Source organism: Pseudomonas sp. X10 (assembly GCF_054889225.1).
Genome location: NZ_CM142677.1, coordinates 1 through 55601, shown reverse-complemented (window position 1 = coordinate 55601; position 55601 = coordinate 1). Strand labels below are relative to the sequence as shown.

The following is a 55601-nucleotide window of genomic DNA, read 5'->3' as shown; positions in this document are numbered from 1 at the left end:
CCGCGAGCGTTTCAAGGTAACCGGCCTGTACGAAAACCAGGTGTTCGACGGAGTCCCGGAACTGCTCGAAGCGCTGAATGGCCAAGGCCGCACCTTGTACATCGCCACCTCCAAGCCTTGGGAGTTCGCCCGGGAAATCGCCCGCCACTTCGCCTTCGACCGGCATTTCAAGGTGATCTATGGCAGCGAGCTGGACGGCACCCGGACCAACAAGGTCGAACTGATCCGCCATTTGCTGGATGAAGAAGGCCTGGACCCTGCGCAAACCTTGATGATCGGCGACCGCAAGCATGATCTGATCGGCGCCCGCAGCAACGGCTTGCAAGCGGTAGCGGTAGGGTACGGCTTTGGTAGCCAGGAAGAGCTGATGGCCGAGGCGCCGGCCTATCACTTCGCGACCCTGGCCGAGATGCACCAGGCGTTCGTGCAGGGCTGAGGCTCTGCCACCGGCCCTATAGACCTGCCCACCCCGAATCATATGGTCGACGCCCTTCTAGGTGCCCTGCGCCAACCCCATGATTCGAGGTATGCAGGCAACCGGTGGGGCGCTTGCCAGCGAATGCGACAGTTCCGTCAACGCGGCTTTGCGCTGGCTCCCTGGTAACTTCCCCAACGCCTCGACCCGCTCATAGAACCGCGCCCAGTCTCCCCCCACCTGCGCAAACAACGCGGCGAAAGCCGGCACCCATTGGTCATACAGCCCGAACGGCAACAGTTTGGCGTTGTTGAGCGGCCCATTGATCCAGGCGTCATAACGCCCGACACCTCCCCATTGGCTGTCACGCAACTGCCGGTACTCTCGGCGCAAACGCTCGAACTCCGCCTGCTTCGCCGCACGCTTGCCGGTCACGTCCAGGGGGCCGGCATAGATCGCCTTAAGCCGCTCCCGACTGGCCAGGACCAGCCGGGTGAACTGCTCGCGCTGGCGCAGGCTGTCATCCTTCGGCGCCGGCAACCCACGCGCCGCCCGCCATTGACGGGCGCCTTCCTGCTCGACAAAGGTGGCGAAGGATTCGTTGAATTCGGTGTCGTCCTTTACGTACACACGCTGATGCGCCAGTTCGTGGAAGATCAGCGACGCCAGGCGATCCTCCCCCCAATTGAGCATCGAGGCGAGGATCGGGTCATCGAACCAGCCCAGGGTCGAATAGGCCTCAACGCCACCGACATACACGTCCAAGCCCTCCTGCCTGAGCAATGCCGCCGCGCCTCTCGCAGCCCCTTGGCGGTAATAGCCGCGGTAGGCAACGCAACCCGCGATGGGGAAGCAATGGGTTTGCGGCTCAAGGGATAACTCTGGCGTGGCGAAGACGTTCCACACCACGAAGGGCCGACCCAGGTCGGCATAGACCCGGTAACTGCGGTTATCCGGCAGCTTCAGATGCGTGCTGGCGAAGGCACGGGCCTGCTCGGCCTGCAGCAGGCGCTGGCGCAATTGCGGGTCGCTGGTCGGATCCTCGACTAGGCTGGCGACCGGCGTGCGAGCACGCAACAGCTGCCACTGGCCTTCGACCAACTGCCCGTAGTAACTCACGCTGCCACAACCGTTCAGCAGAAGGCAGGCAAGCATGGGAACAAAAAGGCGGAAAAGACGGTCGAGTGCCCCATGGCTTGAGCGCAGGAAAAGAAAAAGTCGGAACATCGGGGCTGCTCATCTCGCTCAAGTGCCGGTGCGTTCCAAGACTATCTTGCCAAGGGGGAGTTTCGCCATGCGTACACCATTAGTCGTCGGCACGCTCGTGCTGCTGTCCGGCTGCGCCAGCCTGCCGGACCCGGACCCAGACCAGGCCTGGATCGACCTAGCTCCACACCAGGACACTGCCCTGCATGCCGTGCAGGTAGACGAGCGCGAGTGGGCCGACAAGCGCTACTTCGAGGTGCCTCCTGGCAGCCATGAGTTGACCGTGCGCTACTTGTTCGCCGTGGACCCGAGCAATATCGGGCCCACCAGCGAACCGCTGTGGCGAGATTGCCAGCTCAATGTGAAATTCAAGGAATTCGGCGCCGGCCAGCGCTACCAGCTCCAAGCGGGGAGCATTGGCTTCCGGCCGTGGCTCAAGCTCTATGACGAGCAGCAAAAACTGATCGGCCAGGGCCTGCCAGCAGGCTGCCAACGCACCTGAACAGCGCGAATGGCGCTATGCTTGTAGCTTGTAACCGCAAGCGGGAGTTTCACCATGCGCCAGCCCATGATGCTGATCGCCCTCAGTGCACTGGGGGCCTGCGCCAGCCCCTTGCCACCCGCCGACCCGAAGCAGGCTTGGGTCGACCTCTACACCATCACCCCAGGCAAGCTGGTCATGGCCGACCGGCTGGATGGCGAGCGCCTCAATGACGGCCGCTACTTCCAGGTCACCCCTGGCAAGCACGAGTTGGTGGTGCGATTCGATTTCGAGGTCTACTCCGGCGGCTTTACCACCGATCCCACCGAGCGCACCTGCTACCTGACGGTCAGGTACGACAACTTCCAAGCGGGGCAACGCTACCGCCTGGAAGCACGGGCGCCGGTCATGCGACCGGTCGTCTACCTCTACGATGCCGGGCGCACGCTGGTGGTGGACAAGGCCAGCGACGTGTTCTGCATCCCCTGACCTACCGGTCGTTCTTCTGGTAGATGATCTTCTTGGTACCACCGTCACAGCTGCCCACCACCATGTTCTGGTCGTGGACTTCGCTGTTGGGCACGATCTCAAGGGTGTAGGAGGTCACGCCGCGCGCCTGGATCTTCGCTTCGATCTCGGCCTTGAGCTCCTCACACGGCTTGGGTGCCGCCAGGGCAGCCGTTGCCAGCAACGAGGCCAGCACGGCGAGTGCAACGCGGATCATGGGACGGCTCCTGAAGGGGCAGGTAAGCTGCCAACACTGGTTTGACCACAGGAAACCGTTCCCGTTTCGTGCCTCAGGAGAGCAGGGTGGCGTCGAGGCTAATCTTCGCGTTGAGCACCTTGGACACCGGGCATCCGGCCTTGGCCTTGTTCGCCACTTCAAGGAACTGCGCCTCGCTGGCACCCGGCACCTTAGCTTTCAGGGTGAGGTGCACGGCCGTGATGGCAAAGCCGTCATCCTGCTTGTCGAGGCTCACCTCGGCAATGGTGTCGATCCGCTCCGGTGTGAAACCTGCCTCGCCGAGCATCATCGATAGGGCCATGGAAAAACAGCCGGCATGGGCGGCACCGATCAGCTCTTCGGGGTTGGTGCCCGGCACGTCTTCGAAACGGGTGTTGAAGCCATAGGGATTGTGCTTGAGCGCGCCACTTTCCGTGGAAAGCTGCCCTTTGCCGTCCTTCAAACCACCTTGCCAGATCGCGGATGCTGTCTTTTTCATGTTGCCTCCTGGGCAAATGGATACGTGCTTAATGGTTCAGAGGACAGCACCCACAGCAAGTTCAGACCAATACACCCCCAAGCATTGAATACTCCGAATGTGCCCATACAGAGTTAAAAAGGCCGCTGGCCTGACCACCTTCTGGAGGCTGCATGCCCATGACGCACTTGCGTGATCTGAAGATTTCCACACTCGACCTGGTCCCTGTCCGCGAAGAGGGTGGGCCGGCCCAAGCGCTGCGCAACGCCCTGGACCTGGCGCGCAATGTCGAGCAGTTCGGCTACAACCGTTTCTGGGTCGCCGAACACCACAACATGGATGGCATCGCCAGTTCAGCGACCGCCGTACTACTCGGCTACCTGGCCAACGGCACCTCGACCATTCGCCTCGGCGCCGGTGGCGTGATGCTGCCCAACCACGCGCCATTGGTGATCGCCGAACAGTTCGGCACCCTGGCCAGCCTCTACCCAGGCCGCATCGATCTGGGACTGGGCCGTGCGCCGGGTGCCGACCAGATGACCGCACGCGCGCTGCGCCGCGAACGCTCCGGCAGTGCCGATGACTTCCCCGATGACGTAGAAGAGCTGGTGCGCTATCTGAGCCCACGCACCCCGGAGCAGAAAGTCATCGCCGTGCCCGGCCATGGCACCGAAGTGCCGGTCTGGCTGCTCGGCTCGAGCCTGTTCAGCGCTCAGTTGGCCGGTATGCGCGGTTTGCCCTATGCGTTCGCTTCACATTTCGCCCCGCGCTACATGCATGAGGCGATCCGCATCTATCGAGATCACTTCCAGCCGTCCGAGGTCCTGGACAAGCCCTATGTGATGCTCGGCGTGCCGATGGTGGTCGCTGAAACCGACGAACAGGCCGATTACCTGGCCACCTCGGTATACCAGCGCATTCTTGCCCTCATCCGCGGCCAGAGCCTGATGTTGCGTCCACCAGTGAAGAGCATGGAAGGCCTGTGGCTGCCCCATGAGCGCGATGCGGTGAGCAGCTTCTTGGGCCTTGCGATGATCGGCAGCCCGCAGAAGGTACGGGCCAAGGTGGAGGTGCTGCTGGAGCAAACCGGCGCTGATGAGCTGATCTTCACCTGCGACCTGTACGAGCATGCGGACAGGGTAAGGTCCTATGAGTTGCTGGCCCAGGCGCTGCGGGAGGCGTAGGGGCCAGCATCAGTTGTCGATGGGCCGGTGACGCGCACGTCCGCACAGCGGCCCTGTCTCAGGCAAGACTCACTCACGCCGGTAGACGATCTCTTTGGTGCCGGCTTCGCAGGTGCCGATCACCTTGCCAGCAGGGGTGCCCTTGTCGACGATCTCCAGCACATAGCCCGTCACGCCCTTGGCATCGAGCTTGGCTTCGATCTCCGCCTTGAGTTCCTCACAGGGCTTGCCCGCCGCCAGCACCGAGCCTGCCAACATCACCAAACCTAGTGCCACTAGCAGTTTCTTCATCGATCGCTTTCCTTGTACAGATGAAATCGAAAGGGCGCCGGCCATTGGCCAGGCGCCCTTTAATTGTTTACTCCAGGTATGCGGGTGAATCCAGTGTCCGCGGGATTCAACTGTTGGCGATGCGGAAACCCACCTTCAGCGTGACCTGGAAATGCGCAGCCTTGTTGCCGCTGATATGGCCACGGGTATCGACCACTTCGAACCATTCCAGGTGCTTGATGCTTTTACCGGCCTCAGCCAAGGCATTGTTGATCGCTTCCTCAATGCTGTTGGCCGAGGAACCGACCAGCTCGATCTTCTTGTAGGTGTGATGATCGGACATGAGCGCTCTCCTGAGTGATGTGTGAGATAGAGCCTAGCAGCGCAGGCCTGATTTACCTGCGAGCAAAACACCTGCGCAAAAGTTCGATTGCACTTTCGCCACAGCGGGCAGTCGCAACCTTACAGAGCCCATCATCACTGCGAAGGAGAAACACCATGGCCCACACCCCGCTACGCAAGACGTCGCTGGAAAGCATGGAAGCGGAAATCGTCAGTTTGCTGAAAACCCTGGAGTCCTTCAAAGACGACACCTCGGATGAGTCACGCAAGACGATCAAGGCGCTCAAGAGCAACGCCGAAAATGCACTGCAGCACTCACGCAACTTGCTAAGCGACGCCTACGAGGAAGTTAAGACGCGCACCAAGCAGACCGGCATCGCCACCCGCGACTACGCCCAGGATCATCCTTGGACGACAGCAGGCGTCGCGGTCGGAGCCCTCGGCCTGCTGGCCGCCTGGTTGCTGTGCAAGCGCAACCACTAGCCGGCCTGACGCGCCAACTCGGTGCGCAACCACTGCGCCAGTTGCTCGGCGCGTCCATCGGCGGCGCGCCGAGGCACCCATAGCGCCAAGGCCGCGCGCGTCGGAGAAAACCCCCAAGGCGCAGTCAGGCGCCCGGCACGCAGGTCATCCGCCACCAGCGGTTGTGGCGCGATGGCAACGCCCAATCCCGCCACCGCCGCTTCCAACAGGTAATACAAGTGCTCGAAGTCCTGGCCGAACTGCAGTGCGCCAGGGTCAAGCCCTTGTTGCCTGGCCCAGGTCGGCCAAGCTTGTGGCCGTGAGGTGGTCTGTAGCAGCGCTTCATCGAGCAAAGCCTTGGCCGGCGCCGTCTGCAAACGGGCGAACCCCGCGAAATGCGGGCTGAGCACCGGGCCGATGCGCTCATCGGCCAGCACATGGACCTGCATGTCCGAGGGCCATGGCGGCTCGGCGAACACCAGCAACGCATCCAGCCCCGGCCGCCGCGGGTCGAGGTCACCTTCCCCCGCCGAAAGATGCAGGCGCAACTGCGGCAGGTCGGCCTTGAGCCGGCCGAGGCGGGGGATGAACCAACGCGCCAGCAGGCTGCCGGAGCAACCCAGGACAAAAGGCGCCTCGCTGCTGTCGCGACTCAACTCGCTGCAGACGCCACGCAACCGTTCGAACGCCTCGCTGCTGGCATCGCGCAGGCGTATACCTGCATCTGTGAGTTTAATGCCGCGTCCGTCCTTCACGAACAGGGCCACGCCCAGGTGTTCTTCCAATACCTTGATCTGCCGGCTGACGGCACCGTGGGTTACGTGCAGCTGCTCGGCGGCCTGGCTGACGCTGTTCAGCCGGGCGGCAGCCTCGAAGGCACGCAGGGCATTGAGTGGAGGGAGCTCCTGGCGCATTTTACTTGTGAGTTTTCCTGACAGGTTTGCGCAATCTTATCGGTTTTCAGCCGGGCTTGTCGTGGTTAGAGTAAAGCCCATCACGAACTCATAACGCCCTGGAGCGACCCATGACCCAGACCAACTTCCGCGCCGGCCCCGATGCCAATGGCCTGTTCGGCTCATTCGGCGGCCGCTACGTGGCAGAAACCCTGATGCCGCTGGTCCTGGACCTTGCCCGCGAATACGAAGCGGCCAAGGAAGATCCAGAGTTCCTCAAGGAATTGGCCTACTTCCAGCGTGACTACATCGGCCGCCCGAACCCGCTGTACTTCGCCGAGCGCCTGACCGAACACTGCGGCGGCGCCAAGATCTTCTTCAAGCGCGAAGAACTCAACCACACCGGCGCCCACAAGGTAAACAACTGCATCGGCCAGGTCCTGCTGGCCAAGCGCATGGGTAAGAAGCGCCTGATCGCCGAGACCGGCGCCGGCATGCACGGCGTGGCCACCGCCACGGTCGCTGCACGCTTCGGCCTGCCCTGCGTGATCTACATGGGTGCCACCGATATCGAGCGCCAGCAAGCCAACGTGTTCCGCATGAAGCTGCTGGGCGCCGAGATCGTCCCTGTGACAGCCGGCACCGGCACCCTCAAGGACGCCATGAACGAGGCCTTGCGCGACTGGGTCACCAATGTCGACGACACCTTCTACCTGATCGGCACCGTGGCCGGCCCGCACCCTTATCCAGCGATGGTCCGCGACTTCCAGTCGATCATCGGCAAGGAAACCCGTGCCCAGTTGCAAGAGAAGGAAGGGCGCCTGCCCGACAGTCTGATCGCTTGCGTCGGTGGCGGCTCCAACGCCATGGGCCTGTTCCACGACTTCCTCGATGACACCAGCGTACAGATCATCGGTGTCGAAGCCGGTGGCCACGGCGTGCACACCGACAAGCACGCGGCCAGCCTCAACGGCGGCGTACCAGGCGTGTTGCACGGCAACCGCACCTACCTGCTGCAGGACGACGATGGCCAGATCACCGACGCCCACTCGATTTCCGCTGGCCTGGACTACCCGGGCATCGGCCCCGAGCACGCCTACCTGCACGAAGTGAAGCGCGTCGAGTACGTCAGCATCACCGACGACGAAGCCCTCGCCGCCTTCCACACCACCTGCCGCCTGGAAGGCATCATCCCGGCCCTGGAGAGCTCCCACGCCCTGGCCGAGGCGATCAAGCGCGCGCCGGGCCTGCCCAAGGATCACCTGATGGTGGTGTGCCTGTCCGGGCGTGGCGACAAAGACATGCAAACCGTGATGAACCACATGACCGCCCAGGAGAAACAGGCATGAGCCGTCTTGAACAACGCTTCGCCGAGCTGAAGGCCGAAGGCCGCTCCGCGCTGGTCACTTTCATCACTGCTGGCGATCCCGGCTACGATGCCTCCCTGGCGATCCTCAAGGGCTTGCCGCAGGCCGGTGCCGATGTGATCGAACTGGGCATGCCCTTCACCGACCCGATGGCCGATGGCGTCGCCATTCAGTTGGCCACCTTGCGTGCGCTCGAAGCCGGGCAGACTCTGGCGAAAACCCTGCAGATGGTCCGCGAGTTCCGGGTCGATAACCAAACCACGCCGATCGTGCTGATGGGCTACTACAACCCGATCCACCGCTTCGGTGTGGAAAACTTTGTGGCCCAAGCCAAGGAAGCGGGTGTCGATGGCCTGATCATCGTCGACCTGCCGCCAGAACACGATGGCGAACTGGCCACTCCAGCACAGGCCGCCGGCATCGACTTCATCCGCCTGACCACCCCGACCACCGACGACGCGCGCCTGCCGCGCGTGCTGGAGCGCAGCTCCGGCTTCGTCTACTACGTCTCGGTGGCGGGCGTGACCGGCGCCGGTTCGGCGACCACCGAACACGTACGTGACGCCATCACGCGCCTGCGCCGCCACACCGACCTGCCGATCAGTGTCGGCTTCGGTATCCGTACTCCTGAGCAAGCAGCGGCCATTGCCAAGCTGGCCGATGGCGTAGTGGTGGGTTCGGCGCTGGTCGACAAGATCGCCCAGGCCAAGGATGCCGACCAGGCCGTCGGCGATGTGCTGGCGCTGTGCTCGGCGCTGGCCGAAGGTGTACGCTCGGCTCGCGGCTGAAGCCCCGGAGCGCGGCACGTGGCCGCGTCTACAGGATTGCCCATGGCTTGAGGCCAGCGGCAAACCTGTAGAAGTGGCCTTGTGCCGCGACAGGCCGCAACACGGCCAGAAGAACCTATCCCTCGAAGACCGACAGATCCAGTGGCCTCACCGCTCCCATCCAGATCGCATGGTCCCGATGGTCGGCCAGCTCATCGCCCGTCAACGGATGCATGAACACCACCAGCCCGCGCCGGTTCAGCGCCAGCCAAGGCAACAGCCCACTCAACACCTCCGGCCCGAAAGCCAGCTGGCAGCTCCAGTCCGGATGCGGCCCGACCGGTTTCTGGTGCAGGCGCCCCATGGTCACGGGAAATAGCCGCGCCGCCTCTTCACATAGCTCCCGAGCCTGTTCCAGGGTGCTGGCGTCATAGTAGACATGGGCGTGATAGCCTTCGATCTTCTGCACGATAACTCCTCAATGGCAAACGAACCCGCGCCTGGCCAGCGGGTCCAATGATCACCCACCCGCCAAGGGAGTGATCAGGTGAAAAATGCCGAAACCCCTGTGTTCAAGCTGGTCCTGTTCGGTGCCCAGAGCAGCTTGGGCAGTGCCCTGATCGTCGAACTGCTATCGCGCCAGCACGAAGTCACTGCGGTGGTCGACGACCTCAATCGCCAGGCGCCACGACCCGGCCTGCATTTCAAGATAGGTGGCCTGAACGACGCCGACCAGGCCGAGCAGAGCGTGGCCGGCGGCTCTGCTGTCATCGCCTTGCTGTCGACCCTCGCACCGGCGGACCTGGACTCGCAACGGCACATGGCCCAGGCCCTGATAGCCGGCCTGGCACGCACGACTATACGCCGCCTGCTGCTGGTGGGCGATTTCGCTGTGCTCGACCAACCCTCGGAGCACAGTGGCCAAACCCACGACTGCATCGACCAGATCGTCGACTTGCTGCAACGCAGTAACTTGCTCTGGACCCTGGTCAACGCGCCTCAGGAAGTTCCCGGCCTGGGCATCGAGCATTTCCGCAGCATGCAGGGCACCCTTGAGCCCGGCCTGGCCGAGCCATTGCGGCACCTGGCGCGAATCGCCGCCGGCATGGCCGACACCCTGGAGCTTAACCTGCACCATGGGGAACACCTGAATTTCACCGACTAGCGCTGCCGCTCTTCGTCCAGCCAGTCGACAAACCGCTGGATCAGCGCGCTACGGCGCTTGCGCGGTGGCAATACCGCGTAATAGCCACGCTCGGAACGCAAGCACCCCTCCATAGGGCGACACAACAACCCCTGATCCACCAAGGCATCGACCAAGTGCTTCCAACCAATGGCCACGCCCTGGCCGGCGATGGCAGCCTGTATCAGCAAGGTGTAGTTGTCGAAACGCAACTGCCCTGGAGCAGGAGGACTGGCCAAGCCCAGCTCGCGGAAGACTCCGGCCCAGTCGAACCAGCGGCTGGCCTGCTCGCCACGCAGATGGAGCAGGGGCAATCTCTGCAAAGCCTCGGGAGACATGGCTTTGCCATGGATCAGGCGAGGGCTGCACACCGGGAACACTTCTTCATCGAACAGCCAGTGGCTCTCGCCCTGATGAAAGCGGCCATCGCCAAACAGCACCGCCACGTCTATGTCCGAACGCAGCATCGCCTGGCTGCGCTCTCCGGTGACCAGGCTGACATCCACCTGTGGATTGGCCTGGTGGAACCGTGGCAAACGTGGCATCAGCCAGAACGCGGCAAAGGCGAAGTCAGTGGCCACCTGCAGCACTTCATGCTGCCCCCGCCCGCTGGCCTGGGCGATGCCCTCATCGAGAGCCAGCAAGCCCTGGTGGGCCTGCTCGAAGAGCAATTGGCCCGCCTCGGTCAGCACGATGCCACGGTAGATGCGATCGAACAGCCGCGTTCCCAACTGCGCTTCCAGGCGTTTGACCTGCTGGCTGATCGCCGGCTGGGTGGTACCCAGTTCCAGCGCCGCCGCAGTGAAACTGCGTAGCCGGGCAGCAGCTTCGAAGACCCGCAGGCTGTCCAACGATACGCTTCCGAGCTGCTCAAACATAAGCTGTACTAATCCCAGTCATTGCCCGCCATGGGCTTTACCCATGTTATCCACAGCCGCATCCTCGTTCGCAAGCAATTCGCATAACCAACAACGATGGAGGCGTACATCCCATGAAGCGCAAGAACATCCTTTTCATCATGGCCGACCAGATGGCCGCTCCCTTGCTGCCGATCTACGCTCCCTCACCCATCAAGATGCCGCACCTGAGCCGCTTGGCCGAACAGGCCGTGGTATTCGACGCCGCCTACTGCAACAGCCCGCTGTGCGCACCTTCACGTTTCACCTTGGTCAGCGGCCAGTTGCCAAGTCGGATCGGCGCCTACGACAACGCCGCCGACTTTCCTGCCGATATCCCGACCTACGCCCACTACCTGCGCCGCCTCGGCTACCGCACGGCGCTGTCCGGAAAGATGCACTTCTGCGGCCCGGACCAGTTGCATGGCTACGAAGAGCGCCTGACCAGCGATATCTATCCCGCCGACTATGGCTGGTCGGTCAACTGGGATGCACCCGATGAACGTCCAAGCTGGTACCACAACATGTCCTCGGTGCTGCAGGCCGGGCCTTGCGTGCGCACCAACCAGCTGGATTTCGACGAGGAGGTGGTGTTCAAGGCCCGCCAGTACCTTTACGACCATGTCCGCGAGGATGATGGCCGGCCATTCTGCCTGACCGTATCCATGACCCACCCTCACGATCCCTACACCATTCCCAAGCCCTACTGGGACCTGTACCAGGATGTTGAGATACCGATGCCGGCCAACCCCCTGGCCCAGGATGAACAGGACCCACATTCCCGACGCCTGCTCAAGGTCTACGACCTATGGGACAAGCCTCTGCCTGTGGACAAGATCCGCGACGCCCGGCGTGCCTATTTCGGGGCCTGCAGCTACATCGACGACAACATCGGCAAGCTCCTGCAGACTCTAGAGGACACCGGCCTGGCCGAGGACACCGTGATCCTGTTCTCCGGTGACCATGGCGACATGCTTGGCGAGCGCGGGCTCTGGTACAAGATGCACTGGTTCGAGATGTCGGCGCGGGTGCCGCTGCTTATCCATGCTCCAGGGCAGTTCAAGGCAGGCCGGGTAAGCGCGGCGGTCTCCACCTGCGACCTGCTGCCGACCTTGGTGGAACTGGCCGGCGGCACCACCGAAGCGGGCCTGGCGCTGGATGGGCGTTCACTGGTCGGTCACCTGCAAGGGCAGGGCGGGCACGACGAGGTGATCGGCGAGTACATGGCCGAGGGTACAGTGGGGCCACTGATGATGATTCGCCGTGGCGCCTACAAGTTCGTGTACAGCGAAGACGACCCTTGTTTACTCTATGACCTGAGCCACGACCCGCACGAGCGGGAGAATCTCGCCAGCAGCCCGGAGCATCAGGCGCTGCTGCAGGCATTTGTCGATGAAGCCCGCCAACGCTGGGATATCCCCAACCTGCGCCAGCAAGTGCTGGCCAGCCAGCGCCGCCGCCGCCTGGTGGCCGAGGCCCTGTCCATCGGCAAGCTGAAAAGCTGGGACCACCAACCCTTGGTGGACGCCAGCCAACAGTACATGCGCAACCACATCGATCTCGACGACCTCGAGCGCAAGGCCCGTTATCCACAGCCCGCCCCCGTAATTGAGTAGAGAGGCCGCCATGAAACGCTTGTCCACAGCCGTGATCGCCCTGGCCCTGAGCCTGGCCAGCATCACGGCCCATGCCGATACCGACGCGCAATGCAGCACTGTGAAGATGGCTGACCCCGGCTGGAGCGACATCGCCTCCACCAACGCCGTGGCACGCCTGCTGTTGGAAAGCCTGGGCTACCAGGTGAAGATCGACAGCCTGGCCGTGCCGATCATCTATGGTGGCCTCAAGGACGGCCGGGTTGATGCCTTCCTGGGCAACTGGATGCCGGCCCAACAAGGTTTCCATGACAAATTCATCGCCACGGGCGATGTGCACCAGCTCAGCCGCAACCTCGAAGGCACCGAGTTCACCCTGGCGGTACCGGACTATGTCTGGGATGCGGGGGTAAGAAACTTCGCGGACCTGCAGCGGTTTGCCGACAAATTCGACAAGAAGATCTACGGGATCGGCTCCGGCGCGCCCGCCAATCTGTCGCTCAAGGAGATCATCGACAAGAATGAATTCGAGCTGGGCAGTTGGAAGCTAGTGGAGTCCAGCGAACAAGCCATGCTCGCGCAAGTAACCCGTGCGACCCAAAAGCAGCAATTCATCGCCTTCCTCGGCTGGACCCCGCACCCAATGAACGTGAAGCTGAAGATGCATTACCTGGGCGGTGGCGAAAAATGGTTTGGCAGCAAGGGCGATGTCTTTACCCTGACCCGCAATAATTACCCACAAGCATGCCCCAATGCCGCGCGCCTGCTGGGCAACCTGAAGTTCACCCTGGACATGGAGAACAGCATCATGGCCGACGTTGTGGATAACAAGGTGAGCTACGATGCGGCGGCCAAGGTCTGGATCAAGGCACATCCCGAGCTGCTGGACAGTTGGCTGGAAGACGTGACCCAGCGTGATGGCGGCAATGCGCTGGAAGCCGTCAAAGCCAAGCTCTGACACAGGCGACAGGGGTGAGCACGGAATTGAACCTCTGTCTCGATTCCTGCACCCTGATCCGCCTCACCCATGAATCGAGGGAGCCCATGGCCCGGCCTGACCGCCACCTGCTACTGCCATTCCTCAGTTGGCTGCCGCGCCAGACCGGCCGGAGCCTACGCCGCGACCTGCTAGTCGGCCTGAGCGGTGCGATCCTGGCGCTGCCGCAATCGATCGCCTATGCCCTGATTGCCGGCCTGCCTGCCGAATATGGCTTGTATGCGGCCATCGTCCCGGTGCTGGTGGCTTGCCTGTGGGGTTCGTCCTGGCACTTGATCTGCGGCCCGACTGCGGCCATCTCCATCGTGCTCTATGCCAGCGTCAGCCCGTTGGCCGTCCGTGGCAGCGCTGACTACGTCACCCTGGTCCTGCTGCTGACCTTCCTGGCCGGGCTCTTCCAGTGGCTGCTGGGGCTGCTGCGCTTCGGTGCCCTGGTCAACTTCGTCTCCCATTCCGTGGTGCTCGGCTTCACTCTCGGCGCAGCGGTGGTCATCGCCCTCGGGCAATTGCCCAACCTGCTCGGTATGGACCTGCCCAGCCAGGCCACGGCCCTGAGGACCTTGCAAGACCTGCTAGGCCATGCCGGCGAGGTGGACCTGCCGTCTTTGCTGCTGGGTGCAGGTACTGTCGTGCTCGGCGTGGCGCTGAAGTTATGGCTCCCACGCTGGCCTGGCCTGTTGATAAGCCTGGTTTGCGCAAGCCTACTGGCTTGGCTGCTGCCCGGATTCTTCGGCCATGTACAACGCGTCCCCGGGTTCATCGGCCAATTGCCACCGCTGAGCCCCTTGCCGCTGCTGGACCTGGAGCTGATCCTGCGCCTGCTGCCCAGCGCCGTGGCCGTGGGTATGCTCGGCTTGGTGACCAGCCTGTCGATTGCCCGCTCGCTGTCGGCGCGTTCCGAGCAACTGATCGACGCCAACCAGGAAGTCCGCGCCCAAGGCCTGTCGAACATGGTCGGGGCGTTTTTTTCCGGCTACCTGTCCTCAGGCTCTTTCACCCGTTCCGGACTTAGTTACGACGCGGGTGCGCAGTCACCGATGGCTGGCGTGTTCTCGGCATTGTGGGTGGCACTGTTCGCCGTCGCCGGGGCAGGGCTGATCGCCCATCTGCCGATCCCGGCCATGGCCGGGAGTATCCTGCTGATCTGCTGGGGACTGGTGGACCACCAGGGCATCCGCGCGCTGTTCCGGGTCAGCCGCTCGGAATTCCTGGTCATGGCCCTGACAGCAGCCGCCACCTTGTTGCTGGAATTGCAGACCGCCATCTACGCCGGGGTCCTGGCCTCACTGTTCTTCTACCTCAAGCGCACCTCGCGACCACGGGTGCAACAGTCACGCGAAGGCGATGCCGATGTGCTGAGGGTCGGTGGCTCGATCTTCTTCGGTGCCAGCCACTACTTGCAGGTGCGCCTGCAGCGCTGCCAAGGTCCGCACGTGGTGATCGACGCCCGCCAGATCAACTTCATCGACTACTCCGGGGTCGACATGCTGCACCGCGAAGCCCGCCGACTGGCGCGCACAGGCGGCAGCCTGACGCTGCATCGCGCCCGGCCCCAGGTGATCGAGGAGTTGCACAAGTTGGAAGGGGCAGCACACTGCCCGATCCGCTTCGAGGATTAGCCGCGCGCCAGTTGCCGACGAAGTTCGGCCAGCACCGGCGCGGTGTCCGGACGCACTCCCCGCCAGATGAAGAAGGCCTCAGCGGCCTGTTCGGCGAGCATGCCGAGGCCGTCGAGGACCTTGGCCGCGCCCAGGTTGCTGGCCCATTGGCAGAAAGGTGTGGGCTCCTTGGCATACATCATGTCGTAGCACACCGTGAGTCCCGGCTGGACCAGACTGTCGGCGATCGGCGGCATTTCGCCGGCCAGGCTTGCCGAAGTCGCATTGATGATCAGGTCCACCGGCTCCTGCAACCAGGCGAAGCCACTGGCGGCCACCGGCCCCAGGTCGGAAAACTCGCGGGCCAGTTGCTCGGCTTTTTCCACCGTGCGGTTGGCGATCGCCAGCGATTGCGGGCGCTGCGCCAGGATCGGCTCCAAGACGCCACGCACCGCGCCACCGGCCCCCAAGATGAGGATGCGCTTGCCCGCTAGCTCAACCCCGGCGTTGACCATCAGGTCGCGCACCAGCCCGGCGCCGTCGGTGTTGTCACCTTGCAGCGTGCCGTCTTCCAGGCGGGTCAGGGTGTTCACGGCGCCAGCACGTTGTGCCCGTGGAGTCAGGCTATCGACCAGACGGAAGGCTTCCTCCTTGAACGGCACGGTGACGTTGGCGCCATGGCCCTGCTTGAAGAAGCCCCGGGCGCAGTCACTGAAGTCGTCCAGGGGCGCCAGCAGGGTGCTGTACTCCAGGTCATGGCCGGTCTGGTCGGCGAACAGGCGGTGAATCAATGGCGACTTGCTGTGGCCGATCGGGTTGCCGAATACAACGTACTGGTCCATGGGTGAAGCTCCTGGGTTATCCACAGCGTGTCAGTTGCCGGCCTGGCCGAGCCAGTCGCGGTCCTGCAGGAAGTACTCGGTCAGGCGCGCTTCTTCAGTGCCGGGCTCGGCCTTCCAATCGTAGCCCCAGCGCACTTGCGGCGGCAGCGACATGAGGATCGACTCGGTGCGCCCACCCGACTGCAGGCCAAACAGGGTTCCACGGTCGTAGACCAGGTTGAACTCGACATAGCGCCCACGCCGGTATTCCTGGAACTCACGCTGCTGCGCAGTGTAGGGCGTGTCCTTGCGGCGCTGGACGATGGGCAGGTAAGCCTCGACATAAGCGTCGCCAATGGCGCGGATAAAGGCGAAGCAGGTGTCGAAATCCCATTCGTTCAGGTCATCGAAGAACAGGCCGCCGATACCACGGGGCTCGCCCCGGTGCTTGAGGTGGAAATAGCGGTCGCACCAGGCCTTGTAGCGCGGATAGACGTCGGCGCCGAAAGGCGCGCAGGCGCGCTCGGCCACCCGGTGCCAGTGGATGCAGTCTTCTTCGTTGCCGTAGTAGGGCGTCAGGTCAAAACCGCCGCCGAACCACCACACGGCCTCTTCGCCTTCCTTCTCGGCAATGAAAAAGCGCACATTGGCGTGGGAGGTCGGTACATGTGGGTTGTGCGGGTGGATCACCAGCGACACACCGAGGGCCTCGAAACCACGCCCGGCCAGCTCTGGCCGGTGGGCGCTGGCCGAAGGCGGCAGGCCGGCGCCGAAGACATGGGAGAAGTTCACGCCGCCCTTCTCGATGACCTTGCCCTCACCGATCACCCGGGTACGCCCACCACCACCGGCTTCACGCACCCAGGCGTCCTCGACGAAGCGGGCCCCGCCATCCTCATTCTCGAGGGCGGTGCAAATGCGGTCTTGCAGGTCGAGCAGGTAGGCTTTCACGGCCTCGGTGCGGTTGGTCATCAGATCACCTGGAGGGGCTGGGCAAATTTCGCCGCGTAGCATACCACTGGCAAACCGGCCCCCGCAGTTGACGGCGATCAAGCAAAGGCGTCCGATAGGCCTTTGCCCCAATGCCGACAACAGGAGAGTGAGATGGCCAAGCGTATCCAGTTCAGCCAGCATGGCGGCCCGGAGGTCCTGCAACTGGTCGATTTCGAACCGGCGGCCCCCGGCCCACAGCAAGTACGCGTACGCAACCAGGCCGTGGGCCTGAACTTCATCGACACCTACTTCCGCAGCGGCCTGTACGCGCCACCGTCATTGCCTTCAGGCCTGGGCACCGAGGGGGCCGGGGTGGTCGAAGCAGTAGGTGAACAGGTCAGTCGGATCAAGGTTGGTGACCGCGTGGCCTATGCCGGCGGGCCCCTGGGCGCCTACAGCGAAGTACACACCTTGCCGGAGGCCAACCTGGTCAAGCTGCCCGAGAGCATCAGCTTCGAGCAAGCCGCCGCGGTGATGCTCAAGGGGCTGACCGTGCAGTACCTGCTCAAGCAAACCTATGCCGTGCAACCGGGCGACACCATTCTGTTCCACGCTGCCGCCGGCGGTGTCGGCTCGTTGGCCTGCCAGTGGGCCACAGCGCTTGGTGCACGGGTGATAGGCACCGTCAGTTCAGCCGAGAAAGCCGAACGGGCCAAGGCCCTCGGCGCCTGGGCGACCATCGACTACAGCCGTGAAGACGTGGTCCAACGCGTGCTGGAGCTGACCGGCGGCAAGAAGTGCCCGGTGGTCTATGACGGCGTCGGTGCCGACACCTGGCTGACCTCGCTGGACTGCCTGCAACCGCGCGGCCTGATGGTCAGCTTTGGCAACGCCTCAGGCGCGGTCAGCGGGGTCAACCTGGGGATCCTGGCCCAGAAGGGCTCACTCTATGTGACCCGACCGACCCTGGCCACCTACGCCAACAATGCCGAAAACACCCAGGCCATGGCCGACGACCTGTTCGCCATGATCGGCAGTGGCAAGCTGACTGTGGATATCCAGCAGCGTTATCCATTGAGCGAGGCGGCCAAGGCGCAGGCTGAGTTGGCTTCGCGGCGGACGGTGGGGTCGACCATTTTGCTGCCTTGAAAGCTGTCTGCACCGGGCCCTGCAGGGCCCGGTGCCCAGGTCGACCTACCCCGGCCGAACGACCTCGCCGGTCGCCAGGTTGCGGATCACACTCGGATGCTTGCGCCCACCGAGGGCACCACCGAGCACCAGGTCCAGCTGCCCACGGAAGTACTGCTCGACCCGCAAGCGGGTCTTCGCCGCTGGCCGCCCCTGGGGGTTGGCCGACGTGGAGATCAGCGGCCCGACCAGCGCACACAGATCACGCACCACAGGATGATCGCTGACCCGCAGCGCCACGGTGTCATGGACGCCGGTCACCCATTCCGGCAGCAGGTTCTGGTGCGGCACCAGCCAAGTGTTGGGCCCTGGCCAGGTACTGGCCATGCGATCGAGCCAATCCTCGGGAAAATCCTCGAAGAGGAAGTCGAACTGGCGGATGTTGTCGGCGACCAGGATTAGCCCCTTGTCCACAGAGCGCGACTTGATCGCCAGCAGGCGGTCCACCGCCTCCTCGTTCCATGGGTCACAGCCAAGGCCCCAGACCGCTTCTGTGGGATAGGCGATGACCGCACCTGCCCGAATCTCACGCGCGGCTTGTTGCACACGCCAACTGCTCACCATTGCTGTTCTCCGCATAAAGGCTGGTGAGCAGTGTACTTAGCCGGGCCGGGCAAACCAACGCCCGGCTTCATTGCTCACCCGCCCCTCGAGCTCCAGTTCGGTGAGGCTGGCCAATACCTGGGCCAGTGGCTGTCCGCTACTGCGAGCCAACCCTTCGCTCGTCTGAGGAGCGGCCACGAGCAGGGCCAGTAAAGGATGGCCCGCCTCGCATGCAGGGGCGGGAGGCAGGTTCTGCCAACCACGCAGGCTTTCTAGGATCTGCCCGGTGTTCTCGACCAACAGCGCACCATCGCGGATCAGTTGGTGGCACCCCTTCGCCCCCGGATGATGGATAGACCCCGGCAAGGCATACACCTCGCGCCCCTGTTCGGCCGCCAGGCGCGCAGTGATCAGCGAGCCGCTTGCCAAGCCTGCTTCGACGACCAGCACTCCCAACGACAAACCGCTGATGATCCGGTTGCGCTGTGGAAAGTTTCCCGGCAAGGGCCCTACATCTAGGGGGAACTCGGAAACCACTGCGCTACCGCCCTCGATCATGGCCCTGGCCAGCGCGCGGTGCCGCTGTGGATAAAGTTTTTCAAGGCCGGTGCCAAGCACGCCTATCGTCCGCCCCCCAGCCTCCAATGCAGCTTGATGGGCGGCACCATCCACCCCCAAGGCCAAGCCACTGGTGATGGCGAATCCGGCCCGTGCCAGGCAGCGAGAAAAGGCGGCAGCGGTGTCCAGCGCGGGAGGCGAAGCCCGCCGGCTGCCGATAATCGCCAATTGCGGTTGCTCCAGGATAGATGGGTTCCCGGCGACGAAGAGCAGGGGCGGCGCATCGTCCACCTCAGCCAGCAAGGCCGGGTAGCCGGGGCTGTCCCACATCAGTAAATGCTGGCCCGGACGCTCTAGCCAGGCCATTGCAGCCGCTACGCCATCACGGACTTCGACGCAGCGGCGGGCGTCGGCGCTGGCCTGCGGCAACCCCAGGGCTCGCCAAGCGCTGGCAGGCGCGCTGAGGGCGGATGAGGCGCTGCCGAACGCCTCGATCAAACAGCGAAAGCGTTGGCCTCCCACCTTGGGCAAACGGTGGAGACGCAAGCGTGCCTCCAGTTCGGCGGGCGAGCAGGTAGGCGAAAAGGTCATCGGCATGCGGGATCATCCTTGATCGGCAAAGGGTCATCCACTCGGCACAACCTGTGGATAACTGTGTTGATAATACTTTGACAACCTGTCCATCAAATCGGCGATAAGGCGTCCATTCACACCCTAGCCGAGCTTTGCCAGGTGCCGAATTCCCCGATTCCCTTTATTATGTGTGTTCAGTTTTCAACCGAACGCACAGTGACTGCCTGACCCTATGGCTATTTTGAACATCCTCGAATTCCCGGACCCGCGCCTTCGCACCATCGCCAAACCGGTGACGGAGGTCGATGACGAGCTGCGCCAGCTGATCGATGACATGTTTGAAACCATGTACGAAGCGCCTGGCATCGGCCTGGCCGCGACCCAGGTCAATGTGCACAAGCGCTTGGTGGTCATGGACCTGAGCGAAGACCGCAGCGAGCCACGGGTCTTCATCAACCCCGAGATCGAAGAACTGACCCACGACATGGGCCAGTATCAGGAAGGCTGCCTGTCGGTCCCTGGCTTCTACGAGAACGTCGACCGTCCGCTGCAAGTCCGGGTCAAAGCCCTGGACCGCGACGGCAAGCCGTACGAGCTGGTCGCCGAAGGCCTGCTCGCCGTGTGCATCCAGCATGAATGCGACCACCTCAACGGCAAGCTGTTCGTCGACTACCTGTCTCAGCTCAAACGCGACCGGATCAAGAAGAAACTGGAAAAGCAGCACCGCCAGCAAGCTTGATCCCCACGACTCCCAAGGCTTGCTCCGGCAAGCCTTTTTCTTTTCAAGCGAGAACTCCATGCGCATTGTCTTCGCAGGCACCCCAGAGTTTGCCGCCGAACATCTCAAAGCCCTGCTCGACAGCCCCTACGAGGTAGTGGCCGTCTACACCCAGCCTGACCGCCCGGCCGGGCGCGGGCAAAAGCTCATGCCCAGCCCGGTCAAGCAACTGGCCGTGGCCCATGAAATTCCGGTGCTGCAACCGCCGACTCTGCGCAATGCCGAGGCCCAGGCCGAACTGGCCGCCTTGCGCCCGGACCTGATGGTGGTGGTCGCCTATGGCCTGATCCTGCCCCAGGCCGTGCTGGACATCCCGCGCCTGGGTTGCATCAATAGCCACGCTTCGCTGCTGCCACGCTGGCGCGGTGCAGCGCCGATCCAACGTGCCGTGGAAGCGGGCGACAGCGACAGCGGCGTCACCGTGATGCGCATGGAAGCCGGCCTGGACACAGGCCCTATGCTGCTCAAGGTCAGCACACCGATCAGCGCCGAAGACACCGGCGGCAGCCTGCACGACCGCCTAGCCGAAATCGGCCCGCCCGCCGTGCTCGAAGCCATCACCGGCTTGGCAGCGGGCACCCTGCAAGGTGAAGTCCAGGATGATGCCCTGGCTACTTATGCCCACAAGCTGAACAAGGATGAAGCCCGCATCGACTGGAGCCGACCTGCCGTCGAGCTGGAGCGCCTGGTCCGTGCCTTCAATCCATGGCCGGTCTGCCACAGCAGCCTGAACGGTGAAAGCGTGAAAGTCCTTGCTGCGAAGTTGTCCACAGGCCAGGGCAAGCCCGGTGAAATCCTCTCTGCCAGCAAGGACGGGTTGCTGGTCGCTTGCGGCGACCAAGCGCTGTGCCTGACCCGCCTGCAACTGCCAGGCGGCAAGGCCCTGAACTTCAGCGACCTGTTCAACAGCCGCCGTGAGAAGTTCGCCAGCGGTATGGTGCTCGGCCAATGAACCCACGCCTGGCCGCCGCCCGCGCCCTTGCCGCCGTGCTCAGCGGCAAGGCCTCGCTGAACAGCTCGCTGCCCGCTCAACTGGACAAGGTCGACGAACGCGACCGAGGCCTGACCCAGGACCTGGCCTTCGGCACTGCCCGCTGGCAACCACGCCTGGCCCTGCTTGCCGAGCAACTGCTGCAGAAGCCCTTCAAGAGTGCCGACAACGATGTGCAGGCCTTGCTCCTGGTCGGCCTGTACCAGTTGTTCTACACGCGCATTCCAGCCCATGCAGCTATTGGCGAGACTGTCGGCTGTGCCGACAAGCTGAAGAAGCCTTGGGCCAAAGGCCTGCTCAATGCCGTGTTGCGCCGCGCGCAACGTGAAGGCCAGGAAGTACTTGACGGCCTGGAGCGCGACCCGGTGGTGCGCACCGCCCACCCTCGCTGGCTACAGAAGTCCCTGAAGGCCTTCTGGCCGGAGCAATGGGAGGCCATCTGCGCTGCCAACAATGCCCACCCGCCCATGATCCTGCGGGTCAACCGTCGTCACCACCGCCGTGACGCCTACCTGGCCCTGCTGGCCGAGGCAGGTATCACTGCCAGCGCCTGCCGCTACAGCCCCGACGGCATCCTCCTGGCCGAGGCTTGTGACGTGCGCAACCTGCCAGGCTTTGCCGAAGGCTGGGTGAGCGTTCAGGACGAAGCCGCGCAACTGGCTGCCGACCTGCTTGAACTGGCGCCCGGCCAGCGCGTGCTCGACGCCTGCTGCGCCCCGGGAGGCAAGACGTGCCACCTGCTCGAAGCCGAAGCCGGACTCGGCGAAGTAGTGGCCATCGACCTGGAAGCCAAGCGCCTGGCGCGGGTCCGGGAAAACCTCGACCGCCTCGGCCTGGATGCCCAACTGATCGCTTGCGACGCTCGCGACACCGGCAGTTGGTGGGACGGCAAGCCGTTCCAGCGCATCCTGCTGGACGCACCCTGTTCGGCCACTGGCGTGATCCGTCGCCATCCGGACATCAAGCTGACCCGTCAGGCCGACGATATCCCGGCCCTGGCCGCGCTGCAGGGCGAGTTGCTCGACGCCCTCTGGCCAACCCTCGAGGTAGGCGGCATGCTGCTCTACGCCACCTGCTCGAGCCTGCCGACGGAAAACACTGAAGTGATCGAAGCCTTCCTCACCCGCACCCCAGGGGCCCGCGAGTTGGACCTGGCCACCGAGGCCGGCCTACGCCAGCCCCACGGCCGCCAGTTGCTGGCTGAAGAGGGCGGCCACGATGGCTTCTACTATGCCAAGCTGATCAAGATCGCCGCCCCGCGCGGATAAAAGGATTAGGAGTAGCGGATGAAGATCATCATCCTCGGTGCAGGGCAGGTTGGCGGTACGCTGGCAGAGCACCTGGCCAGCGAGGCAAACGACATTACCGTGGTCGATACCGACGGCGACCGCTTGCGCGACCTCGGTGACCGACTCGACATCCGCACCGTGCAAGGTCACGGCTCGTATCCCACGGTGCTGCGCCAGGCAGGTGCCGACGACGCCGACATGCTGGTGGCCGTGACCAACAGCGACGAGACCAACATGGTGGCCTGCCAGGTCGCCTACACCCTGTTCCATACGCCGACCAAGATCGCCCGGGTGCGTGAGTCGGCCTACCTGACCCGCGCCGGACTGTTCGACAATGAAGCCATCCCAGTGGATGTGCTGATCAGCCCGGAACAGGTGGTCACCCACTACATCAAGCGCCTGATCGAACATCCCGGCGCCCTGCAAGTGATCGACTTCGCCGATGGCAAGGCGCAGTTGGTGGCGGTCAAAGCCTACTACGGCGGCCCGCTGGTCGGCCAGCAGCTGCGCCAGATCCGCGCCCACATGCCCAATGTCGATACCCGGGTGGCGGCGATCTTCCGCCGCGATAGGCCGATCAAGCCCCAAGGCGATACGGTCATCGAGGCCGACGACGAAGTCTTCTTCATCGCCGCCAAGGCACATATCCGTGCGGTAATGGGGGAATTGCGGCGCATCGACGAAAGCAACAAACGGGTGGTCATCGCCGGTGGCGGGCAGATCGGCGAGCGCCTGGCCGAAGCCATCGAAAGCCGTTACCAGGTCAAGATCATCGAGAAGAGTCCGGCCCGCTGCCGCCACCTTTCCGACAACCTGGAAAGCACCGTAGTCCTGCAGGGCAGCGCCTCGGACAAGGACCTGATGCTCGAAGAGAACATCTCCGAAGCCGACATCTTCCTCGCCCTGACCAACGACGACGAAGCCAACATCATGTCCTCGCTGCTGGCCAAGCGCCTGGGCGCGCGCAAGGTGATGACACTGATCAACAACCCGGCCTATGTCGACCTGGTCCAGGGTGGCGACATCGACATTGCCATCAGCCCGCAGTTGGCGACCATCGGCACACTGCTGGCCCACGTCCGCCGTGGAGATATCGTCAGCGTCCACTCGCTGCGCCGTGGTGCGGCCGAGGCCATCGAGGCGATCGCCCACGGCGACTCGAAGTCGAGCAAGGTCATCGGCAAGGCCATCGAAGATATCGCCCTGCCGCAAGGCACGACCATCGGCGCGATCATCCGCGACGAAGAAGTGCTGATCGCCCATGACGACACGGTGATCGAAGCCGGCGACCACGTGATCCTCTTCGTTGTCGACAAGAAGCATATCCGTGATGTCGAGAAGCTGTTCCACGTGGGCCTGAGCTTCTTCTAGGAGAACCCGAAATGCGCGATTCGCTGGAAAAGATGCTGGCCAAGGGTGTGGATAACGCTCTGCTGCGTTTTGGCCTGGGCAAGTCTTGGCTGGACGAGGGCAATGGCGCCGAAGCTGCGCTGCACCTGGCCCGCTGCGTCGAGCAGGACCCGAAGTATTCGGCGGCGTGGAAGCTGCTGGGCAAGGCGTATCAGTTGCAAGGCGACCGTGAGGCGGCGCGCCAGGCCTGGGAGCAAGGGCTGGAGGCTGCTAAAGCCCATGGCGACAAGCAAGCCGAGAAGGAGATGACGGTGTTTTTGAAGAAGCTGGACAAAGCCTGAAGCATGGTCAATTCACCGCGGGCCCTGCTCCTACATACCCTGTAGGAGCGGGATTGCCCGCGATAGCGATATCAGTACCAACGCGCCTCGCCAACCGGCCGCTTCTTGAACCGCTTCATGCTCCACATGTACTGGCTCGGGTACTCGCGTACATAACGCTCGACCACCTGGCTCATGGCCGCTGCCGACGTAGCGGTGTCTTCGCTGTACATAGCATCCGGCGCCGCTTCCAGGATCACCTTGAACCCCGACCCATCCGGCAACCGCAGCGCGTGCAGGAACACTCCGACCGCCTTGCCGCCAGCGAGCATGTTCGGCACGAACTTGCTGGTCAGCGCTTGGGTTCCGAGGAAGGGTACGAAGATCCCGGCCGACTCGGCTGGCTCAGGGTCCGCGGGAATACCCACTTGACCACCCCGGCGCACTTCCTTGATGACGCTAAGAATGCCCTCCTTGGTCGAGGGCGCCACACGGTTGCCCATCTGCACCCGCTGTTCGCGCAGCAGGTCGTCCACGGCCTTGAGCTTGGGCGGGCGGTAGAAAATGATCGGTTTGCACTGACTGCAGTAGAAGTGATTCAGTACTTCCCAGTTGCCCAGGTGGCTGGTGATGCCGACCACGCCCTTGCCTGAAGCCAGAGCGTCCTGCAGCACTTCCAGGCCCTGCACCTCGCGGACCAGCGCCAACGAACGCTGCGCCGGCCAGATCCAGGCACATGCGCTTTCGGTGAAGGACTTGCCGATATCCATCAGGGCTCGGCCCACCAGCTTTTCCCGCTCGGCAGGGTCCATTTCGGGAAAGCACTTGGCCAGGTTGATCCGCACCACGTTGCGCGAGCTGTTGGGGATTTTCCACATGAGCCAGCCGATGCCCGCTCCGACCCGCTGCACAGCCCCCCAAGGGAGCTTGGCGAACAATCGCAGCGCCCCGACCATCAGGGCGCCCTTGAATTTATCCACAGGCTGATTCCTTTTATTGCAAGGCCCGCATTGTAAACCCTCAGCGCAGCAATGCGGCGTAGCGATCACAGTCGGTGGTGTGATCCATGACCATCCCGGTGGCCTGCATGAAGGCATAGCAGATCGTCGGGCCGACAAAAGTGAAGCCGGCCTTCTGCAGGGCCTTGCTCATGGCCTTGGCTTCGTCGGTCACCGTCGGCACTTCGCTGCGCTCACGGAAATGGTTGACCTTCGGCTCTCCGCCGACGAAGGACCAGAGCCATTCGGCCGGGTTATCCACAGCCAGCCAAGCCTGGGCATTGCGCCGGGCCGCCTTGAGTTTGAGGCGGTTGCGGATGATGCCGGGGTCGAGCATCAGCTCTTCGATCCGTTCGTCGCTCATCTGCGCCAGACGCTGCGGGTCGAAGCCATACATCACCTCGCGGTAGCGCTCGCGCTTTCTCAGCACGGTGATCCACGACAGCCCGGCCTGGAAGCCTTCGAGCAACAGCATCTCGAACAACAACGCCGGATCGCGCTGCGGCGTGCCCCACTCCTGGTCGTGATAAGCCTGGTAAAGCGGATCGTCGGTACACCAAAAGCAGCGTGGCATAAGGCTCCATGGGTAGAGGGGCACGCGAATCGGGTTATACTCCCGCTCTTTATATTCGCAGCCCTAGATACAGGTGAATTTCGTGAGCCAGCCTACGCCAGCCGTGCGTACCTTCCAAGACCTGATCCTCGCTCTGCAACAGTACTGGGCGGAGCAAGGTTGTGTGGTACTTCAGCCCTACGATATGGAAGTAGGCGCCGGCACTTTCCATACCGCCACTTTCCTGCGCGCCGTCGGTCCCGAGACCTGGAACGCCGCCTATGTGCAGCCCAGCCGTCGCCCCGCTGATGGACGGTATGGCGAAAACCCTAACCGCCTGCAGCACTACTACCAGTTCCAGGTGGTCCTCAAGCCGAACCCGGCCAACTTCCAGGAGCTGTACCTCGGCTCGCTCAAGGCCATCGGCCTGGATCCGCTGGTCCACGACATCCGCTTCGTCGAAGACAACTGGGAATCGCCGACCCTCGGCGCCTGGGGCCTGGGTTGGGAAATCTGGCTCAACGGCATGGAAGTCACCCAGTTCACCTACTTCCAGCAAGTGGGTGGCATCGAGTGCTTCCCGGTCACCGGTGAAATCACCTATGGCTTGGAACGCCTGGCCATGTACCTGCAGGGCGTCGACTCGGTCTACGACCTGGTCTGGACCGATGGCCCGTTCGGCAAGGTGACCTACGGCGACGTGTTCCACCAGAACGAGGTGGAACAGTCGACCTACAACTTCGAACACGCCAACGTCGAGAAACTCTTCGAGCTGTTCGACTTCTACGAAAGCGAAGCCAACCGCCTGATCGAGCTTGAGCTGCCACTGCCGACCTATGAAATGGTCCTGAAGGCCTCGCACACCTTCAACCTGCTCGACGCCCGCCGCGCCATCTCGGTGACCGAGCGTCAGCGTTACATCCTGCGCGTGCGGACCCTGGCCAGGGCCGTGGCGCAAAGCTATCTGCAGGCCCGCGCCAAGCTGGGCTTCCCGATGGCGTCCCCTGAATTGCGTGATGAAGTGTTGGCTAAGCTGGAGGCTGCACAATGAGTGCTCAAGATTTTCTGGTCGAACTGGGCACCGAAGAGCTGCCACCCAAGGCCCTCGCCAACCTGGGCAACGCTTTCCTGGCAGGCATCGAGAAGGGCCTGCAGGCTGCCGGCCTGAACTACACCGGCAAGCAGGTCTATGCCGCACCACGCCGTCTGGCCGTGCTGATCCGCCAGCTCGACACCCAGCAGCCAGACCGCAGCATCAACATCGACGGCCCGCCCCGCCAGGCCGCGTTCGACGCCGAAGGCAACCCGACCCAGGCAGCCCTGGGCTTTGCCAAGAAGTGCGGCGTGGAGCTGTCCGAGATCGACCAGAGCGGCGCCAAGCTGCGCTTCTCCCAGCACATCCCGGGCAAGGCGACCGCCAGCCTGCTGCCGACTATCGTCGAGGATTCGCTCAACGACCTGCCGATTCCCAAACGTATGCGCTGGGGTGCGCGCAAGGAAGAGTTCGTACGTCCGACCCAGTGGCTGGTAATGCTGCTCGGTGATGAAGTCGTCGATTGCACCCTGCTGGCCCAGAAGGCCGGCCGCGTGTCCCGTGGCCACCGCTTCCACCATCCTGAAGATGTCACCATCAGCGCCCCGGCCAACTATGTCGAGGACCTGCGCAAGGCCCACGTCCTGGCCGACTTCGCCGAGCGCCGCGAGCTGATCAGCAAGCGCATCGCCGAGCTGGCCATGCAACAGGAAGGCACCGCCATCGTGCCGCCTGCGCTGCTCGATGAGGTCACCGCGCTGGTCGAATGGCCGGTGCCGCTGGTCTGCTCCTTCGAGGAGCGTTTCCTGGAGGTGCCGCAGGAAGCCCTGATCACCACCATGCAGGACAACCAGAAGTACTTCTGCCTGCTCGACAGCGAAGGCAAGCTGCTGCCGCGCTTCATTACCGTGGCCAACGTCGAGAGCCTGGACCCGACTCAGATCGTCCAGGGCAACGAGAAAGTCGTGCGCCCGCGCCTGACCGATGCCGAGTTCTTCTTCAAACAGGACAAAAAGCAGCCTCTGGAAAGCTTCAACGAGCGCCTGCAAAACGTGGTCTTCCAGGCCCAGTTGGGCAGCGTGTTCGACAAGGCCGAGCGCGTGTCGAAGCTGGCCGCCTTCATTGCCCCGCGTATCGGCGGCGACGCCCAGCGCGCCGCCCGTGCCGGCCTGCTGTCCAAGTGCGACCTGGCCACCGAGATGGTTGGCGAGTTCCCAGAAATGCAAGGTGTGGCCGGCTACTACTACGCCCTCAATGACGGTGAGCCGCAAGATGTCGCCCTGGCCCTGAACGAACAGTACATGCCACGCGGCGCCGGCGCCGAGCTGCCCCAGACCCTGACCGGCGCTGCGGTTGCCATCGCCGACAAGCTCGACACCCTGGTCGGCATCTTCGGCATCGGCATGCTGCCAACCGGCAGCAAGGACCCGTATGCCCTGCGCCGCGCCGCCCTTGGCGTACTGCGCATCCTGATCGAGAAGCAGCTGGACCTGGACCTGAACGACGCGGTGAATTTCGCCGTCAACCAGTACGGTAGCAAGGTCAAGGCAGCCGGCCTGGCCGACCAAGTGCTGGAATTCATCTTCGACCGCCTGCGCGCGCGCTACGAGGATGAAGGCATCGATGTCGCCACCTACCTCTCGGTACGTGCCCTCAAGCCAGGTTCGGCACTCGACTTCGACCAGCGTGTGCAGGCCGTGCAGGCCTTCCGCAAGCTGCCGGAAGCCGAGGCCCTGGCCGCGGTGAACAAGCGCGTGTCGAACCTGCTGGGCAAGGCCGAAGGCGCCATCGCAGCCCAGGTCGAGCCGAAGTACTTCGACAACGCCAACGAGTTCTCCCTGTACTCGGCCATCCAACAGGCCGACCAGGCCGTGCAGCCAATGGCTGCGGCGCGCCAGTACAGCGAATCGCTGGCCCGCCTGGCGGCCCTGCGCGAACCGGTCGACGCCTTCTTCGAGGCGGTGATGGTCAATGCCGAGGACGCCAATGTACGCGCCAACCGCTACGCCTTGCTCAGCCGTCTGCGCGGCCTGTTCCTGGGCGTGGCTGACATCTCGTTGCTGGGGTGAGCCTTGAAACTGCTGATTCTTGATCGGGACGGGGTGATCAACCAGGACTCCGACGCTTACATCAAGTCGCTGGAGGAGTGGATACCCATTCCGGGCTCGATCGAGGCCATCGCGCAGTTGAGCAAAGCGGGCTGGACGGTGGCCGTGGCCACCAACCAGTCCGGTATTGCCCGTGGCTACTATCCGCTGGAGACCCTGGAGGCCATGCATACGCGATTGCGCGAAAGGGTGGCCGAGCAGGGTGGCGAAGTGGGGCTTATCGTGCATTGCCCCCATGGACCCGATGAGGGCTGCGACTGCCGCAAACCCAAGCCGGGGATGCTACGGACCATCGCCGAGTACTATCATGTCGACTTGGCGGGAGTTTGGTTCGTCGGCGATAGCCAGGGTGACCTGGCCGCCGCGCTGGCCGTCGATGCACAGCCTGTCCTGGTGAAAACCGGTAAAGGCGAGCGGACCCTGGCCAAAGGTGTTCCGGAAAGTACATTGGTTTTCGATGATCTGGCAGCCATCGCCAGAGAACTTATTCATAAATAGTGCGCCTTGGAGGCGCACTTTCTTTTAGGCGGGCCCATCCCGCAACGGTACATGTCACTATGTCGATCCTGCAGGCGATCAGAATTTTTCTTTTTTACCTGCTGTTGGGTACCAGTTCGTTACTGTGGTGCACCCTGAGCTTTTTCGTCGCGCCGTTCCTGTCCTTTCGCGCACGCTACCGCTTCATCAATGTCTACTGGTGCCGTTTCGCACTGGTGCTGGCCCGGTTGTTCCTCGGTATCAAGGTCAAGGTCAGCGGTGCCGAGAACGTGCCCAACCAGCCCTGCGTGATCCTGTCGAACCACCAGAGCACCTGGGAGACCTTCTTCCTCTCCGCCTATTTCCAGCCGCTGAGCCAGGTGCTCAAGCGCGAACTGCTGTACGTACCGTTCTTCGGTTGGGCAATGGCCATGCTGCGGCCAATCGCTATTGATCGCGGCAACCCCAAGGAAGCCTTGCGCCAGGTCGCCAGCAAGGGCGACCAACTGCTCAAGCAGGGCGTATGGGTGTTGATCTTCCCCGAAGGTACGCGTGTGCCCTACGGCCAGGTCGGCAAGTTCTCCCGGGGTGGTACTGCCCTGGCGGTCAACGCGGGGATGCCCGTGCTGCCAGTGGCGCATAACGCCGGCAAGTTCTGGCCCAAGGAGGGATGGGGCAAGCGGGCGGGTACCATCGAAGTCATGATCGGCGTGCCCATGTATGCAGAAGGTTCGGGTCCGCGCGCCATTGCCGAGCTCAACGACCGGGCTGCGGCCTGGATCACGCAAGCCCAGCGCGACATGGGTTCCTTGCCGCCTGTTGTCGTGGAAAACCCTAGCGAGGGCATCGTCTGACTTCTGTGGATAACGTGTGTGCAGTTTTTGGATTACTGTCAAAAAACTATCGTAACCTTTTGATTTTTCAGTTTATTTCTCTGTATGACCATTTTCTGAAAATCGTGCATAAGTTTTTCGGAGCATAAAAAAACCGGCTTTTACGCCAATGATGTTCACTTAAGCTGGAGTGCCTACAGGTGGGGCTGCTACGCAGCCCATCGCGACACCCACAGAGGGCTTGCAAGCCACGCGTTTACGTATCGGCAAGCCTCTTGTGGGAGCGGCCTTGTGTCGCGATGGGGCACAGCAGTCCACCCCGACCTAGGTTAGCTCCCGTATCACCTCATCTCAGACCTTGTCGATATCCACATCGCGGGTCTCCTTCAGGCAGAAGATACCCACCACCAGGCTGACGCCGGTGATCAGGACCGGGTACCACAGGCCGTAAAAGATATCGCCGGTGTACACCACCAAGGCAAAGGACACCGTCGGTAGGAAACCACCGAACCAACCATTGCCAATGTGATAGGGCAGCGACATCGAGGTATAGCGGATGCGGGTCGGGAAGAGCTCGACCATCACCGCCGCCAGCGGGCCATAGGTCATGGTCGCGATCAGGATCATCGCCACGATCAACACCACCACCATCACTTCATTGACATTCGCCGGGTCGGCCGTGGCCGGATAGCCGGCCTGGTCGATGGCCGCACGCATAGCCGCTTCATCGAAGCCGTCGATCTGCTGCTCACCGATGCTGACCATCACCGGCGCACCGCTGGCGGCATCCACCGAGCTATATGGCAGGCCTTGCTTGACCAGGAAGGTCTTGACCTTGTCGCAAGGGCTGTCGAAACGCGCCTTGCCCACTGGGTCGAACTGGAAGGTGCAGTCCTTAGGATCAGCGGTAACGACGATAGGCGCCTGGCGGCTGGCCGCGTCGATCTGTGGATTGGCGTAATAGCTCAGCCCCTTGAACAGCGGGAAATAGAGCACGGTAGCCAGGAGCAGGCCGATCATGAGGATCGGCTTGCGTCCGACCCGGTCCGACAGCCAGCCGAAAAACACGAAGAACGGCGCGCCGATCACCACGCTGATGATCAGCAAGGTGTTGGCCTGGGCCGGGTCCATCTTGAGCATCTGCGTCATGAAGAACAGTACGTAGAACTGTGCCGTGTAGAAGGTCACGGCCTGGCCGGCGTTGATGCTGAACAGCGCAGTCAACACCACCTTGAGGTTCGGCCAAGAGGTGAAGGATTCACGGATCGGGGATTTGCTGATCTTGCCCTGCGCCTTCATTTTCACGAAGGCTGGCGACTCATGCATGCTCATGCGGATCCACGTGGAGATCGCCAACAGCACGATCGACAACAGGAAGGGTAGGCGCCAGCCCCATGTCTCGAACTCGTCGCCGCTGATGTAGCGGCTGCCCAGCACCACCATCAGCGACAACAGAAGGCCGAGGGTGGCGGTGGATTGAATGAAGCCAGTGTGGAAGCCGCGCTTGCCGGGTGGCGCATGCTCGGCCACGTAGGTCGCGGCACCGCCGTACTCACCGCCCAGGGCCAAGCCCTGGAGCATCCGCAGGATCACCAGAATGATAGGGGCGGCGATACCGATGCTGGCGTAGGTGGGCAACAGACCCACGGCGAAGGTCGACAACCCCATCAGCACGATGGTGACCAGGAAGGTGTACTTGCGGCCGATCATGTCGCCCAGCCGGCCGAACACCAGAGCGCCGAACGGCCGGACCAGGAAGCCTGCGGCAAAGGCCATCAGCGCGAAGATGAAGGCAGTGGTGTCATTCACCCCGGCGAAGAACTGCTTGCTGATGACCGCCGCCAATGCCCCGTAGAGAAAAAAGTCATACCACTCGAACACCGTCCCGAGGGATGACGCGAAAATGATCTTGCGTTCCTCGCGGCCACTGTCACGTGTCGCTGCCGCGCCTTGCTCTTGGATGTAATCCGACATCGTTGCTGTCCTCGGCCCGCAGGCCACAGTGATTATTCTTGTTGTTCCACTGTCGGCAGCCCCCCGACCTCATGGCTGCCGGTGTTGCACGCACCCTGGTCAGGGCGTCGGTATCGCGCTTCTGTCGTTGCGGTTGATGCTGGTTGCCGCCCCGCTGAGGATCAGTTGCGCCGCCTTCTCGGCGATCATCAGCGTGGGCGAACAGGTATTGCCTGAAACGATCTGCGGCATGATCGAGGCGTCAGCCACCCTCAGACCCGGCACTCCATGCACGCGCAATTGGTCATCGACCACGTCAAGGGGGCCGTTGCCCATGCGGCAGGTGCCAACCGGATGGAAGATCGTCGTGCCGATCTTGCCAGCCGCCTCATGCAACTGCTCCTCGCTTTCTAATGCCGCTCCCGGTAGGTACTCCTGTGGTTCGAAAGCCGCCAGGGCAGGGGCCTGGACGATACGCCGGGTGATCCGGATGGCTTGCGCTGCAACGCGCAGGTCCTCAGGAGCACTCAGGTAGTGAGGGTCGATCAGCGGCGCGGCCGTCATATCGGCCGAGCGGATATCGATACGACCGCGGCTGACCGGGCGCAAGTTGCACACTGAAGCAGTGAAGGCCGGGAAGCGATGCAGCGGTTCGCCGAACCGCTCGAGCGACAATGGCTGCACGTGATACTGGAGGTTCGCCGTTGCCTGCTCCGGCCCCGAGCGGACGAAGGCCCCCAACTGGCTCGGAGCCATGGCCAACGGGCCGCTCCGGTCGTAGAGATAGCGCAGGCCCATACCCATCTTGCCCCACAGGCTGTTGGCCATCTGGTTGAGGGTACGGGTATTGCGGACCTGATAGATCAGCCGCAGTTGCAGGTGATCCTGCAGGTTGCCTCCCACACCGGGCAACTCATGGCGCACACCGATACCCAAGTCTTCCAGGAGCTTGCGCGGACCTATTCCAGAACGCTGGAGGATCCCCGGAGAACCCACCGCGCCAGCGCAGAGGATGATCTCGCGGCGCGCCGGAAACTCATGCCAGGCTCCTTGCCAGAGCGCTTTGACCGCAGAGGCGCGGGTGTTGTCCAGCAGCACCTGATCGACCTGCACAGCGGTGAGCACCGTCAGGTTCGGACGCTTGAGCACTGGGCGAAGAAAAGCTTTGGCGGAGTTCCAACGGATGCCACTGCGTTGGTTGACCTGAAAATATCCACAGCCCTGGTTGTCTCCGGTATTGAAGTCCGCGACGTTGGGGATCCCGGATTGCGCTGCCGCCTCGCGAAAAGCATCGAGGATCGGCCAGGAATAACGCTGCTGCTCGACCCGCCACTCCCCCTCGGCGCCGTGGTGCTCACTGGCTCCGGCAAAGTGGCTCTCACTGGCTTTGAACAGCGGCAGCACATCCTTCCAGGCCCAACCGGCGTTGCCTTGTTCAGCCCAGCGGTCATAGTCCGCCGCCTGGCCGCGCATGTAGATCATGCCGTTGATCGAGGAACAGCCACCGAGCACCTTGCCCCGTGGATAACCCAAGCTGCGGCCATCCAGACCAGGTTGCGCCTCGGTCTTGAAACACCAGTCGGTGCGTGGATTGCCGATGCAGTACAGGTAGCCAACGGGGATGTGGATCCAGGGATAGTTGTCACGTCCGCCTGCTTCAAGCAGCAAGACACGACAAGAGGGGTCGGCAGACAAACGATTGGCCAGCAGGCAACCGGCAGGTCCGGCACCCACGATCACATAGTCGTAGACAGAATCGGCTGATGGCATGTGTTACCTCGCGCCTGATTATTGTTCTTGTTCCTGTCCATGTTATTGATTAATTTCGCGGTGAAAACGTTAGATTTCGCGCAACCGCTGTGCGTTTTAGCACAATGCCCGTGAACGCCTGATTCACAAGGAAAAGCATGTTCGACTGGAATGATCTGCGGTTTTTCCTCGAGTTGCAGCGCAGCGGCCGCTTGCTTTCCGCCGCTAAGCGACTCAATACCACCCACAGCACCGTGGCCCGGCACATCGAAAATATCGAGAAGAGCCTAGGCACTGCCTTGTTTGTCCAGCATGCCCAAGGCTACGAGCTGACGCCCTCCGGCCAAGCGCTGCTCAAGCATGCAGAGGCGATGGAGAATGTCGCCCTGCTGGCCCAGGAAGAGATCACCCAAGCGATCACACCGCTGGGCAAGATTCGGCTCGGCGTCACCGAGGGCATTGGCATCATGTTCTTCACGCCCCGGATGAACGAGTTGTTCGAACGCTACCCCGGCCTGGAAGTGGAGCTGGTGGCCGTACCCCGCTTCGTCAGCATTCTCAACCGCGAAGCGGAAATCAGCATTCACCTGGAGCGTCCCAGTGCCGACCTGCTGATTACCCGCAAGCTGACCGACTACCGCCTGGCGCTGTACGCCAGCCGCGAATACCTGGCCAAGGCACCAGCGCTGACGCACCGTGAGGACCTGGCCCGGCACAGCTGGATCGGATACGTGGACGATCTGTTGTTCAGTCAGGAGCTGCTGTTCCTCAACAGCTTTTGCCGGGCACCGAACGTGGTCTTCCGCAGCACCAGCGTGATCGCCCAGCAGCAGGCAGCCCGGGCCGGCCTGGGTATCGCCGTGCTGCCCAACTACATGGCCCGGCACGACCCTGGGCTGGTGCGAGTACTGCCCAGCGAAACCATCCAGCGCAGCTACTGGATCTGTACTCGCCGTGAGCTGCACAAGTCAGTGCGCTTGCGCGTGGTCTGGGACTACCTGCTGGCATTGTGCGCCCAGGAGCAAGCCGCTTTGCTCTCCGAGTGACGCCTCAGCCAAGCAAAGCCTTGCCCGCCAGCAATAGCGCCGCCCCGATACCGGCAATCGCGAACAGTTGCTGCAAGCGAGGCCCGGCCAGCTTGCTCGCCAGCGGCCGCGTAGCCAGCAGGCCGCTCACCGCCCCCACGGCGAACGGCGCGCCCACTGCCCAGTGCATGACGCCGCCAAGGCTAGCGCTGACTACGCTGCCGGTGGATACCAGGGCGATCACCGCCAGGGAGGTGGCGACGATGCTTTTCATCTCCAGGTTGGTGTAGCGGTTCAAGGCCGGAATGATCACGAAGCCGCCCCCCACGCCGAGCAGCCCGGACAACAACCCGGACACCAAACCAGTGAAGGCGAGGGCCCGGGCGCACGGCAAGGTCCAGCGTAGGCGGCCCTGCAGTGGATTGAGCACACAGGGCATGATCTGCCGGGGTCCACAGGCCGGCTGGCCACGCAACTCGCGGCCAGCCTTGCGCCAGATCCTCAGGCAGGCATAGACCAGCACTAAGGAGAACCCCAAGGCCAGTGGTGTATTCGGCAAGCGATGCGCCAACAGCAAGCCGAGGGGTGCTGCCGCAATACCGACCAACGCGACAAACGCAGCAGCACGATAGCGAACCAGCCCCTGCCGCAGCCCCAGCAAAGCCCCCACCGCTGCAGCCATCCCTACGGCAAGCAAACCGATCGGCGCCGCTTCGACCATCGACAAGCCCAGCCCGAACACCAACAGCGGTACCGCGAGAATGCCCCCGCCGGCGCCAGTCAGCGCAAGCACCGCACCAATGATCGCGCCCAGCACAACCCCTAGTACTTGATGTTCGATCACTGTCCGGCCTCGGCCCGCATCACCGGTTGCGGCCTGGCCAGCCATTCCCGTCCCTTGAGCATGCCACGCCAGTACAGCGCAGGCAGCACCTGCGCCTTCAGCAACCACGCCAGCCGCGTCGGCTGGCGCCCATCGAGCAACCAGCGCGGAAAGCTGGGGGCGACCTTTCCGCCGTAGGTGAACTCGGCAAGGACAATCTTGCCGCGCTCCACCGTCAACGGGCAGGAACCATAACCGTCGTACTGCGCCAGGTTGGACAGGCGCCCCAGGGCGACCAGCACGTTGTTGGCCACCACAGGCGCCTGCTTGCGTGCCGCGGCGGCAGTCTTGGCATTGCTGGTGTTAGTCACATCCCCCAAGGCATGGATATTCGCGAACTGCCGGTGGCACAGGGTTGCCGGGTCGACATCGACCCAGCCCGCCGCATCAGCCAGTACGCTATCGCGGATAAAGTCAGGGGCGACTTGCGCAGGCACTACATGCAGCATGTCAAAGGGTTCGACACAGGTTTCGCTGCTGCCATCGGCCAGGGTACGTATGAAGGTCGCACGTTTGCCCGGACCATCCACTGCGACCAAGCGATGGGCGTAGTTGAGGTCGACCCGATACTTGTCGATGTAGGTCATCAACGCAGGCACATAGTCGGCTACACCGAAGAGCACGGTCCCGGCATTGAAGAAACAGGCCTGGATATCACCCAGTCGCCCGTGTCGCAGCCAGTGGTCACAGGAGAGGTACAGCGCTTTCTGCGGCGCGCCGGCACACTTGATCGGCATCGGCGGCTGGGTGAACAGCGCACGGCCTTGCTTGAGGTTCTGCACCAGCTGCCAGGTGTAGGGTGCCAGATCATAGCGGTAGTTGGATGTCACACCGTTACGGCCCAGGGTTTCGCTCAATCCTTCGATGGCGCTCCAATCGAGCTTGAGGCCGGGGCAGACCACCAGCTGTTCATAGCTGAGCGAACTCCCATCGTTCAGCAACACGGTTTGGGCCTGAGGATTGAAGCTCTCTACCCGCGCCCGGACCCAACGCACCCCACGGGGAATGCTCGAGGCCATGGTCCGCGCCGTGCTCGGCGCCTCGAACACACCCGCGCCGACCATGGTCCAGCCGGGTTGGTAGTAGTGCACTTCAGCGGGATCGATAAGGGCAATGTCCAGCGACGGATCACGGCTAATCAGGCTGGCAGCAGTAGCGATACCAGCGGCACCAGCGCCGACGATCACCACCTTGTGGTGATCGCCACGGCAGGCATGGGCAGGGAAAAGCTCGGCAGGCATGGCAGTGTTTCCTTGAATAGTCGTTATAGGCGGCGTGCTCACAGCACGTTCAGCGGGATCTTCAGATAGCGCACGCCATTGGCTTCCGGCTCGGGTAACTGGCCGCTGCGCATGTTGACCTGCACCGAGGGCAGGATTAGGACGGGCATTTCGAGCGTGGCATCGCGAGCCTCGCGCATGGCCACGAAACTGTCCTCGCTGACACCTTCATGGATGTGAACATTGCTGGCGCGTTGCTCAGCGACCGTGGTCATGTAACGTAATTCGCGGCCACCGGGCAGGTAGTCGTGGCACATGAACAGGCGGGTCTGGCCGGGCAGGGCGAGGATGCGCCGAATCGAGCGGTACAAGGTCCGCGCATCGGCACCTGGGAAGTCGCAACGAGCCGTGCCGTAGTCAGGCATGAACAGCGTGTCACCGACAAAAGCCACGCACTCGCCTGCATCCTCCACCACATAGGTCATGCAGGCCGGTGTGTGCCCCGGCGTATGCATGGCACGCGCCCGCAGATTGCCGATAGCAAAGACTTGCTCATCCTCGAGCAGCACATCGAACTGGCTGCCATCACGGGCAAACCCAGGCTCGGCGTTGAATAGCGCGCCAAAGACCTTCTGTACCTGGGTGATGCGGCTGCCGATCGCCACCTGACCGCCCAATGCGTCCTTCAGATACGCCGCGGCCGACAAGTGATCGGCGTGCACATGGGTTTCGAGAATCCACTGGACCTTGGCGCCCAGCTCATTGACCCGGGCAATCAATTTGTCCGCCAATTCAGTACAAGTGCGTCCAGACTTTGGATCGTAATCGAGCACGCTATCGATCAATGCGCAGTGACCCGAGCCTTGGTCCATGACCAGATAGCTGATGGTTGAGGTCACCTCATCGAACAAGGCTTCCACATAAAGATTGCTGCCAATGACCATTTGCCACTCTCCAGTTTTTTCTGCCGGCCTTGATAGAGGCGTAGGCAGTGGGAAGGCTTTTATCAAGATACATGCCAAGGCCATTCAGCCGATTTTCCTGAAGAATGCGCCTATAAACCGGGCAATTGATGAACGGGCCTGCCAGTTTCTGCCACGCTGACTGGCAGACGGTTGGCAGTCCGTGGCAGCCTTTGGCAGTCACTGATAAGCTCTGCGGGTGCTTCTTCTGGTGCCGATATGCCTGAGCTTCCCGCTGCCTCTACTCATCCCGCCATACAGGCGCTGGTTTCCTACCTGGAACACGACGCGCAGCCCACCATCGTGCTGGATACCCAGTACAACATCCTGGCGGCCAATGCCGCCTACCGGCGTCAGTTCGGTGTGGACGACCAAGCGCCGCTGGGCGAGAAGTGCCACCGGGTATCCCACCACTACGCCGTGCCCTGCGACCAGGCCGGAGAGCATTGCCCGATGCGCAAGGCCTGGAGCAGCAAGGTGGCAGAGCGCGTCCTGCACATCCACCATACGCCGCGTGGCCCCGAACATGTCGATGTCGAATTGCGACCGATCCTCGACGAGTAGGGCAGGGTGGTGGCCTTTGTCGAACGCCTGACCAGCATTACCCTGGCCTCGGCACAACCACAGCAGCAAGGGCTGGTAGGCCGCGCGCCAGCCTTCAAAACAGCACTCGCCAGCCTGCAACGCGCGGCTCCGGCGCAGATTCCGGTATTGCTGCAGGGCGAATCCGGAACGGGCAAGGAGCTGTTCGCCCGCGCCTTGCACTTGGGCAGTCCCCGGGCAAGCGGTCCTCTGGTGGTAGTCGACTGCACCGCCCTGACCGAATCGCTGTTCGAGAGCGAGTTGTTCGGCTATGAGAAGGGCGCCTTCACCGGCGCCTTGCAGCGCAAGATCGGACTGGCCGAAGCTGCCCATGGCGGCACCCTGTTTCTTGACGAGATCGGCGAAGTGCCCCTGGCAATGCAGGTAAAATTGCTGCGTCTGATCGAATCTGGCAGCTTCCGCCCTGTTGGCAGCTTGCGTACCGTGCACTCGGATTTCCGCCTGGTCTCGGCCACCCACAAACCCTTGAAGGCCTTGGTGGCCGACGGCACCTTCCGGGAAGATCTGTACTACCGCATCAGCGGTTTCCCCATTCGCCTGCCAGCCTTGCGCGAGCGCGTAGAGGATCTCCCTCTATTGGCCGAGAGCCTTTTGCGCCGCATGGCAGGCAACCAAGCCCCCAGCCTTTCACCAGAGGCATTGCAGCGACTCAGGCTGCATCCATTCCCGGGCAACATCCGTGAGTTGCGCAACATCCTCGAACGTGCGCGCCTGTTCGCCGACGACGGAATAATCCGCATCGAGCACCTACCCGAAGAACTTGGCCCGCTCAGCGAAAGAGCCCCCTCACTGAAACCGCGCAGAACCAGCAGCGACCTGAGCCAACTGGCGCAGGTAGTGGAATGCTTTCAAGGCTCGCGCAGCGACCTGGCTCGTCACTTGGGCCTCAGTGAACGCACCTTATACAGACGCTTGCGTGAACTGGGCCTCTGAATCACTGAAATGAGCCCCCCGGCAAAGCAGCCCCGGTTACAGGCCCTAGGCCATGTCCACCTTCGGTGAAATCATGTTCCACGTGGAACACGACCATCGCCAGCGATTCCAGCTCCTTCTCGCCCACTAACTATCCTTGGCCGACAGCTCATGCGCAAACGGCAACTGCGGGCCGACCCGTGAGCAGGTGATGGCCGCTGCACGGATAGCATAAGCGAGCATCTCGTCGATCGCCTTGCGCTCCAATGCAGCCAGCCCTTCAGGGCTGGCCGCGCCTAAGCGGGCGAGGTAGGCGAGTACTGCAGCCTGGAAGGTGTCGCCGGCACCGACGGTATCACGCACCACTAACGAAGCATCAGCTGGCCGCGCCCACGAGCCATGGGCGCAATGCACGCTGGCGCCATCGCCACCGTGGGTGACGAACACCAATCGACAGCGCTCGTTGAGCCAGCTACGTGCCACGTCGGCTGGATCGCGGCCAGGGTAGAGCAGGGCCAGGTCTTCTTCACTGGCCTTGATCAGGTGAGCATGGCCGGCAAAGGCCTCGACCTGGCGCCGCCACAGCGCGACATCCGGTTGTGGGTTGAGTCGCACGTTAGGGTCGAGGCTGACCAGACGTCGGCCACCTTCACGTTGCACCAACGCCATCAGAGTATCGGCCACGGGTGTCACCACCAGAGTGTAGGACCCCACATGCAGGCCACGCACCTTGTCGTCCAAGGTCGGCAAGTGCTCCAGGCGTACCTGCCGGTCGGCGCAGCCCTCTCCACGAAACTGGTATTGCGCCGAGCCGTTGGCATCCAGTCCGACCATGGCCAAGGTGGTCGGCGCATCGCTGGCGACCAGAAAACTACAGTCCACGCTTTCCTCTTCCAGAACCTGGCGCAAGCGCGCGCCGAGGTAGTCGCTGGACAGCCCGCCGAACAGCGCCGCTTCCACACCCAGTCGGCGCAGGCCGACGGCGACGTTGAACGGCGAGCCGCCGGCGATTGCGGTAAAGCCCAGTTCGCCGCTGCGGGGGCTGTTTTCCAGGCTGAAGACATCGAACAGGGCCTCACCACACACCAGGTACATGAAGTTCTCCGAAACGAAAGATGAGGGAAGGATACCCGCAATCAGCGTGCAGGCAGGTACGCCCGGTAACGCTGGTAGGCAACCTCGTAGGCGGCCTGCTGTACCGGCTGCGGCACGGTGCGGGTGCTCTCGTCGAGGATCACGCAGCGCTGGCACAGGGTTTCCAGGCTGTCGCCCCAGACCTGCTGGCGGCCCAGGCTCCAGGCGGCCTGGATCGCCGCGCCGAGGGCGGCGGCTTCGGTCTGCCGGGGACAGACCACCGGCAGGCCGAGCAGGTCGGCGAGCACCTGGCGCCACAGCGGGCTTTTCGCCGCACCGCCGACCAAGCGGATTTCCTCGCCTTGCAGGCCGCTGGCGCGCAGTAGATCAAGGCCATATCGCAGGCTGAAGCAAGTACCTTCCAGCACCGCCCGGCAGAGGTTGGCGCGAGTCAGGTTAGCGCTGGTCATGCCGTGCAGGCTGGCACTGGCCTCGGGTAGGGCAGGCACCCGCTCGCCGTTGAAAAACGGCAGCATCAGCAGGCCGTCGGCACCGATCGATGCCTGAGCGGCGAGTTGCGCGAAGCTGTCCAGGTCAAGTTGCAGCAGGTCTTGGACCAGGGCGCAGGCACTGGTCAGGTTCATGGTGCAAATCAAAGGCAGCCAGCCGCCGCTGGAAGCGCAGAAGGTCGCCACTTCACCCTGTGCGGTCACCTGCGCTTGATCGGCATGGGCCGCCAGGGTGCCGGAGGTACCGAGGCTCAGCGTGATCATGCCGGGATGGATGTTGCCGGTGCCGATGGCGCCGAGCATGTTGTCACCGCCACCGCTAGCCACCCAGGTTTGGGGATCAAGGCCGAGTGCTTCGGCGGCCTGCTCGCGCAGGGTACCCACGCAGTCGCCGGGTTCGATCAGCTCGGGCAGGGCTGCCAGCAGGCGTTCACCCGGCTCGATACGTTGCAGCAGATCCGTCGCCCAGGTCCTGCGACGCACGTCATAGTATCCGGTACCAGAGGCATCGCCAGGCTCGGTGCAGGCGCGGCCGGTCAGCCAGTAGTTGAGGTAGTCATGGGGCAGCAGGACATGGGCGACACGCTCAAACAACTCGGGGAAGTTGCGTTTGCTCCACAACAACTTGGACACCGTGTAACCCGGCGCGATCACCAGCCCCAGCCGCTCCAACGAACCGCTGGCACCACCAAGGGCTGCGAGCAGCTCCTGGTTTTCCGGTGTGGTCTCGGTGTCGCACCACAGCTTGGCGGGGCGCAGCACTTGGCCCTGCGCATCGAGCAGCACCAAGCCGTGCTGCTGGCCAGACACCGCCAGCGCACGCACCGCCCGGCCCTCGACACCAGCCTCTCGCAAGGCGCCGGTCACCGCCACGCGTAGGGCACCCAGCCAGTCAGCCGGGTCCTGTTCGCGACGGCCATCGCGGCCTTGCGGCGGTGCATGGGCGGCACTGCCCTGGCCCAACACGCGACCACTGCCGACGTCCAGCACCAGGGCCTTGGTGCCCTGGGTGCCACAGTCGATACCTAGGAACAGTCCCTCCATGTCATCGCGCTCCAGGTTCAGTCGCCGAGTACGCGGCGCAGGGTTTCACTCACGCCGAACTCGCGCAAGCTGTCGTACATCCTCTCGAAGGCTCCGATGAAGGCCTTGGAGGCCGGTATCGCCGCACCGAAGATGGACTCATCGCCCAGTACGCGGGCCGCCAGCCCATCGCGCTGCACGACCCGGGCCTGGCACTGCGCGGCTCGCGGGTCGGGAATCGCGTACTGCGTGCCCTGTTCGTCGACCCCTCGCAAGTACAGCGCCCACGCCGCCACCACCAGTGCCACGCGCTCCAGCGGCTGGCCGGCTTCGATCAGGCGGTTGGCGGTTGGCACGATGAACTTGGGAAACTTCGACGAACCGTCCGAGCACACTCGCTCTAGCTGGTCGGCGATGGCACGGTTGGCGAAGCGCTCGGTCAGGCTATCTTTGTAGCGCTCCAGATCGATGCCCGGCACCGGCGCGAGCTGCGGGGTCACGTCCAGATCCATGAAGGTGCGCATGTAGCGGCGCAGCAGCGGGTCGGCGAGGGTTTCATGGACAAAGCGGTAACCCTGCAGGAACCCCAAGTAGGTCAGGGCCAGGTGGCTGCCGTTGAGCAGCTTGATCTTCATCTCTTCGTAGGGCGTGACGTCGTCGGTGAACTGCACGCCAACCTTCTCCCAAGCCGGGCGCCCGGCGACGAACCGGTCTTCCAGCACCCATTGGACAAAGGGTTCGCAGACCACCGGCCAGGCATCCTCGACACCGTGTCGTTCGGCCAGTTGCAGGCGATGGGCACTGCTGGTCATCGGGGTGATGCGGTCGACCATGGCGTTGGGGAAACTGACGTTGTCGTCGATCCACTGGGCCAAATCATGGTTGAGCAGGTAGGCGAACGCCAGCAATGCCTTACGCGCCACCTCGCCATTGTGTGGAAGGTTGTCGCAAGACATCACGGTGAACGCCGGCACACCCGCGTCACGGCGTCGGCGCAGGGCCTCGCAGAGGAAGCCGAAGACGCTGCGCGGGGACCGTGGGTTGGCCAGATCGTGTTGGACCAACGGCAGGTCGGCGAGGAATTCGCCGCTGCTGTCATCCATGCAGTAGCCACCTTCGGTAATAGTCAGCGAGACAATACGGATGGCCGGCTCCGCCAGCTTGGCCAGCAGTGCTTCGGCGCCGTCCTCGGCCAGCAGCATGCCGCTGATGGCGGCGATCACCCTCACTTCGGTATCTGTCTGGTCGCCCAGTTCGAATAGGGTGTAGAGGTGGTCCTGCCCGGCCAGGGCATCGCGCATGGCGCGGTCCTCGCTGCGCAGGCCAACACCGCAGATCGCCCAGTCCAGGCCTTCGCCACGGTTCATCAGGGCGTCGGTGTAGGCCGCCTGGTGGGCGCGGTGGAAGCCGCCGACACCGATGTGCACGATCCCCTGGCGCACCTGCGCAGGATCATAGGAAGGGCGGGCGACCGCGGTCGCCAGCAGCCCGAGGTTCTGCAGGTTGAGTTTCATCCTGGATATCCTTGGAAGGCGACCTCTCAGGCCGCCTGTTGCAGTCGTTTGCCGAGGGCCTGGCCGTTGCTGTCGAACAAGTGGCAGTGACCCGGGTCGAAGCCCAGCTCAAGTTTTTCACCATACTCGGGCGCGAAATCGCCCCTCACCCGTACAGTGAGCATCTCCTCGGAGTCGGTGCGTACATGGCAGTAGGTGTCACTGCCGAGCCGCTCGCTGACGTCGGCGGTGACCCGCAGCATCTCCTGAACAGCGTCACCGGCGCGGGCGATGCTCAAGTGTTCCGGGCGGATGCCGAGGGTCACCTGGCTACCAGTAGACAACTCGCCCGCGCACAGCGGCAGGGTGATACGTGCGCCACATTCGAGGGCGACCTCGCACTGGTTGCCATGGTTACGGCTCAGGTGTCCACGTAAGAAGCCCATCTTCGGCGTGCCAAGGAAACCTGCGACGAACAGGTTGGCCGGGTGGTGGTATAGCTCCAACGGCGAGCCGACCTGCTCGATGCGCCCACCATTGAGCACCACGACCTTGTCGGCCAGGGTCATCGCCTCGACTTGGTCGTGAGTCACGTAGATCATGGTCGCGGCCAGCTCCTGGTGCAGCCGCGCCAGCTCCAGGCGCATCTGCACACGTAGGGCGGCATCGAGGTTCGATAGCGGCTCATCGAACAGGAAGATCTTCGGGTTGCGCACGATCGCCCGGCCGATCGCCACCCGCTGGCGCTGGCCGCCGGAGAGCTGGCGCGGCTTGCGTTCAAGTAGCGGTTGTAGTTCGAGGATGCGCGCAGCGTTGTCGACCTTGCTGACCACTTCGCGCTTGTCGACGCCGGCCAGGTCTAGGGCGAACGACAGGTTCTTGCGCACGGTCATGTGCGGGTAAAGCGCATAGGTCTGGAACACCATCGCCAGGTCACGTTTGGCCGGGGCGGTGTCGGTGATGTCGACACCATCCAGGGCGATGCTGCCGCTGCTGACCTCCTCAAGGCCGGCGATCAGCCGCAGCAAGGTCGACTTGCCGCAACCGGACGGGCCGACGAACACCACGAACTCGCGGTCGCGCACGTCCAGGTCGATGCCCTTGATGATGGCGTGGCCATCGAAGCCTTTCTGCAGGTTACGGATCTTCAGGTCAGCCATGTCGAATTACCTCCGCGGTGGCCGGGGACGAAAGGGTGGGAAGGCGGTTCATTTCACGGCACCGAAGGACAGGCCGCGGACCAACTGCTTCTGGCTGATCCAGCCGAAGATCAGGATCGGCGCGCAGGCCAGGGTCGAGACGGCCGAGAGCTTGGCCCAGAACAGGCCTTCGGGGCTTGAATAGGAGGCGACCAGCACGGTCAGCGGGGCGGCGGCCGAGGAGGTCAGGTTGAGCGACCAGAACGCCTCGTTCCAACACAGGATCAGCGACAGCAACAGGGTCGAGGCCAGGCCGCCGCGGGCGATCGGCAGCAGCACGCGGACGATCTCCTGCCAGGTGCCAGCGCCGTCCAGACGTGCGGCTTCGAGGATGTCCACAGGGATGTCCTTGAAGTAGGTGTACACCATCCACACCACGATCGGTAGGTTGATCAAGGTGTAGACGATGATCAACGCTAGGCGCGAGTCGAGTAGGCCGAAGCTCTTGGCCAGCAGGTAGATGGGCATCAACACACCGACCGGCGGCAGCATCTTGGTCGACAGCATCCACAACAACGTGCGCTTGGTATGGCGGGTTTCGAAGAAGGCCATGGAGTAGGCCGCCGGCACCGCGATGACCATGCACAGCAGGGTGGCCGAGAAGGAGATCAGTACCGAGTTCCAGGCGTAGGAGAAATAGTCGCTGCGTTCGTTGATATGCAGATAGTTCTCCAGGGTCGGCTGGAAGATGAAGCTCGGCGGTGTGGCGAAGGCGGCGAGCTCAGTCTTGAAGCTGGTCAGCAGCATCCAGAAGATCGGGAAGAAGATCACCAGGGCGATGCCCCAGCACAGCAGGCCGATCAGCGCATCGCGCAGGCCACGGGTTTGCTTGAGTGTCAGCATGGCGGGCTCCTCAGCTGCGCTCGGTGAGGTTCTTGCCGATCATCCGTACCAACACGATGGCGGCGATGTTGGCGATCAGCACGGCGATCAGGCCACCGGCCGAGGCCATGCCGACATCAAACTGCAGCAGGGCCTGGTTGTAGATCAGGTAGGCAAGGTTGGTGGATTCGTAGCCAGGGCCACCGCTGGTGGTGGTGAAGATTTCAGCGAACACCGAGAGCAGGAAGATCATCTCGATCATCACCACCACCGCGATGGGACGCGCCAAGTGCGGCAAGGTCAGGTGCCAGAAGATCGCCAGGGGGCCGGCGCCATCCAGCCGCGCGGCTTCTTTCTGCTCCTGGTCGAGGGACTGCATGGCAGTCATCAGGATCAGGATGGCGAACGGCAGCCACTGCCAGGAAACAATCAGGATGATCGACAGCAGCGGGTAGTGCGCCAGCCAGTCCACCGGTTGGGCACCGAACAGGCGCCAGACGGCGGCGAGAATCCCCGACACCGGATGGAAGATCAGGTTCTTCCACAGCAGCGCGCTGACCGTGGGCATGATGAAGAATGGCGAGATCAGCAGTACCCGAACCACGCCCCGGCCCCAGAACTCGCCGGCCTCCAGCAGAGCGGAGATGAGCACACCGAACACTACGCTGAAAACCAGCACGCTGCCGACCAAGGTCAGGGTGTTGAGGGCGCCAGGCATAAAACCTGCGTCGGTGACGAAGAAGCTGAAGTTCTCCAGGCCGACAAAATCATTTTCGCCAGGGTAGAGCAGGTTGTAGCGGATCAGCGAGAAATACAGGGTCATGCCCAGGGGCACGATCATCCACAACAACAGCAGCGCCACCGAGGGGCTGACCAAGAACCAGCCAGGCCCGACGCGGCGTTTGCCGGGGCGCGGGGCGGCGAGGGTCGGGGTGTCGAGGGCCGAAGTGTTCATGGCGACTCCATGTGCAACGGAAAAGGGCGAGCAGCCAGCCGCCACCGCGCCAGGAAGCGACGCGGCGACAGCCGGGGCGGGCTACTTGGGATAACCGGCGCGTTTCATCTCACGGGCGGTAGATTGCTGGGCGGCGGCGAGCGCTTGGTCGACCTTGAAATGCCCGGTAAGCGCGGCGGAGAACTGCTTGCCGACCTGAGTGCCGATGGCCTGGAACTCCGGAATGGTTACCAGCTGGATGCCGACATAGGGCACGGGCTTGAGGGTCGGGTGGTTGGGGTCGACTCGTTTGAGCGACTCCAGCGTTACCTTGGCGAACGGCGCAGCGGCCAGGTAGGCCTCGCTATAGGTGGAGGCGCGGGTGCCTGGCGGCACGTTGGCCACGCCTTCCTTGTCGGCCACAAGCTTCATATAGGCCTGGGAGGTGGCCCAGGTGCTGAAGGTCTTCGCCGCGTCCTTGGACTTGGAACTGGTGGGGATCGCCAAAGCCCAGGAATACAGCCAAGAGGCGCCCTTGTCAGTGACTTGGCTGGGCGCGAAGGTGAAGCCGACCTGGTCGGCGACTTTGCTCTGGCTCTCGTCAGTGACGAAGGAACCGGCGACGCTGGCGTCGACCCACATCGCGCATTTTCCGCTATTGAACAGCGCCAAGTTTTCGTTGAAGCCGTTGCTGGAGGCACCGGGCGGACCGTACTGCTTCATGGTGTCAACATAGAAGGTCAGTGCATCCTTCCACTCGCTACCGTCGAACTGCGGGTTCCATTGTTCATCGAACCAGCGCGCGCCCCAGGCATTGGCCACGGTGCTGAGCAACGCCATATTCTCGCCCCAACCCGCTTTGCCGCGCAGGCAGATGCCGTACTGGTCCTTGTCAGGGTGATTCAGCTTGGCGGCGAACTCACCGAGCTGGGTCCAGGTCGGCTGCTCGGGCATGCTCAGCCCAGCCTCCTGGAACAGATCCTTGCGGTAGTAGGTGATCGAGGCTTCAGCGTAGAACGGCAGGGCGTACAGCGTGCCCTTGACCGACAGGCCATCGCGCACCGAGGGGAACACGTCATCGAGGGCATAGTCGGCGGGCAGGTCTTGCATCGGTTCCAGCCAGCCCTTGGCGCCCCACAGCGCGGCCTCATACATGCCGATGGTCAGCACGTCGAACTGGCCGCCCTGAGTGGCGATGTCGGTGGTCAGCCGCTGGCGCAGGACGTTTTCCTCCAACACCACCCACTTGAGCTTGATGTCCGGGTGCTGTTCCTCGAACACCTTGGACAGGCGCTGCATGCGGATCATGTCGTTGTTGTTGACCGTGGCGATGGTCAGAACTTCAGCGCCCTGGGCGAATAGCGGCAAGCTGAGACAGGCGGCGGCCACACAGGCCTTGATCGAGTCGTTCATCTGTGAACTCCCCTTCCGGACCGAATGGCGGTACGGAAGACATTATTGTTTTTGTGTCGCTCGCCGCCGATTACACCGCCGCACGGCGAAGCCGACAAAGCCTAGCCTGCACTTTGGCTGATACTTTTTTGCACTGGCTTACGCGTGGGGTGGGGTCAGAGCAAGTTCTGCTCGGTCAGACGCTGGGTCACCAGGCTGCGGTAGTCGGAGGGGGTCATGCCCTTGAGCTGCTGGAAGCGCCGGTTGAAATTAGACAGGTTGCTGAAGCCCGATTCAAAGCACACTTCGGTCACCGGCAGATCGCTCTTGGCCAGCAACTCGCAGGACTTGCTGACCCGCAGGCGGTTGACGAACTCGACGAAACCGCGCCCGGCGGCCTGTTTGAAGAAGCGCGAGAAGTAGGTGGGCGTCATCCCCAGGAGCTCGGCGACCTCGTTCTGGGTGAGATCCTGGGCGTAGTGCTGGAAGATGTAGTCCACCGCCCGGTTGATGCGCTCGACGTTATGTTCGTCAGCCAGTTGCGAGGACGTGACAGTGGACAGCAACTGGTAATCCTCGCAGGCGGCGAGCTGCTCCATGAGGATAAAAAAGTATCCCAGGCGGGTCATGCCTCGGCTGTCGGCGATACGTTGCAGCAGTTGCCGGGTCTCAGCGATCAACGCCGGGTCGCGGAACTCTATGCCGTAACGTGCTCGGGCCAGCAGCGGGGTGAGCTGGTTCAGTTCGGAGAACACGCTGCTGCCGTCTTCCAGGACTTCGTCGGTGAAGTTGACCAGCATGTCACGCTTGCCCACCACTTCGCCTGGACCGACCTGGCTGATCCAGTTGTGCGGCAGGTTCGGTCCGGTGAGAAACAACGTATCGGGGGCGAAGTTACCGATGTAGTCGCCGATGAACACCTTGCCGGAGCTGGCAACGATCAAGTGCAGCTCGTATTCCTTATGGAAATGCCAACGCACCAACGGACTGGGGAAACCGTGCTGACGGTAGATCAGCGAATGACCTTCGTGGTCGTCCATCAGCTCATAGGACGGGTCGGTGACTTTGCTAACTTTTGACATAGTGATCCAGTCGACCGGGGGCAAGTGAACATCCTAGCCAAAAATTCCCGTCGCTGCCGAGCCCCTAGCAGCTAAGCCAGCCCCACAGGTATTACGCCATTGAGAGGTCAGTTCAATAGCAGCGTGATCAAACCGTTGAATAATCCTATGTTTATAAAAAGAAAAACCCCGAAGATCTGGGGTTTTTCTTGAGCTGCTGGCGAACGGTATCACTCAGGTTTTGCCACTCCTTCAGTGGCCGCGCATCGAACTCAAGGCTATAAGGGCATCCAGCGCAACCTTCACGCGCAGGGGAGCTACCAAGCGTTCACGAATCGTGGCTATTAACACTTGATCAGAAGTCCAGGTTGGACACCGAAAGCGCGTTGCTCTCGATGAACTCGCGGCGAGGCTCCACCGCGTCACCCATCAGGGTATTGAAGATCTGGTCAGCAGCGATCGCGTCTTCGATGGTCACCTTGAGCATGCGACGAACGTTCGGGTCCATGGTGGTTTCCCACAGTTGGTCCGGGTTCATCTCGCCGAGTCCTTTGTATCGCTGGATGGTATGCCGCTTAGCGGTCTCAGTCATCAGCCAATCCAGTGCCTCCTTGAACTCGGTGACCGCTTTCTTGCGCTCGCCACGCTGGACATAAGCACCTTCGCCCAGCAACGTGCTGAGTCTTGCACCCAGGGTGGTAACGGTTCGGTAGTCGTTGCTGCCGAAGAAATCGCGGTTGAAGGTGACGTAGCTGGCCAGGCCATGGGAGGTGATTTCTACCTCTGGCAGCCAGACATTACGCTCCTTGTCCTCACGCAAGCTGGCCTTGTACACCAGGCCAGATTTCTCGGTACCGCTCAGGCGTGCCTGAAGCTTGCCCAGCCAGCTTTCCATGACCGCGTGATCGCCCAACTGCTCGAGCGTGACCTCAGGCAGGTAGATGAAATGTTCGGTCAGTTCCTGTGGGTACAGGCGCGACAGACGCTTGAGAGTCTTCATCACCGAGCGGAATTCGTTGACCAGACGCTCCAGTTCAACACCGGAAACCGGCGGTGCGGATTCGTCCAGGTGCAAGCTCGCATCTTCAAGGGCCGACTGCGTCATGTACTCTTCCATGGCGTCGTCGTCCTTAATGTACTGTTCCTGCTTGCCTTTCTTAACTTTGTACAGCGGCGGCTGAGCGATGTAGATGTAGCCACGCTCGACCAGCTCTGGCAGCTGGCGGAAAAAGAAGGTCAGCAGCAGGGTACGAATGTGCGAACCATCAACGTCAGCATCGGTCATGATGATGATGTTGTGATAACGCAGTTTGTCGATGTTGTACTCTTCGCGACCGATACCACAACCTAGGGCAGTGATCAGGGTGCCGACTTCCTGGGACGAGATCATCTTGTCGAAACGTGCTTTTTCGACGTTGAGGATCTTACCCTTGAGCGGCAGGATGGCCTGGGTCTTGCGGTTACGGCCTTGCTTGGCCGAGCCACCTGCAGAGTCACCCTCCACAAGGTAGAGTTCGGAAAGGGCAGGGTCTTTCTCCTGGCAGTCAGCCAGTTTGCCTGGCAAGCCGGCGATGTCCAGCGCACCTTTGCGGCGGGTCATTTCCCGGGCCTTGCGCGCAGCTTCACGGGCGCGGGCCGCATCGATCATCTTGCCGACGACAGCTTTCGCTTCGGCAGGGTTCTCCAGCAGGAAGTCAGAGAAGTACTTGCCCATCTCCTGTTCCACGGCGGTTTTCACTTCCGAGGAAACCAGTTTGTCCTTGGTCTGCGAGCTGAACTTCGGATCAGGCACTTTCACCGAGATGATCGCGGTCAGACCTTCACGGGCGTCGTCACCCGTGGTGGAAACCTTGTTCTTCTTGGCCAGACCTTCCTGCTCAATGTAGTTGTTCAGGTTGCGGGTCAGCGCGGAGCGGAAGCCCACCAAGTGGGTACCGCCGTCACGCTGTGGAATGTTGTTGGTGAAACACAGCAGGTTTTCATTGAAGCTGTCGTTCCACTGCAGGGCAATTTCCACACCCACGCCGTCTTCACGTTGCACGTTAAAGTGGAATACCTGGGAGTTCACCGGAGTCTTGTTGGTGTTCAGGTATTCAACGAATGCGCGCAGGCCACCTTCGTACTTGAAGAACTCTTCTTTGCCGCTGCGCTCATCCTTGAGCAGGATGCCAACGCCCGAGTTGAGGAAGGACAGTTCGCGAATACGCTTGGCGAGGATGTCCCAGCTGAAATGAATATTCTTGAAGGTTTCAGCCGAAGGCTTGAAGTGGATATGGGTACCGCTGGTTTCGCTGTCACCCACAATGGCCATCGGCGCCTGTGGAACACCGTGAACGTAGGTCTGTTCCCAGATCTTGCCACTGCGGCGCACAGTCAGGATCAACTGCTCGGAAAGGGCGTTCACAACAGAAACACCCACACCGTGCAGACCGCCGGAAACCTTGTAAGAGTTGTCGTCGAACTTACCGCCTGCGTGAAGCACGGTCATGATGACTTCGGCCGCCGAGACGCCTTCTTCTTTATGCACATCAACCGGGATGCCACGACCGTTGTCGCGAACACTGATGGATTCATCCGGATGAATGATGACAGTGATGTCATCACAGTGACCGGCGAGGGCCTCGTCGATCGAGTTGTCGACCACCTCGAACACCATGTGGTGCAGGCCGCTACCATCATCGGTGTCGCCAATGTACATGCCGGGGCGCTTGCGCACGGCATCCAGCCCTTTCAGCACTTTGATGCTGGAGGAGTCGTACGTTTGATTTTCGCTCATGCCTTCACTCCCGATGGTCGTGGGTCTGGGTGATACGGCCCTGTTCCACGTGGAACAAGGCAACTGGCGTTTCCGTTTGCCAGCCTTCCCTCAGTAATTCGTGATCTACACAGGTGATAAAAACCTGGCAGTGTAATTCTTCCAACAAGCGGCACAGTGCGCGGCGATGCTGCTCATCCAGCTCGGACGGCAAGTCATCGACGAGATAAATACATTGACCACGGCGAACCTGGCCAACCAGATGACCCTGGGCAATACGAAGGGCACAGACCACAAGCTTCTGCTGGCCCCGCGACAGGATATCTGCGGCATTGTGTGCGCCCAGTCTAAGGCGCAAGTCAGCGCGTTGCGGACCGGCTTGGGTGTGCCCCATTTGCTGATCCCGCATCAAGGAGGAGGCGAGTACTTCGTTGAGTTCCCGGTCCTTGTCCCACCCGCGGTAGTAGCTCAGGGTCAACCCTTCCAGTTCAACCAGTTCGCTCAGGGTTCGCTCGAAGACAGGCTTCAAGGCCTTGATGTAGTTGCGACGGTATTCATCTATTTCCGCGCTCGCCAGGCACAGCTCCCGGTCCCAGGCGGCTTGCGAAGCAGCGTCAAGTGTACCATGCCGCAACCATGAGTTCCGCTGCCGTAGAGCCTTCTGAAGCCTCTGCCAAGTGGCCATGAATCGGGGTTCCACGTGGAACACTCCCCAATCCAGGAACTGGCGGCGAATCTTCGGCGCTCCTTCGAGCAGACGGAAACTATCCGGATTGATCAGTTGTAACGGAAGGATCTCCGCCAACTGTGCAGCACTGCGCGCATTCTGCCCATCGATCCGGATGGTGAAATCACCTTGGCGTTCCCGTGAAATCCCCAAGTTACTGGTTCCACCCTCACTCAGCTCTACTTGGCCAAATACTGTACAAGTTGGCTGTTCGTACTGGATCACCGGGTTGAGACGCGTGCTACGGAATGAGCGCGCAAGGCCCAATAGATATACGGCTTCCAGCACACTGGTTTTGCCGCTGCCATTGGCGCCGTAAAGGATGTTGATGCGGGGGGAAGGGGAGAAGGTCACCGGGTGCAAGTTACGCACCGCGGTGACCGATACACGTCGAAGGGACATTAGGGTCTGCTACAAATTACAGACGCATCGGCATGACAACGTAAGCGGAGTCATCGTTGCCCGCCTCCTGCAGCAGAGCACTGCTGTTGGAGTCCGACAGGATCAGGCGAACCTGCTCGGTAGTCATCACGCCCAGCACATCCAGCAGATAGCTGACGTTGAAGCCAATCTCCAGCGAACCACCGTTGTAGTCGACGCTAATCTCTTCTTCTGCTTCTTCCTGTTCCGGGTTATTCGCCTGGATTTTCAGTTGGCCAGCAGCCAGTTGCAGACGAATACCGCGGTACTTCTCGTTCGAAAGAATGGCAGTCCGGCTGAACGCTTCACGCAGCAGCTGACGGTCACCGACAACCAACTTGTCGCCGCCCTTCGGCAGTACCCGCTCGTAGTCCGGGAACTTGCCATCCACCAACTTGGAGGTGAAGGTGAACTCGCCCGTTGTCGCACGGATGTGGTGCTGGCCCAGGACAATACTGACCATGCCTTCCGGGTCAGTGAGCAGGCGCGCCAGCTCCAGGATGCCTTTGCGCGGCACGATCACCTGGTGGCGGTCGGCTTGGCCAATGGCTGCTTGCATGGAGCACATGGCCAGACGGTGGCCGTCAGTAGCCACGGCGCGCAGGGTGTCGGTGGATACTTCCAGCAGCATGCCATTGAGGTAGTAACGGACGTCCTGCTGGGCCATGGCGAAGCTGGTGCGCTCGATCAAGCGACGCAGCTTGCTTTGCTCCAGATTGCAGGTGAGTGAACCCGGGCCTTCTTCCACAGTCGGGAAATCGTTGGCCGGCAGGGTCGACAGGGTGAAGCGGCTGCGGCCTGCCTTGACCACGAGCTTCTGCTCATCGAACTTGATATCGATCAGAGCGTCGTTGGGCAGGCTCTTGCAGATGTCCATCAGCTTGCGCGCCGGCACAGTGATCTCGCCGGGCTCGGCGGGCTCTTCCAACTGAACGCGGCCAACCAGCTCGACTTCCAGGTCGGTACCAGTCAGCGACAACTGCTGACCCTGAACGACCAGCAGCACGTTGGACAATACCGGCAAGGTCTGACGGCGCTCGACGACGCCTGCGACCAGTTGCAGGGGTTTCAACAGGGCTTCGCGTTGAATGGTGAAATGCATGGTCTAGTCCCTTGCCTTCAAAAAGCTGCGCTGACGCCCATCACGTCGTCAGCGTCCGCAGCAGGTTCTTGTAGTCCTCGCGGATATCCGCGTCGGATTCCTTCAGTTCATTGATCTTGCGGCAGGCGTGCAGCACGGTGGTATGGTCGCGACCGCCAAATACATCGCCAATTTCCGGCAGACTGTGGTTGGTCAGCTCCTTGGACAACGCCATGGCGACCTGGCGCGGCCGGGCTACCGAGCGAGAGCGTCGCTTGGACAACAGATCGGAGATCTTGATCTTGTAGTATTCAGCCACGGTCCGCTGGATGTTATCCACACTGACCAGTTTGTCCTGCAGCGCGAGCAGATCCTTGAGCGATTCGCGAATCAGTTCGATGGTGATATCGCGGCCCATGAAGTGCGAGTGGGCAATCACTCGCTTCAGGGCGCCTTCGAGCTCACGCACATTGGAACGGATACGTTGGGCGATGAAGAATGCGGCATCATGCGGTAGGTCGACCTTGGCTTGGTCGGCCTTCTTCATCAGGATTGCCACGCGCGTTTCCAGTTCCGGTGGCTCCACGGCCACCGTCAGGCCCCAGCCAAAGCGTGACTTCAGGCGCTCTTCCAGGCCTTCGATTTCCTTCGGGTAGCGGTCACTGGTCAGGATGACCTGTTGTCCACCCTCGAGCAGGGCATTGAAAGTATGGAAAAACTCCTCCTGGGAGCGCTCCTTGCGAGCGAAGAACTGGATATCGTCAATCAGCAACGCATCCACCGAACGGTAGAAGCGCTTGAATTCATTGATGGCGTTGAGCTGCAACGCCTTGACCATGTCGGCTACGAAACGCTCGGAGTGCAGGTACACCACCTTGGCATTGGGGTTCTTCTTGAGCAGGTGGTTACCCACAGCATGCATCAAGTGCGTCTTACCCAGGCCGACACCGCCATAAAGGAACAGCGGGTTGTAGCCATGCTTGGGGTTATCGGCGACCTGCCAGGCGGCAGCCCGGGCCAACTGGTTGGACTTACCTTCGACAAAAGTCTCGAAGGTAAAGGTACGGTTCAGGTAACTGGTGTGCTTGAGCGCACCCTCGACCTGAACGGTCCTTTGCTCGGTGCGGCCAGTTGCAGCCGGCGCCGAGGAGGATTCGCCCATGGAGTCGAAACTGTCGCGGGAAGGCGCTTCTTCGATCTCGCTGGCAGCCGCAGCCGGCGTCACCGGCGCTGGGGCCGGTTCACTGGGAGTGATGACCGGCTGCTGGGTCTGGGAAGCGGCAACAGCGGCGCTGACCGGGGCATTGGGGGCCGCACGTGGAGTCGAACTGCGCCGACTGCCTATTAATAAGGAAAGCGCAGGCGCAATGCCGTTGCCGTGCTCACCCAACAGCTCGAGCAGGCGGCCCAGGTACTTTTCATTGACCCAATCGAGAACGAAACGGTTGGGCGCATAGACGCGCAACTCGTCGCCTTCGGCTTCGACCTGTAGCGGACGGATCCAGGTGTTGAATTGCTGGGCAGGCAGTTCATCGCGCAGAAGCTCTACGCACTGCTGCCAAAGTTCCACTGACACGGATATCCCCTGAGTTGAAAGCCG

Annotated in this window: 53 protein-coding genes and 2 pseudogenes (1 of these 55 running past the window's edge); 23 read left to right on the top strand and 32 right to left on the bottom strand. The window is 62.4% G+C overall.

What is annotated here, in order from left to right; translation table 11 throughout:
• Positions 1 to 436 carry the 3' portion of an HAD family hydrolase gene (locus tag ACYU03_RS00275; RefSeq protein ID WP_461887530.1) on the top strand. The gene continues 215 nt to the left of window position 1, outside the view, so only the last 436 of its 651 coding nucleotides appear in the window; the start codon falls outside the window, past its left edge; the stop codon is at positions 434 to 436.
• A 57-nt stretch (positions 437 to 493) separates the two neighbouring features.
• Here the strand turns inward: ACYU03_RS00275 and ACYU03_RS00270 are convergent, their stop codons facing one another.
• Positions 494 to 1642 (bottom strand): aminopeptidase, encoded by a 1149-nt coding sequence (locus tag ACYU03_RS00270; RefSeq protein WP_461887529.1) that lies wholly within the window; start codon positions 1640 to 1642, stop codon positions 494 to 496.
• Between the two features lie 67 nt (positions 1643 to 1709).
• On the opposite strand from ACYU03_RS00270, the gene ACYU03_RS00265 reads away from it, so the two are divergent.
• Both ACYU03_RS00265 and ACYU03_RS00260 read left to right on the top strand, forming a co-directional pair.
• On the top strand, positions 1710 to 2123 hold the full coding sequence (locus tag ACYU03_RS00265; protein ID WP_461887528.1) for a PA0061/PA0062 family lipoprotein: 414 nt from the start codon (positions 1710 to 1712) through the stop codon (positions 2121 to 2123).
• A gap of 54 nt (positions 2124 to 2177) precedes the next feature.
• Positions 2178 to 2591, top strand: a complete 414-nt coding sequence (locus tag ACYU03_RS00260) for a PA0061/PA0062 family lipoprotein (protein WP_461887527.1) — start codon at positions 2178 to 2180, stop codon at positions 2589 to 2591.
• Position 2592: 1 nt separating this feature from the next.
• On the opposite strand, the gene ACYU03_RS00255 is transcribed toward ACYU03_RS00260, so the two are convergent.
• Both ACYU03_RS00255 and ACYU03_RS00250 read right to left on the bottom strand, forming a co-directional pair.
• Positions 2593 to 2826, bottom strand: coding sequence for a DUF1161 domain-containing protein (locus ACYU03_RS00255; RefSeq protein WP_461887526.1), 234 nt, complete (start codon positions 2824 to 2826; stop codon positions 2593 to 2595).
• Positions 2827 to 2899: 73 nt separating this feature from the next.
• Complete coding sequence (locus ACYU03_RS00250; RefSeq protein ID WP_461887525.1) at positions 2900 to 3325, bottom strand: OsmC family protein; 426 nt, start codon at positions 3323 to 3325, stop codon at positions 2900 to 2902.
• 158 nt (positions 3326 to 3483) lie between these two features.
• On the opposite strand from ACYU03_RS00250, the gene ACYU03_RS00245 reads away from it, so the two are divergent.
• Positions 3484 to 4488: an LLM class flavin-dependent oxidoreductase gene (locus ACYU03_RS00245; RefSeq protein WP_461891553.1), complete on the top strand. Its 1005-nt coding sequence runs from the start codon at positions 3484 to 3486 to the stop codon at positions 4486 to 4488.
• A gap of 69 nt (positions 4489 to 4557) precedes the next feature.
• On the opposite strand, the gene ACYU03_RS00240 is transcribed toward ACYU03_RS00245, so the two are convergent.
• Together ACYU03_RS00240 and ACYU03_RS00235 are read right to left on the bottom strand one after the other, a co-directional pair.
• Positions 4558 to 4779, bottom strand: a complete 222-nt coding sequence (locus ACYU03_RS00240; protein ID WP_461887524.1) for a DUF1161 domain-containing protein — start codon at positions 4777 to 4779, stop codon at positions 4558 to 4560.
• A 106-nt stretch (positions 4780 to 4885) separates the two neighbouring features.
• A complete protein-coding gene (locus tag ACYU03_RS00235; RefSeq protein WP_461887523.1) occupies positions 4886 to 5101 on the bottom strand; it encodes a dodecin in 216 nt (71 codons plus the stop codon).
• A gap of 155 nt (positions 5102 to 5256) precedes the next feature.
• On the opposite strand from ACYU03_RS00235, the gene ACYU03_RS00230 reads away from it, so the two are divergent.
• Positions 5257 to 5583, top strand: a complete 327-nt coding sequence (locus tag ACYU03_RS00230) for an ElaB/YgaM/YqjD family protein (RefSeq protein WP_461887522.1) — start codon at positions 5257 to 5259, stop codon at positions 5581 to 5583.
• Here the strand turns inward: ACYU03_RS00230 and ACYU03_RS00225 are convergent.
• Positions 5580 to 6476, bottom strand: coding sequence for a LysR family transcriptional regulator (locus ACYU03_RS00225; RefSeq protein WP_461887521.1), 897 nt, complete (start codon positions 6474 to 6476; stop codon positions 5580 to 5582). The genes ACYU03_RS00230 and ACYU03_RS00225 overlap by 4 nt on opposite strands.
• Before the next feature lie 110 nt (positions 6477 to 6586).
• Between ACYU03_RS00225 and trpB the strand changes: the two genes are divergently transcribed.
• Positions 6587 to 7804 (top strand): tryptophan synthase subunit beta, encoded by a 1218-nt coding sequence (gene trpB / locus ACYU03_RS00220; protein WP_461887520.1) that lies wholly within the window; start codon positions 6587 to 6589, stop codon positions 7802 to 7804.
• Complete coding sequence (gene trpA, locus ACYU03_RS00215) at positions 7801 to 8610, top strand: tryptophan synthase subunit alpha (protein ID WP_461887519.1); 810 nt, start codon at positions 7801 to 7803, stop codon at positions 8608 to 8610. The genes trpB and trpA overlap by 4 nt, the downstream gene beginning before the upstream one ends.
• Positions 8611 to 8725: 115 nt before the next feature.
• Here the strand turns inward: trpA and ACYU03_RS00210 are convergent, their stop codons facing one another.
• On the bottom strand, positions 8726 to 9058 hold the full coding sequence (locus tag ACYU03_RS00210) for a DOPA 4,5-dioxygenase family protein (protein WP_461887518.1): 333 nt from the start codon (positions 9056 to 9058) through the stop codon (positions 8726 to 8728).
• A gap of 78 nt (positions 9059 to 9136) precedes the next feature.
• Between ACYU03_RS00210 and ACYU03_RS00205 the strand changes: the two genes are divergently transcribed.
• Positions 9137 to 9754, top strand: coding sequence for an NAD(P)-dependent oxidoreductase (locus ACYU03_RS00205; protein ID WP_461887517.1), 618 nt, complete (start codon positions 9137 to 9139; stop codon positions 9752 to 9754).
• Here the strand turns inward: ACYU03_RS00205 and ACYU03_RS00200 are convergent.
• Positions 9751 to 10650 carry a choline sulfate utilization transcriptional regulator gene (locus ACYU03_RS00200; protein ID WP_461887516.1) on the bottom strand — a complete coding sequence of 300 codons (900 nt, stop codon included), beginning with the start codon at positions 10648 to 10650 and terminating at the stop codon, positions 9751 to 9753. The genes ACYU03_RS00205 and ACYU03_RS00200 overlap by 4 nt on opposite strands.
• Positions 10651 to 10763: 113 nt before the next feature.
• Here ACYU03_RS00200 and betC point away from each other — a divergent pair, with 113 nt between their 5' ends.
• From betC to ACYU03_RS00185, 3 genes are all read left to right on the top strand, one after another.
• Positions 10764 to 12284 (top strand): choline-sulfatase, encoded by a 1521-nt coding sequence (gene betC, locus ACYU03_RS00195; protein ID WP_461887515.1) that lies wholly within the window; start codon positions 10764 to 10766, stop codon positions 12282 to 12284.
• Positions 12285 to 12294: 10 nt separating this feature from the next.
• A complete protein-coding gene (gene choX, locus ACYU03_RS00190) occupies positions 12295 to 13221 on the top strand; it encodes a choline ABC transporter substrate-binding protein (protein WP_461887514.1) in 927 nt (308 codons plus the stop codon).
• Positions 13222 to 13307: 86 nt separating this feature from the next.
• The gene (locus tag ACYU03_RS00185) at positions 13308 to 14879 is read left to right on the top strand and encodes a SulP family inorganic anion transporter (RefSeq protein ID WP_461887513.1); all 1572 of its coding nucleotides are present in this window, start codon (positions 13308 to 13310) and stop codon (positions 14877 to 14879) included.
• Here the strand turns inward: ACYU03_RS00185 and aroE are convergent.
• Both aroE and hemF read right to left on the bottom strand, forming a co-directional pair.
• Positions 14876 to 15700, bottom strand: a complete 825-nt coding sequence (gene aroE / locus ACYU03_RS00180; RefSeq protein ID WP_461887512.1) for a shikimate dehydrogenase — start codon at positions 15698 to 15700, stop codon at positions 14876 to 14878. The genes ACYU03_RS00185 and aroE overlap by 4 nt on opposite strands.
• Before the next feature lie 30 nt (positions 15701 to 15730).
• On the bottom strand, positions 15731 to 16651 hold the full coding sequence (gene hemF / locus ACYU03_RS00175) for an oxygen-dependent coproporphyrinogen oxidase (protein ID WP_461887511.1): 921 nt from the start codon (positions 16649 to 16651) through the stop codon (positions 15731 to 15733).
• A gap of 132 nt (positions 16652 to 16783) precedes the next feature.
• Here hemF and ACYU03_RS00170 point away from each other — a divergent pair, with 132 nt between their 5' ends.
• Complete coding sequence (locus ACYU03_RS00170; RefSeq protein ID WP_461887510.1) at positions 16784 to 17761, top strand: NADPH:quinone reductase; 978 nt, start codon at positions 16784 to 16786, stop codon at positions 17759 to 17761.
• A 45-nt stretch (positions 17762 to 17806) separates the two neighbouring features.
• Here ACYU03_RS00170 and ACYU03_RS00165 read toward each other — a convergent pair whose 3' ends face one another.
• Both ACYU03_RS00165 and dprA read right to left on the bottom strand, forming a co-directional pair.
• On the bottom strand, positions 17807 to 18364 hold the full coding sequence (locus tag ACYU03_RS00165; RefSeq protein ID WP_461887509.1) for an L-threonylcarbamoyladenylate synthase: 558 nt from the start codon (positions 18362 to 18364) through the stop codon (positions 17807 to 17809).
• 36 nt (positions 18365 to 18400) lie between these two features.
• The gene (gene dprA / locus ACYU03_RS00160; RefSeq protein ID WP_461887508.1) at positions 18401 to 19498 is read right to left on the bottom strand and encodes a DNA-processing protein DprA; all 1098 of its coding nucleotides are present in this window, start codon (positions 19496 to 19498) and stop codon (positions 18401 to 18403) included.
• Positions 19499 to 19706: 208 nt separating this feature from the next.
• Here dprA and def point away from each other — a divergent pair, with 208 nt between their 5' ends.
• From def to ACYU03_RS00135, 5 genes are read left to right on the top strand one after another with little or no spacing between them, the layout of a single operon-like run.
• A complete protein-coding gene (gene def / locus ACYU03_RS00155; protein WP_461887507.1) occupies positions 19707 to 20213 on the top strand; it encodes a peptide deformylase in 507 nt (168 codons plus the stop codon).
• A 58-nt stretch (positions 20214 to 20271) separates the two neighbouring features.
• Positions 20272 to 21204: a methionyl-tRNA formyltransferase gene (fmt, locus tag ACYU03_RS00150; RefSeq protein ID WP_461887506.1), complete on the top strand. Its 933-nt coding sequence runs from the start codon at positions 20272 to 20274 to the stop codon at positions 21202 to 21204.
• Positions 21201 to 22511: a 16S rRNA (cytosine(967)-C(5))-methyltransferase RsmB gene (gene rsmB, locus ACYU03_RS00145; RefSeq protein ID WP_461887505.1), complete on the top strand. Its 1311-nt coding sequence runs from the start codon at positions 21201 to 21203 to the stop codon at positions 22509 to 22511. The genes fmt and rsmB overlap by 4 nt, the downstream gene beginning before the upstream one ends.
• An 18-nt stretch (positions 22512 to 22529) precedes the next feature.
• Positions 22530 to 23903, top strand: coding sequence for a Trk system potassium transporter TrkA (trkA, locus tag ACYU03_RS00140; protein ID WP_461887504.1), 1374 nt, complete (start codon positions 22530 to 22532; stop codon positions 23901 to 23903).
• An 11-nt stretch (positions 23904 to 23914) separates the two neighbouring features.
• Entirely contained in the window at positions 23915 to 24223 is a 309-nt protein-coding gene (locus ACYU03_RS00135; RefSeq protein ID WP_461887503.1) for a tetratricopeptide repeat protein, read from the top strand.
• A gap of 71 nt (positions 24224 to 24294) precedes the next feature.
• On the opposite strand, the gene ACYU03_RS00130 is transcribed toward ACYU03_RS00135, so the two are convergent.
• Positions 24295 to 25182, bottom strand: a complete 888-nt coding sequence (locus ACYU03_RS00130) for a lysophospholipid acyltransferase (RefSeq protein WP_461887502.1) — start codon at positions 25180 to 25182, stop codon at positions 24295 to 24297.
• 40 nt (positions 25183 to 25222) lie between these two features.
• Positions 25223 to 25774 (bottom strand): DNA-3-methyladenine glycosylase I, encoded by a 552-nt coding sequence (locus ACYU03_RS00125; protein WP_461887501.1) that lies wholly within the window; start codon positions 25772 to 25774, stop codon positions 25223 to 25225.
• A gap of 82 nt (positions 25775 to 25856) precedes the next feature.
• Between ACYU03_RS00125 and glyQ the strand changes: the two genes are divergently transcribed.
• Genes glyQ through ACYU03_RS00105 form a run of 4 tightly spaced genes read left to right on the top strand, consistent with a single transcriptional unit; the run spans position 25857 to position 30225 of the window.
• Positions 25857 to 26804: a glycine--tRNA ligase subunit alpha gene (glyQ, locus tag ACYU03_RS00120; RefSeq protein WP_461887500.1), complete on the top strand. Its 948-nt coding sequence runs from the start codon at positions 25857 to 25859 to the stop codon at positions 26802 to 26804.
• Positions 26801 to 28855: a glycine--tRNA ligase subunit beta gene (gene glyS, locus ACYU03_RS00115; RefSeq protein WP_461887499.1), complete on the top strand. Its 2055-nt coding sequence runs from the start codon at positions 26801 to 26803 to the stop codon at positions 28853 to 28855. Before glyQ ends, glyS begins: the two co-directional genes overlap by 4 nt.
• 3 nt (positions 28856 to 28858) lie before the next feature.
• On the top strand, positions 28859 to 29392 hold the full coding sequence (gene gmhB, locus ACYU03_RS00110) for a D-glycero-beta-D-manno-heptose 1,7-bisphosphate 7-phosphatase (RefSeq protein WP_461887498.1): 534 nt from the start codon (positions 28859 to 28861) through the stop codon (positions 29390 to 29392).
• Positions 29393 to 29451: 59 nt separating this feature from the next.
• On the top strand, positions 29452 to 30225 hold the full coding sequence (locus tag ACYU03_RS00105) for a lysophospholipid acyltransferase family protein (protein WP_461887497.1): 774 nt from the start codon (positions 29452 to 29454) through the stop codon (positions 30223 to 30225).
• A gap of 330 nt (positions 30226 to 30555) precedes the next feature.
• Here the strand turns inward: ACYU03_RS00105 and ACYU03_RS00100 are convergent, their stop codons facing one another.
• Both ACYU03_RS00100 and ACYU03_RS00095 read right to left on the bottom strand, forming a co-directional pair.
• Positions 30556 to 32178: an MFS transporter gene (locus ACYU03_RS00100; RefSeq protein ID WP_461887496.1), complete on the bottom strand. Its 1623-nt coding sequence runs from the start codon at positions 32176 to 32178 to the stop codon at positions 30556 to 30558.
• Positions 32179 to 32277: 99 nt separating this feature from the next.
• Positions 32278 to 33927, bottom strand: a complete 1650-nt coding sequence (locus ACYU03_RS00095; protein WP_461887495.1) for a GMC family oxidoreductase — start codon at positions 33925 to 33927, stop codon at positions 32278 to 32280.
• A gap of 137 nt (positions 33928 to 34064) precedes the next feature.
• On the opposite strand from ACYU03_RS00095, the gene ACYU03_RS00090 reads away from it, so the two are divergent.
• The gene (locus tag ACYU03_RS00090) at positions 34065 to 34952 is read left to right on the top strand and encodes a LysR family transcriptional regulator (RefSeq protein WP_461887494.1); all 888 of its coding nucleotides are present in this window, start codon (positions 34065 to 34067) and stop codon (positions 34950 to 34952) included.
• A gap of 4 nt (positions 34953 to 34956) precedes the next feature.
• Here the strand turns inward: ACYU03_RS00090 and ACYU03_RS00085 are convergent, their stop codons facing one another.
• Genes ACYU03_RS00085 through ACYU03_RS00075 form a run of 3 tightly spaced genes read right to left on the bottom strand, consistent with a single transcriptional unit; the run spans position 34957 to position 37978 of the window.
• Positions 34957 to 35775 (bottom strand): sulfite exporter TauE/SafE family protein, encoded by an 819-nt coding sequence (locus ACYU03_RS00085; protein ID WP_461887493.1) that lies wholly within the window; start codon positions 35773 to 35775, stop codon positions 34957 to 34959.
• Positions 35772 to 37055 carry an NAD(P)/FAD-dependent oxidoreductase gene (locus tag ACYU03_RS00080; protein WP_461887492.1) on the bottom strand — a complete coding sequence of 428 codons (1284 nt, stop codon included), beginning with the start codon at positions 37053 to 37055 and terminating at the stop codon, positions 35772 to 35774. The genes ACYU03_RS00085 and ACYU03_RS00080 overlap by 4 nt, the downstream gene beginning before the upstream one ends.
• 38 nt (positions 37056 to 37093) lie before the next feature.
• The gene (locus ACYU03_RS00075; RefSeq protein WP_461887490.1) at positions 37094 to 37978 is read right to left on the bottom strand and encodes an MBL fold metallo-hydrolase; all 885 of its coding nucleotides are present in this window, start codon (positions 37976 to 37978) and stop codon (positions 37094 to 37096) included.
• Between the two features lie 237 nt (positions 37979 to 38215).
• On the opposite strand from ACYU03_RS00075, the pseudogene ACYU03_RS00070 reads away from it, so the two are divergent.
• A pseudogene (locus tag ACYU03_RS00070) lies at positions 38216 to 39532 on the top strand (sigma-54 interaction domain-containing protein).
• Positions 39533 to 39658: 126 nt separating this feature from the next.
• On the opposite strand, the gene ACYU03_RS00065 reads toward ACYU03_RS00070, so the two are convergent.
• The 13 genes and pseudogenes from ACYU03_RS00065 to dnaA all read right to left on the bottom strand — a co-directional run bounded on the left by ACYU03_RS00065 (position 39659) and on the right by dnaA (position 55577).
• Positions 39659 to 40606 carry a carbohydrate kinase family protein gene (locus tag ACYU03_RS00065; protein WP_461887489.1) on the bottom strand — a complete coding sequence of 316 codons (948 nt, stop codon included), beginning with the start codon at positions 40604 to 40606 and terminating at the stop codon, positions 39659 to 39661.
• 41 nt (positions 40607 to 40647) lie between these two features.
• Complete coding sequence (xylB, locus tag ACYU03_RS00060; RefSeq protein ID WP_461887488.1) at positions 40648 to 42138, bottom strand: xylulokinase; 1491 nt, start codon at positions 42136 to 42138, stop codon at positions 40648 to 40650.
• A 17-nt stretch (positions 42139 to 42155) separates the two neighbouring features.
• The gene (locus tag ACYU03_RS00055) at positions 42156 to 43631 is read right to left on the bottom strand and encodes a mannitol dehydrogenase family protein (protein ID WP_461887487.1); all 1476 of its coding nucleotides are present in this window, start codon (positions 43629 to 43631) and stop codon (positions 42156 to 42158) included.
• A gap of 26 nt (positions 43632 to 43657) precedes the next feature.
• Complete coding sequence (locus ACYU03_RS00050) at positions 43658 to 44770, bottom strand: ABC transporter ATP-binding protein (protein ID WP_461887486.1); 1113 nt, start codon at positions 44768 to 44770, stop codon at positions 43658 to 43660.
• 48 nt (positions 44771 to 44818) lie between these two features.
• The gene (locus ACYU03_RS00045) at positions 44819 to 45652 is read right to left on the bottom strand and encodes a carbohydrate ABC transporter permease (protein WP_461887485.1); all 834 of its coding nucleotides are present in this window, start codon (positions 45650 to 45652) and stop codon (positions 44819 to 44821) included.
• 10 nt (positions 45653 to 45662) lie between these two features.
• Positions 45663 to 46586: a carbohydrate ABC transporter permease gene (locus ACYU03_RS00040; protein ID WP_461887484.1), complete on the bottom strand. Its 924-nt coding sequence runs from the start codon at positions 46584 to 46586 to the stop codon at positions 45663 to 45665.
• An 81-nt stretch (positions 46587 to 46667) separates the two neighbouring features.
• Complete coding sequence (locus tag ACYU03_RS00035) at positions 46668 to 47978, bottom strand: ABC transporter substrate-binding protein (protein ID WP_461887483.1); 1311 nt, start codon at positions 47976 to 47978, stop codon at positions 46668 to 46670.
• 155 nt (positions 47979 to 48133) lie between these two features.
• Complete coding sequence (locus ACYU03_RS00030) at positions 48134 to 49039, bottom strand: helix-turn-helix domain-containing protein (RefSeq protein ID WP_461887482.1); 906 nt, start codon at positions 49037 to 49039, stop codon at positions 48134 to 48136.
• A gap of 184 nt (positions 49040 to 49223) precedes the next feature.
• A pseudogene (locus ACYU03_RS00025) lies at positions 49224 to 49301 on the bottom strand (type II toxin-antitoxin system mRNA interferase toxin, RelE/StbE family); the annotation flags it as partial.
• A 72-nt stretch (positions 49302 to 49373) separates the two neighbouring features.
• Positions 49374 to 51794 (bottom strand): DNA topoisomerase (ATP-hydrolyzing) subunit B, encoded by a 2421-nt coding sequence (gyrB, locus tag ACYU03_RS00020; protein WP_461887481.1) that lies wholly within the window; start codon positions 51792 to 51794, stop codon positions 49374 to 49376.
• Between the two features lie 4 nt (positions 51795 to 51798).
• The gene (gene recF, locus ACYU03_RS00015; RefSeq protein ID WP_461887480.1) at positions 51799 to 52902 is read right to left on the bottom strand and encodes a DNA replication/repair protein RecF; all 1104 of its coding nucleotides are present in this window, start codon (positions 52900 to 52902) and stop codon (positions 51799 to 51801) included.
• A gap of 16 nt (positions 52903 to 52918) precedes the next feature.
• The gene (gene dnaN, locus ACYU03_RS00010; protein ID WP_461887479.1) at positions 52919 to 54022 is read right to left on the bottom strand and encodes a DNA polymerase III subunit beta; all 1104 of its coding nucleotides are present in this window, start codon (positions 54020 to 54022) and stop codon (positions 52919 to 52921) included.
• A gap of 40 nt (positions 54023 to 54062) precedes the next feature.
• Positions 54063 to 55577 (bottom strand): chromosomal replication initiator protein DnaA, encoded by a 1515-nt coding sequence (gene dnaA / locus ACYU03_RS00005; RefSeq protein WP_461887478.1) that lies wholly within the window; start codon positions 55575 to 55577, stop codon positions 54063 to 54065.
• Between the last annotated feature and the right edge of the window lie 24 nt (positions 55578 to 55601).

Excerpts from the sequence above, each read along its gene's own strand:
- rsmB (WP_461887505.1), top strand. The coding sequence starts at position 21,201 with ATGAACCCACGCCTGGCCGCCGCCCGCGCCCTTGCCGCCGTGCTCAGC.
- ACYU03_RS00270 (WP_461887529.1), bottom strand. The coding sequence starts at position 1,642 with ATGTTCCGACTTTTTCTTTTCCTGCGCTCAAGCCATGGGGCACTCGAC.
- ACYU03_RS00265 (WP_461887528.1), top strand. The coding sequence starts at position 1,710 with ATGCGTACACCATTAGTCGTCGGCACGCTCGTGCTGCTGTCCGGCTGC.
- xylB (WP_461887488.1), bottom strand. The coding sequence starts at position 42,138 with ATGGAGGGACTGTTCCTAGGTATCGACTGTGGCACCCAGGGCACCAAG.
- ACYU03_RS00245 (WP_461891553.1), top strand. The coding sequence starts at position 3,484 with ATGACGCACTTGCGTGATCTGAAGATTTCCACACTCGACCTGGTCCCT.
- ACYU03_RS00095 (WP_461887495.1), bottom strand. The coding sequence starts at position 33,927 with ATGCCATCAGCCGATTCTGTCTACGACTATGTGATCGTGGGTGCCGGA.
- fmt (WP_461887506.1), top strand. The coding sequence starts at position 20,272 with ATGCGCATTGTCTTCGCAGGCACCCCAGAGTTTGCCGCCGAACATCTC.
- ACYU03_RS00050 (WP_461887486.1), bottom strand. The coding sequence starts at position 44,770 with ATGGCTGACCTGAAGATCCGTAACCTGCAGAAAGGCTTCGATGGCCAC.
- trpA (WP_461887519.1), top strand. The coding sequence starts at position 7,801 with ATGAGCCGTCTTGAACAACGCTTCGCCGAGCTGAAGGCCGAAGGCCGC.
- ACYU03_RS00235 (WP_461887523.1), bottom strand. The coding sequence starts at position 5,101 with ATGTCCGATCATCACACCTACAAGAAGATCGAGCTGGTCGGTTCCTCG.
- gyrB (WP_461887481.1), bottom strand. The coding sequence starts at position 51,794 with ATGAGCGAAAATCAAACGTACGACTCCTCCAGCATCAAAGTGCTGAAA.
- ACYU03_RS00035 (WP_461887483.1), bottom strand. The coding sequence starts at position 47,978 with ATGAACGACTCGATCAAGGCCTGTGTGGCCGCCGCCTGTCTCAGCTTG.
- ACYU03_RS00255 (WP_461887526.1), bottom strand. The coding sequence starts at position 2,826 with ATGATCCGCGTTGCACTCGCCGTGCTGGCCTCGTTGCTGGCAACGGCT.
- dprA (WP_461887508.1), bottom strand. The coding sequence starts at position 19,498 with ATGCCGATGACCTTTTCGCCTACCTGCTCGCCCGCCGAACTGGAGGCA.
- ACYU03_RS00260 (WP_461887527.1), top strand. The coding sequence starts at position 2,178 with ATGCGCCAGCCCATGATGCTGATCGCCCTCAGTGCACTGGGGGCCTGC.
- def (WP_461887507.1), top strand. The coding sequence starts at position 19,707 with ATGGCTATTTTGAACATCCTCGAATTCCCGGACCCGCGCCTTCGCACC.
- ACYU03_RS00230 (WP_461887522.1), top strand. The coding sequence starts at position 5,257 with ATGGCCCACACCCCGCTACGCAAGACGTCGCTGGAAAGCATGGAAGCG.
- ACYU03_RS00225 (WP_461887521.1), bottom strand. The coding sequence starts at position 6,476 with ATGCGCCAGGAGCTCCCTCCACTCAATGCCCTGCGTGCCTTCGAGGCT.
- glyS (WP_461887499.1), top strand. The coding sequence starts at position 26,801 with ATGAGTGCTCAAGATTTTCTGGTCGAACTGGGCACCGAAGAGCTGCCA.
- ACYU03_RS00170 (WP_461887510.1), top strand. The coding sequence starts at position 16,784 with ATGGCCAAGCGTATCCAGTTCAGCCAGCATGGCGGCCCGGAGGTCCTG.
- ACYU03_RS00080 (WP_461887492.1), bottom strand. The coding sequence starts at position 37,055 with ATGCCTGCCGAGCTTTTCCCTGCCCATGCCTGCCGTGGCGATCACCAC.
- ACYU03_RS00200 (WP_461887516.1), bottom strand. The coding sequence starts at position 10,650 with ATGTTTGAGCAGCTCGGAAGCGTATCGTTGGACAGCCTGCGGGTCTTC.
- aroE (WP_461887512.1), bottom strand. The coding sequence starts at position 15,700 with ATGGACCAGTACGTTGTATTCGGCAACCCGATCGGCCACAGCAAGTCG.
- dnaN (WP_461887479.1), bottom strand. The coding sequence starts at position 54,022 with ATGCATTTCACCATTCAACGCGAAGCCCTGTTGAAACCCCTGCAACTG.
- ACYU03_RS00075 (WP_461887490.1), bottom strand. The coding sequence starts at position 37,978 with ATGGTCATTGGCAGCAATCTTTATGTGGAAGCCTTGTTCGATGAGGTG.
- ACYU03_RS00065 (WP_461887489.1), bottom strand. The coding sequence starts at position 40,606 with ATGTACCTGGTGTGTGGTGAGGCCCTGTTCGATGTCTTCAGCCTGGAA.
- recF (WP_461887480.1), bottom strand. The coding sequence starts at position 52,902 with ATGTCCCTTCGACGTGTATCGGTCACCGCGGTGCGTAACTTGCACCCG.
- ACYU03_RS00125 (WP_461887501.1), bottom strand. The coding sequence starts at position 25,774 with ATGCCACGCTGCTTTTGGTGTACCGACGATCCGCTTTACCAGGCTTAT.
- ACYU03_RS00030 (WP_461887482.1), bottom strand. The coding sequence starts at position 49,039 with ATGTCAAAAGTTAGCAAAGTCACCGACCCGTCCTATGAGCTGATGGAC.
- betC (WP_461887515.1), top strand. The coding sequence starts at position 10,764 with ATGAAGCGCAAGAACATCCTTTTCATCATGGCCGACCAGATGGCCGCT.
- ACYU03_RS00135 (WP_461887503.1), top strand. The coding sequence starts at position 23,915 with ATGCGCGATTCGCTGGAAAAGATGCTGGCCAAGGGTGTGGATAACGCT.
- ACYU03_RS00165 (WP_461887509.1), bottom strand. The coding sequence starts at position 18,364 with ATGGTGAGCAGTTGGCGTGTGCAACAAGCCGCGCGTGAGATTCGGGCA.
- ACYU03_RS00105 (WP_461887497.1), top strand. The coding sequence starts at position 29,452 with ATGTCGATCCTGCAGGCGATCAGAATTTTTCTTTTTTACCTGCTGTTG.
- ACYU03_RS00240 (WP_461887524.1), bottom strand. The coding sequence starts at position 4,779 with ATGAAGAAACTGCTAGTGGCACTAGGTTTGGTGATGTTGGCAGGCTCG.
- ACYU03_RS00250 (WP_461887525.1), bottom strand. The coding sequence starts at position 3,325 with ATGAAAAAGACAGCATCCGCGATCTGGCAAGGTGGTTTGAAGGACGGC.
- ACYU03_RS00090 (WP_461887494.1), top strand. The coding sequence starts at position 34,065 with ATGTTCGACTGGAATGATCTGCGGTTTTTCCTCGAGTTGCAGCGCAGC.
- ACYU03_RS00185 (WP_461887513.1), top strand. The coding sequence starts at position 13,308 with ATGGCCCGGCCTGACCGCCACCTGCTACTGCCATTCCTCAGTTGGCTG.
- ACYU03_RS00045 (WP_461887485.1), bottom strand. The coding sequence starts at position 45,652 with ATGCTGACACTCAAGCAAACCCGTGGCCTGCGCGATGCGCTGATCGGC.
- choX (WP_461887514.1), top strand. The coding sequence starts at position 12,295 with ATGAAACGCTTGTCCACAGCCGTGATCGCCCTGGCCCTGAGCCTGGCC.
- trpB (WP_461887520.1), top strand. The coding sequence starts at position 6,587 with ATGACCCAGACCAACTTCCGCGCCGGCCCCGATGCCAATGGCCTGTTC.
- ACYU03_RS00040 (WP_461887484.1), bottom strand. The coding sequence starts at position 46,586 with ATGAACACTTCGGCCCTCGACACCCCGACCCTCGCCGCCCCGCGCCCC.
- hemF (WP_461887511.1), bottom strand. The coding sequence starts at position 16,651 with ATGACCAACCGCACCGAGGCCGTGAAAGCCTACCTGCTCGACCTGCAA.
- ACYU03_RS00100 (WP_461887496.1), bottom strand. The coding sequence starts at position 32,178 with ATGTCGGATTACATCCAAGAGCAAGGCGCGGCAGCGACACGTGACAGT.
- trkA (WP_461887504.1), top strand. The coding sequence starts at position 22,530 with ATGAAGATCATCATCCTCGGTGCAGGGCAGGTTGGCGGTACGCTGGCA.
- ACYU03_RS00055 (WP_461887487.1), bottom strand. The coding sequence starts at position 43,631 with ATGAAACTCAACCTGCAGAACCTCGGGCTGCTGGCGACCGCGGTCGCC.